This window comes from Salinibacterium sp. SWN167, from assembly GCF_015864665.1.
Lineage (GTDB): Bacteria > Actinomycetota > Actinomycetes > Actinomycetales > Microbacteriaceae > Rhodoglobus.
In genome coordinates, this window is record NZ_JADYWU010000002.1 from 284,492 (window position 1) to 342,162 (window position 57,671).

49 protein-coding genes and 1 pseudogene (2 of these 50 running past the window's edge) are annotated in these 57,671 nt (G+C 60.5%); 32 read left to right on the forward strand and 18 right to left on the reverse strand.

Going from position 1 to position 57,671, the window contains the following annotated elements:
- Positions 1-301 carry the 5' portion of a nucleoside hydrolase gene (locus tag I6E60_RS11280; RefSeq protein ID WP_197125895.1) on the reverse strand. It extends 647 nt beyond the left edge of the window, so the window shows 301 of its 948 coding nt (coding positions 1-301); its start codon is at positions 299-301; the stop codon falls past the left edge of the window.
- A gap of 48 nt (positions 302-349) precedes the next feature.
- On the opposite strand from I6E60_RS11280, the gene I6E60_RS11285 reads away from it, so the two are divergent.
- From I6E60_RS11285 to I6E60_RS11305, 5 genes are read left to right on the forward strand one after another with little or no spacing between them, the layout of a single operon-like run.
- Positions 350-1,528, forward strand: coding sequence for an adenosylhomocysteinase (locus tag I6E60_RS11285; RefSeq protein ID WP_197125894.1), 1,179 nt, complete (start codon positions 350-352; stop codon positions 1,526-1,528).
- The gene (locus I6E60_RS11290) at positions 1,528-2,211 is read left to right on the forward strand and encodes an IclR family transcriptional regulator (RefSeq protein ID WP_197125893.1); all 684 of its coding nucleotides are present in this window, start codon (positions 1,528-1,530) and stop codon (positions 2,209-2,211) included. Before I6E60_RS11285 ends, I6E60_RS11290 begins: the two co-directional genes overlap by 1 nt.
- A 57-nt stretch (positions 2,212-2,268) precedes the next feature.
- Positions 2,269-3,390, forward strand: coding sequence for an adenosine deaminase (locus tag I6E60_RS11295; protein ID WP_197180405.1), 1,122 nt, complete (start codon positions 2,269-2,271; stop codon positions 3,388-3,390).
- 2 nt (positions 3,391-3,392) lie between these two features.
- Positions 3,393-3,842 (forward strand): PTS sugar transporter subunit IIA, encoded by a 450-nt coding sequence (locus tag I6E60_RS11300; protein ID WP_197180407.1) that lies wholly within the window; start codon positions 3,393-3,395, stop codon positions 3,840-3,842.
- Positions 3,839-4,111 (forward strand): PTS sugar transporter subunit IIB, encoded by a 273-nt coding sequence (locus I6E60_RS11305; protein ID WP_197107762.1) that lies wholly within the window; start codon positions 3,839-3,841, stop codon positions 4,109-4,111. Before I6E60_RS11300 ends, I6E60_RS11305 begins: the two co-directional genes overlap by 4 nt.
- Before the next feature lie 61 nt (positions 4,112-4,172).
- Here the strand turns inward: I6E60_RS11305 and I6E60_RS11310 are convergent, their stop codons facing one another.
- Positions 4,173-5,840, reverse strand: coding sequence for a phospho-sugar mutase (locus I6E60_RS11310; protein ID WP_197180409.1), 1,668 nt, complete (start codon positions 5,838-5,840; stop codon positions 4,173-4,175).
- Positions 5,837-6,673 (reverse strand): purine-nucleoside phosphorylase, encoded by an 837-nt coding sequence (locus tag I6E60_RS11315; RefSeq protein ID WP_197125887.1) that lies wholly within the window; start codon positions 6,671-6,673, stop codon positions 5,837-5,839. Before I6E60_RS11315 ends, I6E60_RS11310 begins: the two co-directional genes overlap by 4 nt.
- Before the next feature lie 164 nt (positions 6,674-6,837).
- Here I6E60_RS11315 and I6E60_RS11320 point away from each other — a divergent pair, with 164 nt between their 5' ends.
- Both I6E60_RS11320 and I6E60_RS11325 read left to right on the forward strand, forming a co-directional pair.
- Complete coding sequence (locus I6E60_RS11320) at positions 6,838-8,277, forward strand: NAD(P)H-quinone dehydrogenase (RefSeq protein WP_197180411.1); 1,440 nt, start codon at positions 6,838-6,840, stop codon at positions 8,275-8,277.
- 255 nt (positions 8,278-8,532) lie between these two features.
- Positions 8,533-9,783 carry an MFS transporter gene (locus I6E60_RS11325; RefSeq protein WP_197125883.1) on the forward strand — a complete coding sequence of 417 codons (1,251 nt, stop codon included), beginning with the start codon at positions 8,533-8,535 and terminating at the stop codon, positions 9,781-9,783.
- 60 nt (positions 9,784-9,843) lie between these two features.
- On the opposite strand, the gene I6E60_RS11330 is transcribed toward I6E60_RS11325, so the two are convergent.
- The 4 genes and pseudogenes from I6E60_RS11330 to I6E60_RS14730 form a co-directional block, all read right to left on the reverse strand.
- Complete coding sequence (locus I6E60_RS11330) at positions 9,844-10,491, reverse strand: GntR family transcriptional regulator (RefSeq protein WP_197125812.1); 648 nt, start codon at positions 10,489-10,491, stop codon at positions 9,844-9,846.
- A 136-nt stretch (positions 10,492-10,627) separates the two neighbouring features.
- Positions 10,628-11,785, reverse strand: a complete 1,158-nt coding sequence (locus I6E60_RS11335) for a thiolase domain-containing protein (RefSeq protein WP_197125811.1) — start codon at positions 11,783-11,785, stop codon at positions 10,628-10,630.
- On the reverse strand, positions 11,782-12,036 hold the full coding sequence (locus I6E60_RS14670; RefSeq protein ID WP_307784303.1) for an OB-fold domain-containing protein: 255 nt from the start codon (positions 12,034-12,036) through the stop codon (positions 11,782-11,784). The genes I6E60_RS11335 and I6E60_RS14670 overlap by 4 nt, the downstream gene beginning before the upstream one ends.
- A gap of 15 nt (positions 12,037-12,051) precedes the next feature.
- Positions 12,052-12,198, reverse strand: a pseudogene (locus tag I6E60_RS14730) (zinc ribbon domain-containing protein); the annotation flags it as partial.
- Positions 12,199-12,548: 350 nt separating this feature from the next.
- Between I6E60_RS14730 and I6E60_RS11345 the strand changes: the two are divergent.
- The 10 genes from I6E60_RS11345 to I6E60_RS11390 all read left to right on the forward strand — a co-directional run bounded on the left by I6E60_RS11345 (position 12,549) and on the right by I6E60_RS11390 (position 24,224).
- The gene (locus I6E60_RS11345) at positions 12,549-13,466 is read left to right on the forward strand and encodes an SDR family NAD(P)-dependent oxidoreductase (RefSeq protein WP_197125872.1); all 918 of its coding nucleotides are present in this window, start codon (positions 12,549-12,551) and stop codon (positions 13,464-13,466) included.
- Between the two features lie 37 nt (positions 13,467-13,503).
- Positions 13,504-14,778 (forward strand): cytochrome P450, encoded by a 1,275-nt coding sequence (locus I6E60_RS11350; RefSeq protein WP_197125798.1) that lies wholly within the window; start codon positions 13,504-13,506, stop codon positions 14,776-14,778.
- A 2-nt stretch (positions 14,779-14,780) separates the two neighbouring features.
- Positions 14,781-15,005 (forward strand): ferredoxin, encoded by a 225-nt coding sequence (locus I6E60_RS11355; protein ID WP_197125797.1) that lies wholly within the window; start codon positions 14,781-14,783, stop codon positions 15,003-15,005.
- A 2-nt stretch (positions 15,006-15,007) separates the two neighbouring features.
- A complete protein-coding gene (locus tag I6E60_RS11360) occupies positions 15,008-16,243 on the forward strand; it encodes an NAD(P)/FAD-dependent oxidoreductase (RefSeq protein ID WP_197125796.1) in 1,236 nt (411 codons plus the stop codon).
- Positions 16,244-16,289: 46 nt separating this feature from the next.
- Entirely contained in the window at positions 16,290-17,381 is a 1,092-nt protein-coding gene (locus I6E60_RS11365; protein ID WP_197125795.1) for an NAD(P)-dependent alcohol dehydrogenase, read from the forward strand.
- Positions 17,382-17,400: 19 nt separating this feature from the next.
- Positions 17,401-18,840 (forward strand): aldehyde dehydrogenase family protein, encoded by a 1,440-nt coding sequence (locus I6E60_RS11370; protein WP_231601516.1) that lies wholly within the window; start codon positions 17,401-17,403, stop codon positions 18,838-18,840.
- Between the two features lie 109 nt (positions 18,841-18,949).
- Positions 18,950-20,308, forward strand: coding sequence for an MFS transporter (locus I6E60_RS11375; RefSeq protein WP_197125869.1), 1,359 nt, complete (start codon positions 18,950-18,952; stop codon positions 20,306-20,308).
- Positions 20,309-20,385: 77 nt separating this feature from the next.
- Positions 20,386-20,850, forward strand: a complete 465-nt coding sequence (locus tag I6E60_RS11380) for an HtaA domain-containing protein (RefSeq protein WP_197125792.1) — start codon at positions 20,386-20,388, stop codon at positions 20,848-20,850.
- A gap of 186 nt (positions 20,851-21,036) precedes the next feature.
- On the forward strand, positions 21,037-21,876 hold the full coding sequence (locus I6E60_RS14675) for a MaoC family dehydratase (RefSeq protein ID WP_197125867.1): 840 nt from the start codon (positions 21,037-21,039) through the stop codon (positions 21,874-21,876).
- Complete coding sequence (locus I6E60_RS11390; RefSeq protein WP_197180413.1) at positions 21,873-24,224, forward strand: CoA transferase; 2,352 nt, start codon at positions 21,873-21,875, stop codon at positions 24,222-24,224. Before I6E60_RS14675 ends, I6E60_RS11390 begins: the two co-directional genes overlap by 4 nt.
- 65 nt (positions 24,225-24,289) lie before the next feature.
- On the opposite strand, the gene I6E60_RS11395 is transcribed toward I6E60_RS11390, so the two are convergent.
- On the reverse strand, positions 24,290-25,135 hold the full coding sequence (locus I6E60_RS11395) for an aldo/keto reductase (RefSeq protein WP_197125786.1): 846 nt from the start codon (positions 25,133-25,135) through the stop codon (positions 24,290-24,292).
- A 110-nt stretch (positions 25,136-25,245) separates the two neighbouring features.
- On the opposite strand from I6E60_RS11395, the gene I6E60_RS11400 reads away from it, so the two are divergent.
- Together I6E60_RS11400 and I6E60_RS11405 are read left to right on the forward strand one after the other, a co-directional pair.
- Entirely contained in the window at positions 25,246-26,025 is a 780-nt protein-coding gene (locus I6E60_RS11400; RefSeq protein WP_197180415.1) for an enoyl-CoA hydratase/isomerase family protein, read from the forward strand.
- A gap of 211 nt (positions 26,026-26,236) precedes the next feature.
- Positions 26,237-27,664 carry an aldehyde dehydrogenase family protein gene (locus I6E60_RS11405; protein WP_197125863.1) on the forward strand — a complete coding sequence of 476 codons (1,428 nt, stop codon included), beginning with the start codon at positions 26,237-26,239 and terminating at the stop codon, positions 27,662-27,664.
- 113 nt (positions 27,665-27,777) lie between these two features.
- Here I6E60_RS11405 and I6E60_RS11410 read toward each other — a convergent pair whose 3' ends face one another.
- Positions 27,778-28,809, reverse strand: a complete 1,032-nt coding sequence (locus tag I6E60_RS11410) for a sugar-binding transcriptional regulator (RefSeq protein WP_197125782.1) — start codon at positions 28,807-28,809, stop codon at positions 27,778-27,780.
- A gap of 149 nt (positions 28,810-28,958) precedes the next feature.
- On the opposite strand from I6E60_RS11410, the gene I6E60_RS11415 reads away from it, so the two are divergent.
- The 3 genes from I6E60_RS11415 to I6E60_RS11425 all read left to right on the forward strand — a co-directional run bounded on the left by I6E60_RS11415 (position 28,959) and on the right by I6E60_RS11425 (position 34,258).
- Positions 28,959-30,734 (forward strand): glycerol-3-phosphate dehydrogenase/oxidase, encoded by a 1,776-nt coding sequence (locus tag I6E60_RS11415; protein ID WP_197180417.1) that lies wholly within the window; start codon positions 28,959-28,961, stop codon positions 30,732-30,734.
- Positions 30,735-30,803: 69 nt separating this feature from the next.
- Positions 30,804-32,321, forward strand: a complete 1,518-nt coding sequence (gene glpK / locus I6E60_RS11420) for a glycerol kinase GlpK (RefSeq protein WP_197125780.1) — start codon at positions 30,804-30,806, stop codon at positions 32,319-32,321.
- A gap of 86 nt (positions 32,322-32,407) precedes the next feature.
- The gene (locus tag I6E60_RS11425) at positions 32,408-34,258 is read left to right on the forward strand and encodes a S9 family peptidase (protein ID WP_197180419.1); all 1,851 of its coding nucleotides are present in this window, start codon (positions 32,408-32,410) and stop codon (positions 34,256-34,258) included.
- A gap of 166 nt (positions 34,259-34,424) precedes the next feature.
- Here the strand turns inward: I6E60_RS11425 and I6E60_RS11430 are convergent, their stop codons facing one another.
- The 4 genes from I6E60_RS11430 to I6E60_RS11445 form a co-directional block, all read right to left on the reverse strand.
- Positions 34,425-36,740: a glycoside hydrolase family 3 N-terminal domain-containing protein gene (locus I6E60_RS11430; RefSeq protein WP_197180422.1), complete on the reverse strand. Its 2,316-nt coding sequence runs from the start codon at positions 36,738-36,740 to the stop codon at positions 34,425-34,427.
- Between the two features lie 49 nt (positions 36,741-36,789).
- Positions 36,790-37,671: a carbohydrate ABC transporter permease gene (locus I6E60_RS11435; RefSeq protein ID WP_197125776.1), complete on the reverse strand. Its 882-nt coding sequence runs from the start codon at positions 37,669-37,671 to the stop codon at positions 36,790-36,792.
- 10 nt (positions 37,672-37,681) lie between these two features.
- Entirely contained in the window at positions 37,682-38,671 is a 990-nt protein-coding gene (locus I6E60_RS11440) for a carbohydrate ABC transporter permease (RefSeq protein ID WP_197125853.1), read from the reverse strand.
- 64 nt (positions 38,672-38,735) lie between these two features.
- Complete coding sequence (locus I6E60_RS11445; protein ID WP_197180424.1) at positions 38,736-40,004, reverse strand: ABC transporter substrate-binding protein; 1,269 nt, start codon at positions 40,002-40,004, stop codon at positions 38,736-38,738.
- Between the two features lie 217 nt (positions 40,005-40,221).
- Between I6E60_RS11445 and I6E60_RS11450 the strand changes: the two genes are divergently transcribed.
- Together I6E60_RS11450 and I6E60_RS11455 are read left to right on the forward strand one after the other, a co-directional pair.
- Positions 40,222-41,223 carry a LacI family DNA-binding transcriptional regulator gene (locus tag I6E60_RS11450; protein WP_197180426.1) on the forward strand — a complete coding sequence of 334 codons (1,002 nt, stop codon included), beginning with the start codon at positions 40,222-40,224 and terminating at the stop codon, positions 41,221-41,223.
- Between the two features lie 132 nt (positions 41,224-41,355).
- Entirely contained in the window at positions 41,356-42,396 is a 1,041-nt protein-coding gene (locus I6E60_RS11455; RefSeq protein ID WP_197125849.1) for an LLM class flavin-dependent oxidoreductase, read from the forward strand.
- Here the strand turns inward: I6E60_RS11455 and I6E60_RS11460 are convergent.
- On the reverse strand, positions 42,393-43,349 hold the full coding sequence (locus tag I6E60_RS11460) for a DUF4349 domain-containing protein (protein WP_231601517.1): 957 nt from the start codon (positions 43,347-43,349) through the stop codon (positions 42,393-42,395). The two genes, I6E60_RS11455 and I6E60_RS11460, sit on opposite strands and share 4 nt — an antisense overlap.
- Before the next feature lie 111 nt (positions 43,350-43,460).
- On the opposite strand from I6E60_RS11460, the gene I6E60_RS11465 reads away from it, so the two are divergent.
- Positions 43,461-44,282, forward strand: coding sequence for an alpha/beta fold hydrolase (locus tag I6E60_RS11465; RefSeq protein ID WP_197125848.1), 822 nt, complete (start codon positions 43,461-43,463; stop codon positions 44,280-44,282).
- Positions 44,283-44,385: 103 nt separating this feature from the next.
- Here I6E60_RS11465 and I6E60_RS11470 read toward each other — a convergent pair whose 3' ends face one another.
- On the reverse strand, positions 44,386-45,831 hold the full coding sequence (locus tag I6E60_RS11470; protein WP_231601518.1) for an APC family permease: 1,446 nt from the start codon (positions 45,829-45,831) through the stop codon (positions 44,386-44,388).
- A 40-nt stretch (positions 45,832-45,871) separates the two neighbouring features.
- The gene (locus I6E60_RS11475) at positions 45,872-46,972 is read right to left on the reverse strand and encodes an alcohol dehydrogenase catalytic domain-containing protein (protein ID WP_197125847.1); all 1,101 of its coding nucleotides are present in this window, start codon (positions 46,970-46,972) and stop codon (positions 45,872-45,874) included.
- A 115-nt stretch (positions 46,973-47,087) separates the two neighbouring features.
- Between I6E60_RS11475 and I6E60_RS11480 the strand changes: the two genes are divergently transcribed.
- Positions 47,088-48,554 (forward strand): CdaR family transcriptional regulator, encoded by a 1,467-nt coding sequence (locus I6E60_RS11480; protein ID WP_197180428.1) that lies wholly within the window; start codon positions 47,088-47,090, stop codon positions 48,552-48,554.
- Between the two features lie 48 nt (positions 48,555-48,602).
- A complete protein-coding gene (locus I6E60_RS11485) occupies positions 48,603-49,850 on the forward strand; it encodes an FAD-dependent oxidoreductase (RefSeq protein WP_197180430.1) in 1,248 nt (415 codons plus the stop codon).
- Between the two features lie 67 nt (positions 49,851-49,917).
- On the opposite strand, the gene I6E60_RS11490 is transcribed toward I6E60_RS11485, so the two are convergent.
- Positions 49,918-50,625, reverse strand: coding sequence for a M50 family metallopeptidase (locus tag I6E60_RS11490; protein ID WP_197180432.1), 708 nt, complete (start codon positions 50,623-50,625; stop codon positions 49,918-49,920).
- Between the two features lie 154 nt (positions 50,626-50,779).
- Here I6E60_RS11490 and I6E60_RS11495 point away from each other — a divergent pair, with 154 nt between their 5' ends.
- The 3 genes from I6E60_RS11495 to I6E60_RS11505 are packed head-to-tail and all read left to right on the forward strand — an operon-like array spanning position 50,780 to position 53,217.
- Entirely contained in the window at positions 50,780-51,427 is a 648-nt protein-coding gene (locus I6E60_RS11495) for a DUF4956 domain-containing protein (RefSeq protein ID WP_197180434.1), read from the forward strand.
- On the forward strand, positions 51,424-52,200 hold the full coding sequence (locus I6E60_RS11500; RefSeq protein ID WP_197180436.1) for a VTC domain-containing protein: 777 nt from the start codon (positions 51,424-51,426) through the stop codon (positions 52,198-52,200). The genes I6E60_RS11495 and I6E60_RS11500 overlap by 4 nt, the downstream gene beginning before the upstream one ends.
- A gap of 18 nt (positions 52,201-52,218) precedes the next feature.
- Positions 52,219-53,217 (forward strand): aldo/keto reductase, encoded by a 999-nt coding sequence (locus tag I6E60_RS11505; protein WP_197180438.1) that lies wholly within the window; start codon positions 52,219-52,221, stop codon positions 53,215-53,217.
- Positions 53,218-53,334: 117 nt separating this feature from the next.
- On the opposite strand, the gene I6E60_RS11510 is transcribed toward I6E60_RS11505, so the two are convergent.
- Positions 53,335-54,543, reverse strand: coding sequence for an MFS transporter (locus I6E60_RS11510; RefSeq protein WP_197125837.1), 1,209 nt, complete (start codon positions 54,541-54,543; stop codon positions 53,335-53,337).
- A gap of 248 nt (positions 54,544-54,791) precedes the next feature.
- Here I6E60_RS11510 and I6E60_RS11515 point away from each other — a divergent pair, with 248 nt between their 5' ends.
- Both I6E60_RS11515 and I6E60_RS11520 read left to right on the forward strand, forming a co-directional pair.
- A complete protein-coding gene (locus I6E60_RS11515; protein ID WP_197180440.1) occupies positions 54,792-57,230 on the forward strand; it encodes a ribonucleoside-diphosphate reductase subunit alpha in 2,439 nt (812 codons plus the stop codon).
- A gap of 184 nt (positions 57,231-57,414) precedes the next feature.
- Positions 57,415-57,671, forward strand: the beginning of a protein-coding gene (locus tag I6E60_RS11520) for a ribonucleotide-diphosphate reductase subunit beta (RefSeq protein ID WP_197107705.1). It continues 742 nt past the right edge of the window; 257 of the gene's 999 nt are visible here — the first part of the coding sequence; its start codon is at positions 57,415-57,417; its stop codon lies off the right edge, out of view.

Consider the following 57,671-nt stretch of genomic DNA (forward strand, 5'->3'; position numbering starts at 1 on the left):
CGTCCAACTCAATAAGGGGTTCGGGGAGCACGGGGCCGTCGAGACCGGATTCGCCGTGAATGGATTCGGCTACTTCGACTTCGCGCACAAGCGGGCGGTGGGCTCCGCGAGCGAAGGGCACATCGGTGATGCCGGCGACGCGGGCAACGGCTAGAGCGTTGCGAGTGACTTTCTCAATGGTCTGATTGCCCATCACAGTCGTGACTCCGAGGAGTTCGATGTGGGGGCTACCGTGAGCGAGCAGGATCGCAATCGCGTCGTCGTGCCCGGGATCGCAGTCGAGGATAATTTTTTCAGCCATAGCGAAAAGCATATATGAAAACCCCATTCATATATGTAGAGTGAAGATATGACAAATGATCTTATTGCGGGTGCGACCGCCCGGTTGCTCTGGGTGAGATCTCGCATGCCGTTGCTCGCCGAAGTGCGAGAGCGATTCGAGCAGACGAAACCCTTCGCTGGGCACCGCATCGGCATGGCGATGCACCTCGAGCCGAAGACCGCAGTGTTGCTTGAAACCCTGAAGGCCGGGGGAGCGGAGATCGTAGCGACCGGCAATCTCGGGTCGACGCAGGATGATGTTGTTGCCTATTTGCGCTCGCAGGGAATGACGATTTTTGGTGCCCGAGATGACTCTGAGTGCGAATACGAGGCGCATATCCGGAACGTGGTGGAGTCGAAACCAGACATCATCCTCGACAACGGCGCGGGCCTGGTTGCTCGTCTCGTTGAGCTCGGGGACACCGAGCGCATCGTCGGCGGTACCGAAGAAACCACCTCAGGAAGTTACCGGCTACGCGAGGAGCTCGCTCGGCACATCCGTTTTCCCATCATCGTTATCGACGACAACCCACTGACTGTGATCAACGAAAACAAGCATGCGGCAGGACAGTCAGTTGTTGAGAGCTTTATGCGTGTCACGAACGTCATGGTCTCTGGGCGCCGCTTCGTGGTGGTCGGCTACGGCTGGTGTGGTCGCGGCGTGGCGCATTATCTTCGTGCTCTGGGTGGCAAAGTCGCTGTCGTAGAGGTCGATGAGATCAAGGCCCTTGAGGCAGCACTCGATGGCTATCGAGTGGCAAATGTGTTCGACCTCGCCGGTTGGGGCGAGGTCTTCATCACGGCAACCGGCCATCCGCAGGTTCTCGCTACCGACTTCTTCGAGGTTGTCGCAGACGGAGCGATGCTCGTGAACTGCGGTCACTTCGACTGGGAAATCGACGTTCTGGCTCTGCGTGATGTGGCGACGAGTACGACAGTGATCGACGGTGCAATCGAGCGAGTTGACCTCCCGGGAAACCGCCACATCACCTTGCTCGCGGACGGCCGCATGATCAATCTCGCGGGGCGCGAGGCTCGGGGCAACTCGATCGAATCGATGGATCTCGGGTTTCTGCTTCAAGCGCTTTCCCTCGAACGCATCGCGACAGCGGCTGGCACGCTCGAACCGGGTGCTCAGCCTGTCCCCGACAGCATCAACCGTGAAGCGGCGCGTCGGATGCTCGCCACGATGAAAGCGGACCGCTAATGGCGACCGCCCCCGAGTACACCGCGCCAGCCCTCGACAAGGGGCTCGACATTCTCGAACTGCTCGCAGCGACCTCTGGCGCCCTCAGCCAGTCGGAGATCGCAGAAGCAACCGGGCGCAGCATCGGTCAGATCTTCCGGGTGCTGTCGACGCTCGAACGGCGCGGCTACGTGTTCCGCGACAAGCAATCGGGGCTCTACACGCTGGCTATGAAGCTGTTTGAGCTCGCGCACCGGCATCCGCCACTTCGGGGATTGGTCAGCGTGGCGCAACCCATCATGCAGGTTCTCGCGGAGCAGGTGCGGCAATCGTGCAACCTCGCCGTGCTCGATGGCAGTGAAGTGCGTGTCGTCGCCCAGGTGGAGTCTCCCGCCGACTTCGGTTTTCGAGTGCGCGTCGGGGCAACATTCGATTTGACGACGACGGCGACAGGTTCGGTGCTTTCGGCAACATCACCATTGACGGCTGACACGGTCGTGCGCGCCGATACCTTGCACCCCGGAATCACCGATGTAGTGGCGCCGATTCTCGGGGCGAGTGGCGCGGTGGTGGCCGCGCTGACGGTGCCATACGTGGCACCAACGTTCAGCGAAGTGGATGTGGACCGTGTTCAAGAATTAGCCTCCGCCGCCGCAAAAGAAATTGCGATTCTGCTCAGCGGGGAAGCTTTCACCGGATCGTAACGCCGTTCAGCGGAGGCACAGCGCGCTTTCAGCGTGATCCACGGTAGATTTAGAGGCATGAACGCCGCTGTTGAAAACTTTTTGATGCCCGGAGGTGGCGCGAGCATTACTGCGCTTCCCAAGGTTTCCCTCCACGATCACCTCGATGGAGGGTTGCGGCCTCAGACCATCGTTGAACTTGCCGACGAGGTCGGCTATGCGCTCCCCGAGAATGACTCGGAGGCGCTGAAATCGTGGTTTGCGACTCAGGCCGATTCTGGCTCGCTCGTGAACTACCTCGCGACTTTCGACGCCACCATCGCCGTCATGCAGACCACCGAGGGTCTCCAGCGGGTCGCACGGGAATTCGTCGAAGACCTCGCTGACGATGGCGTCATCTATGGCGAGATCCGTTGGGCACCCGAACAGCACCTGCAGAAGGGACTCGACCTCGATCAGGCCGTTGCTGCAGTGCAAGAGGGTCTCGAGCAGGGTGTGGATTCGGTGCGCTCGAGCGGCCGCAGCCTCCGCGTTGGTCAGTTGCTCACGGCTATGCGCCAGACCGATCGTGGCACTGACATTGCCGAATTGGCCATCCGTCACCGCGATCGTGGCGTCATCGGCTTCGACATCGCAGGCCCAGAAGCCGGCTTCCCGCCGAGCCGGATGCGCGGAGCTTTCGATCTGCTCGCGCACAATTACATTCCCGCCACTGTTCACGCGGGGGAGGCGGATGGCCTCGACAGCATCCGTAGCGCACTCTTCGACGGGCGCGCCCTGCGTCTCGGTCACGGTGTTCGCCTGGCTGAAGACATCACGATCGCCAACGAAGACGACGAGAACACTTACGTGACGCTGGGTGATTTGGCGCAGTGGGTAAAGGATCGTGAGATTGCGCTCGAACTGAGCCCGTCATCCAATCTTCAGACCGGTGCCATCGAGCAGTGGGGCGACGAAATCATCGACCACCCCTTCGACTTGCTCTACCAGCTCGGATTCCGCGTGACGGTCAACACCGATAACCGCCTCATGAGCGCCACGACCCTCAGTCGCGAACTCTCGTTGCTCACCGAAGCGTTCGGGTACGACCTCACGGACCTCGAGGTCTTCCAACTCAATGCTGCTGCCGCAGCGTTCCTGCCCCTTGAAGAACGCGAAGAGCTTTCCGAGGCCATCAGCGTCGGTTTTGAAAGAGCGTAGTTATGTCCCTTCCTCCGCTGCCCGAATCAGCGATAGAAATTGATGCCTTCGCGGCTGACTGGCGTGCCGCCGTGCGGTTGTCAGGTGAAGCCCTTGTGCGTTCCGGCGCGGCCAAGTCGGGTTATGCCGACGAGATGATCCGCATGATCGAGGATCACGGTCCCTACGTGGTGATCGCGCCCGGTCTTGCTTTGGCTCATGCACGCCCCGGTCCGCAAGTGATCGCTAACGGACTCTCAGTTGTCACGCTCAAAGAACCTGTGCGGTTCGGTCACGCCCACAACGATCCGGTTCGGGTGGTGCTTGGCCTCGCTATTTCTGAGGCAGGCGCACACTTGGCAGCGGTCGCGGCTGTCGCTAACATCTTCAATGACTCCTCGGCGATAAACGAGCTGGCGGCCGCAACGAGCCCCGCCGAGGTGCAACGCATCATGGGAGTGAATCCGTCGTGAAAATCGTGACCATCTGTGGTGCGGGAATCGGCAGTTCCGGTGTGCTCAAGGTCAACGCAGAACGAGCGTTGCGCGCGCTTGATCTCGAAGCCACAGTCGTTGCCGCTGAAGTGAGCACCGTTCGCACGGTTGCCGCGGATGCTCAGATTATTCTCACGACGCAAGAGTTCGTTGAGGCGATCGGCAAGACGAACGCCGATGTCATCGTGATTGTGAACCTCTTTGACACATCGGAGCTTGCCCAAAAACTAGAGGACGCCCTCGGCTGAGCCGAGGACGCCCTCTTCACGTTTCTCTGCGCACTGCTGTTCGGCAGTAGCGCCAGCGGTATTAGCTGAGAATCTCGCGCATGCCCGCTTCAAGCTGGCTCGCGACCGCTTCGGCCGCAGCCTGACGCTCAGCGCCTTCGCCTGACGTGCTCGAGGCATCCACATAGAACTTGAGTTTGGGCTCTGTGCCACTGGGGCGCACGATGACGCGTGCTCCGCCCTCGAATTGCAGGCGAATGATGTTGCTGGGCGCGAAGCCGTCAACACCGTTTTCAAAGTCATCGAAGGATGCCACAGCGAGACCACCGACGGTGGCGGGAGCGTTCGCACGCAAGCGCGTCATCGTCTCACCAATCTCTGAAATCTTGGTGAAGCGCAGCGAGACCTGGCGGGAGGCAAACGCACCGAAGCGGGCCGCAAACTCGTCGAGACGATCGAGCACTGTCTTGCCTTCGGCCTTGAGCTCGGCGGCCATCGAGAGGAAGTCGACCGACGCTGAAATACCGTCTTTGTCGCGCACCTTGTCGGGATCAACGAGGTAACCAAGGGCCTCTTCATAACCGAACACGAGGCCGTCGATGCGGGAGATCCATTTGAAGCCCGTGAGGGTGTCGGCGTAGTCCAGGTTGTAACCCGCGGCGATTGTACGCAGCGCTGGAGACGAGACGATGGATGCCGCGAGAACACCAGTGCCGTTGGCGCGTTCTGCCGCGCGCCAGCCCAGCAAAATTCCCACTTCGTTTCCGCTCAGCCGACGCCATTCGCCGTCGCGACCGGGCACAGCCACGGCGAGGCGGTCGGCGTCGGGATCGTGGGCAATGGCGAGGTCGGCGCTGACTTCGCGTGCTTTCGCGAAGCTGAGATCCATGGCGCCCGGCTCTTCGGGATTGGGGAAGGCGACGGTGGGGAACGCGGCGTCAGGGTGCGCTTGTTCTTCGACAAGTGCGGGGGCGGCGAATCCGGCCTTCTCATACACGGCCTTGCTGGTTTCCCAACCCACACCGTGCATGGCGGTATAGGTGTAGACGACGTCCTTGACGGGGCCGGCGAGGGCTGCCGTGCGGGCAATGTATTCGTCAACAACACCCTCGTCAGTGGTGACGAAATCGGTGGAGCGTGGCAGCTCGGCAATCGAGCCCTTGGCGACGATCGCAATGGCGTGTGCAATGTCGGCGTCGGCGGGCGGCACGATCTGTGAGCCGTGGTTGTCGCCGCCGAGGTACACCTTGTAGCCGTTGTCGTTGGCCGGGTTGTGGCTGGCCGTAACCATGACGCCAGCACTCACGTTGAGATGGCGCACCGCGAAGGCGAGCACGGGCGTGGGCAGCAGTCGGGGCAACAGGATGGCGCGCACACCGGCCCCGGCCATGATGGTTGCGGTGTCGCGAGCAAAAACTTCAGAATTGATGCGACCGTCGTAGCCGATCACGATGCTCGGGCTGAGCTCATGGGTGAGCAAATAGGCGGCAAGTCCCGCGGCCGCCTGAGTGACCAACACCCGGTTCATGCGGTTCGGGCCGGCACCGAGCTCGCCGCGCAACCCTGCCGTGCCAAACGCGAGCCGCGAATCGAAGCGGTCATGAAGGCCAGCGATGGCGGCCTCGTCGCCCTGGGCGGCATCCGTAATCAGAGCCTCGAGCTCGGTGTGGGTGACGGCGTCGGGGTCTTGCTCGAGCCACGCGTTCGCGGCGGCGATGAGGTCGGCGGTGCTGAGAATTTCGGTGCTCATAGTGCGGTCACAATCTGGGCGAGAAGACTGCTGATCTGTACTTCAGCATCCTTGCCCGCCTGAATCACTTCTTCGTGGCTGAGGGGAGTGGACTGGATGCCAGCAGCAAGGTTGGTGATGAGGGACATTCCCAAGATTTCCATGCCTGCCTGGCGCGCGGCAATCGCTTCGAGCGCCGTGGACATTCCCACGATGTCACCGCCGATTGTTTTAGCCATCTGCACTTCGGCCGGGGTCTCGTAGTGCGGGCCGCGGAACTGGGTGTACACACCCTCGTCGAGGCTCGGATCGATCGACTTGGCGATCTCGCGTAGGCGCTTGCTGTAGAGGTCGGTGAGGTCGATGAACGTCGCACCTTCGAGGGGCGAGTCTGCCGTGAGGTTGAGGTGATCACTGATCAGCACGGGGGTTCCGGGCTTCCACGTCTCTTTGATGCCGCCGGCACCGTTCGTGAGGATCATGGTCGTCGCGCCGGTGGCGGCAGCGGTGCGTACCGAGTGAACAACGCGGCGAACGCCGTGGTTTTCGTAGTAGTGCGTGCGAGCGCCAATGACGAGGGCGCGCTTGCCGCTCGGCAACAGGATTGAACGCAGGGTTCCGACGTGGCCTTCGAGGGCCGGCTTCGAGAAACCGGGGATGTCCGAGGCCGGAATCGTGGCGGTGGTTTCACCAATCAGGTCGGCAGCTTTGCCCCACCCGCTTCCGAGCGTGAGGGCAATGTCGTGCTTCTCGACGCCGGTCGCGGCTGCGATTGCTGCAGCGGCGTCTTTCGCGACCGCGAACGGGTCTGCGGTGGGGTCGTCGAGGGGGTTTGTGGTGGGCGACTGTGACATGGCATCCACTCTAAACGGTGGTGACTGCGACTCACCGGTGCATTCAGCGCGAATGTGAGCACGCCGGCGCGCACGACGCGGGTGATTCGGCCTGAGCAGCGCGCTAACGCACACGTGTGAGTGTGTGGTTTGTCGCTGAGGCAGAACCGCGAGAGAATTGCTGCATGGCCTATGAGTTCGAGCGCACCCAACGAATTGCAGTACTCGGCGGTGGCCCCGGTGGCTACGAAGCAGCCTTGGCGGGCGCGCAACTCGGCGCGGAGGTGACCCTCGTTGAACGCGAAGGTGTTGGCGGCTCTGCTGTGCTCACCGATGTGGTGCCGTCGAAGACGCTCATCGCTACTGCTGAAGCAACCAACGCGATTCGGGATGCCGCAGAGCTGGGCGTGCAGTTCTACTCGCGCTCCGATTCCGGTCGTGCCGTTCGCCCTGAAATCACCGTCAACCTTGCCGCCGTCAACGCGCGCCTCATGCGCCTCGCCCAGCAGCAGTCAGACGACATGAAGTCGCAGCTCATCAAGGCTGGCGTGCGCATCATCCACGGTGAAGGCCGTCTCGATGGCCCGCAGCGTCTGGTCGTCTCGACCGGCAAGGGCAAAGCCGGAACCGACTTCGATGAAGTGGATGCCGACACCGTCATAGTCTCGGTCGGCGCCCGCCCGCGCGTGCTCGACTCCGCACTGCCTGATGGCAAGCGCATCCTCACGTGGACGCAGCTCTACACGCTCACCGAAACCCCCGAACACCTCATCGTGGTCGGTTCCGGTGTAACCGGTGCCGAATTCGCGTCGGCGTACACGGCGCTCGGCGCCAAAGTCACCCTGATTTCTTCGCGCGACCGCGTGCTGCCCGGTGAAGACGAAGATGCCGCCCGCGTGATTGAAGACGTGTTCAAGCGCAACGGTATGACCGTGCTCTCCAAGTCGCGGGCCGAATCCGTCACCACCACCAAGAATGGCGTGATTGCTACGCTCAGCGACGGACGAACGGTTGAAGGCAGCCACTGCCTCATGGCCGTGGGTTCGCTGCCGAATACCGAAGGTCTCGGACTCGAAGAGGCTGGCGTGCAACTGACCGAGTCTGGTCACATCCGGGTCAACCGTGTTGCCCGCACCTCAATGCCGTCGATCTACGCGGCCGGTGACTGTTCAGACTTCTTCCCGCTCGCCTCGGTTGCTTCTATGCAGGGCCGCACCGCCGTATTCCACGCGATGGGCGACGGCGTGACGCCGATTGAACTGCGCAACGTGGCATCCAACATCTTCACTCAGCCTGAAATCGCCACGGTTGGCTGGTCGCAAAAGCAGATCGAAGACGGGCTCGTTCAGGGCACGATCTACAAGTTGCCGCTGGCATCGAACCCGCGCGCCAAGATGATGGGCATCAAGGACGGCTTCGTGAAGCTCTTTGCTCGCACCGGTTCTGGCACGGTGATTGGTGGAGTCATCGTTGCCCCCAACGCCTCCGAGCTGATCATCTCGATCGCGCTCGCGGTAGAGCACCGCCTTACCGTCGACCAAATGGCTCGCGCGTTCTCTGTTTACCCGTCACTGACGGGAAGCATCACGGATGCCGCCCGCGCCATGCACGTCGTCGCCGAGTAGCCTGCCGGAGCTTTTTCCGCACGGTTCCGCGATTGACGCCAGCTCGATTCTCTGATGTCGCAATTTTCGCACTCCCACATACGCGTGTGGGTGGCCTCCTGCGGCGACCGCATCTTGGTCCAATTCACGCCAAATCGGTTTGTTGTATACCTAAACCACCAAACCATGTTCTACTGGAGGTGACATCGCGCGATTTCCCCTAAATTGTATGCAGGGAAATGGACGCGGTGAAGAATTCGACAGAAGAGAGAACGAATGGTTAGGGCGCGGCTTCCCAAAGAAGTGTGGATCGTATCCCTGATAGGGTTCATCGTCACGCTGGGGTTCGGAGTCATCGGGCCGTCGCTCCCGGCGCTCGGCCGCGAGTTCAATGCTGGCACCACTCTTATGAGCCTGGCCATTAGCGGTTTCGCTGCCGCCCGTCTCATCACGAACTTGGCGTTCGCCAAATACCTCGACCGGCTTCGACTCCGAACGGTTCTGTGGGTCGGCCTTTTGGTCCAATCGGTGTGCAGCATTATCGCGGGCTTGTCTCCTGATTATCTCGGCTTTATCACGTTCAGAACCATCAGCGGTGTCGGTAGCGCGGCGTTCACAATCGCATCCTCGGCGCTGCTGCTCGTGCTGGCTCCCGTCGCCGTGAGAGGCCGGGCCATGAGCGTCTTCGCCAGTTCAACGGCGTTGGGGACAGTGGCAGGCCCAGCCCTTGGCGGCCTGCTTGCCATTTTCGATCCGCGGTTGCCTCTTCTCGGCTATGGCGGTGCGCTGGCCCTAGCATCCGCGGTCACTGTGGTTTTGCTCCGCTCTGCACGTGATGTAAAAGCGGTCCCCGCCGAGGTCGCTCCCGAAGGGGGAGTAATCGGTGGTCGTAGAGCTGCTTTTGCCGCGATCTTTTCCGATCGGCTCTTCGTCGCCGCTGTTGCATGTCAGGTTCTAGTGGGGTGGGTTTTCTATGGAATGCGCACTACCACTCTGCCGCTCAACCTCTCCAGCATCGGGTACTCGGTAGGCGTCATTGGACTGTTGCTCTCGATTTCTGCAGTTCTGCAGATCGTCGGGTCATCCACTGGTGGTACCATCTCCGACCGAATCGGGCGCATTAAACCCCTCGTCGTCGGACTCGGTCTCGCTTTCTTAGCAGCCGTCGGCTTGAATTTTTCGGAGTACTTCACTATTGCGGTCATCACGTTCATGACTTTGGGACTTGCGGGTGGCCTCATCGCGACAGCCGCTATCTCTCTTTTGGGCGATTCCAAGGTCGGCCGTTCTGGATTTGGTCTCGCGGCGTACTGGGTTGGAAGCGACCTTGCCGGAATCCTTGGGCCGCTCGTTAGCGGCTTGCTCGCTGAGAGCTTGGGCTTCGGGGCCGCCTATGTAGTCGCTGCAATGCTCGTGGTGACGACGTTGATATTCGTGCTCCGGGCGGGTCGATCTTTGGGCCCTACCTTCCCTGGCGCAAACCAAACCGGGCCGACCGCTCCGTACAACCGGCCGGAACTGGGTTAGAGCAGCACGCAGCTTCGTCGCCGATAAGCGGAGCCTGTGTGTAGTGCGCGGCGCTGGGGCCTAGTCGTCAGTCAGCGGAAGCGTTGACAATACGTTGGCAAGACTATTGTGGAGATGTACAGCCGTAGCGTGCACCGCGAGAGCTTCGTTTTGCTCGAGGATCGCTTCGACGATGAGGAGGTGCTCCTCGGTAGCGCGTTGAAGTCGACCGGGAACGGAATGAGCATTGCGTCGGACTCGAGCGAGGTGGCCCCGCAGAGTGGTCTGAGCATTCCGCAGGTAAATGCTATCCGCGGCCTGATCGATGGCGAGATCCAGTGCGTCAGCAAGAAAATAAGGACGTGGCTGATCGAGACCTTCTGGTTCGGTCTCACTTGGTCCGGCAAGGAAGTCTGCTCGCAACTTTTCGAAAACGATTGGATCTCGTTTGCGTGCCGCCAGCCTGGCAGATTGTGCCTCGAGCGCTTCGCGTAGTTCGAAGAGCTCGATGACGTTGGCGCGCGAGAGGCTTGACACGGCCGCGGTTCTTCCATTGACGGTGTCAACTAGCCCCTCTGCCGTAAGGCGAGAAAGAGCCTCACGAACCGGAGTCCGTGAGACGCCGATGCGTGCGGCGGTTTCCACTTCACCGAGAGGCGTGCCGGGCTGCAGCCGCCATTGAATGATGTCATCCCGCAGTCGACGATAGGCAGTTTCACTAGCACGCATAGGAGTTATACTAGCGCTCGGTTTCCCCCGAGCACTCTTTTTGCTTGTGCGTGGAGGCAAGCGAGGTTGCTCGCCGTTTTTTCCCGATTCCGGAGTTTCGCGCTTTTCTCGCTTTAGCGAAGGCATCGCGAGCGCGCTAGTTCTCTTTGTTGCTGAGCACCAGGCTGCCAGCGGCGCCGAACATCATCCCCACTCCCTGAACGAAACTGATCTCGACATCAGGAACTTGCGCAGCGGCTTCGCCGCGAAGCTGGCGTACGGCCTCTTGGATGGCGAACATGCCGTATTTGCCGGTGTGAGTGTAAGAGAGACCACCGCCATTGGTATTCATGGGTAACGAACCACCGGCACGCGTGTGACCTTCGCGAATAAACGCGCCAGACTCTCCGCGGCCCACGAAACCTGTGTCTTCGAGCATGTAAAGAGGAAGGTGCGCGAAAGCGTCGTAGAACATCGCGTGATCGACGTCGGCGCGTTCGATGCCTGCTGTCCGAAATGCTTCATCGCTTGATCGGCGGAACGCGCCGAAGCTGTCGAGATCATCCATCTGCGAGATGATGGCGCTTTCTGACGACTCTCCAGACCCGAGCAGATAAATCGCCCGGTTAGCGGAAGGAAGGTCTTTGGCCCGTTCCGCGCTCATCATGACGAGCGCGCCGCCGCCATCCGTTACAACGCAGCACATATCGCGCGTAAAGGGGTACGCGACGGGGGGTGCGTCGAGCACCTCGTCAACGGTGATGGGAGTCTGGCGAAGCGCTCGAGGGTTGCGCTCCGCCCACGAGCGCTGTGCTGAAGCAACTTCAGCGAGATCTCGCCTGGACATTCCTCGAGACTCAAGGAAGCCCATGACGGGAAGGGTGAAGCTCGAGTACGGGGCGAGGGCGCCATAGGGGTGTTCGAACTGTCCGGCCAAGGAAGACGGGTCGCCTACGTAGGGCTTAGTGCCGACACGGGATCGTCCTGATTCACCGTGCGTAATGAGCACGACGTTGGCTGCGCCAGAAGCAATGGCGGAAGCGGCGTGGCGGACGTGCAGCATAAAACTGCACCCTCCGACCGAAGTGCCGTCGAGCCACCGCGGACGAATTCCGAGCATGTCGGCAACTTCATACGCCGGCATTACATCGTTAGCGATGCCATCAACATCCGCCGGGGTTAGGCCGGCGTCAGCGAGCGCGTTAAGGGCGGACTCTACGTGCAGCTCAAGAACAGACATATCCGGGATGGTCCCGAGACGGGTGGATTCTGAAGCGCCAACGATTGCTACATCGCCACCGTGCATCGAGGTCATTTGTTTCTCACTTCTACTGGGCCAAACACCGGCAGCATCTGGTCGCCTCGCTCTTCGAAGCTCACATATAGAGCCATCCCAATAGAGATGGCTTCGGGGCGCGGTTCCACGCCGATGAGGGTGCAGACCATTCGCGGCCCCTCTTCCAGATCAACGAGTGCGATGACTTGGGGTTCCTTCGTCTCGAAGAACGGCAACGGGCGGTAGTTGATGATGTAGGACGCGAGCGTTGCTCGTCCAGAAGTCGTCACCCACTCCAAGTCTGACGACTGGCAGTACCGACAAATCGGTCTGGGATAGAAAAAGTGGCGGCTGCATGCGCGGCAGCGTTGCACCCGCAATTCACTGTTTCGCGTTCCGTCCCAGAACGGAGCTGTCTGGGGAGTGGGTAGGGGTACCGGCCCGGCTGTCATGGTTGCCCTTCGACGACGATGTCGGCGCGTGATCCGCGCTGCTGACGCCCACTGTATACGAATTTCACGTTCTGTACACAAAAAGCCCAAAAGGGGCGCACGAGTGAGGATTATCCGACCCCTCTCGCGTTGCGACTATTGGGTTAAGAAACTCCAATTCAGGCCGAAAAATCAAGAAAATTGTTCAGTTTCACGATGGCACGATGGTCAGTCCTAATGTCTGCGCGCGTGGGAAGATAAATTCGACAACCTGATAATTGTCGCCAATTTGCAACAGTTGTATACAAGTTGCCGAATGACGGCTATTGTTCTGCTAAGTCAAAGATAAAACAGAACACAAAGGAGTGATTGTGGGAATTCTCGAAGGTAAAGTAGCCATCATTACGGGCGGCGGACGGGGCATCGGCGCTTCCATTACCCGCGCCTTCGTCAAAGAAGGCGCATCGGTCGTAGTGAATGACCTCGGTTCCACCGCAGATGGCACCGGGCTTGACGCTGGGCCTGCAACAGACATCGCCGCTGAACTCAACGTAAATGGGCTCCGCGTTGTCGCCGATGGCGGAGATATCGCTGATGTCGCGACCGGCGAGCGCCTGGTCGCCGCAGCTATTGAGAACTTTGGAAAGCTCGACATCGTGGTCAACGTCGCCGGCATTCTTCGCGACCGTATGATTTTCAACCTCGAAGAAAAAGACTGGGACGCGGTCATCCGTGTACACATGAAAGGCGTGTACAGCACCGTGCGCCCTGCATCCGCCTACTGGCGTGAGCAGCGCAACCCCGAGGGAAACTACCGAATCATCAACTTCACCTCGGTATCGGGCCTTCACGGTTCGCCGGGACAGCCCAACTACGCTGCAGCGAAGATGGGCGTCGTCGGACTTACTCAGTCGCTCGCGCAGGGATTGGCTCGCTACGGCGTAACGGCCAACGCAATCGCACCAGGCGCCGCGACTCGTCTCGTCGCTACGATCCCGGATGGGAAAAAGATGGGTGAGGCGCCGGCTGACGAGAGGGTTATGTCGCCGGACAACATTGCACCTGTTGCCGTGTATCTCGCTTCGGATCGCTCAGATTGGATGAGCGGCCGAGTTGTCGCTGCCGCCGGCTACAAGGTCGGACTGTACAACGTGCCCGAGCAGATTGCGGAAATCTCAGGCGACGAGCCGTGGGCAGTTCAGGATCTTGCCACCGAGATCGAGAGCACGTTCCGCCCCCTCGCTGAGGGCCTCGCTCCGAGCCCGTTCTCGTCCCAGACAAAGAAGTAGCTCGTTCAACGAGCACAAAGAAATAGGAGCAAAGTCAATGACGACAGTTTATTCCACAGAGCACGAGTTGACGACCGACGAAGACATCTCCAGCGAAGATTTCTGGAGAAAGAGTTTTGAACAGCGAGACGAAACATTCGCGCGACTTCGCAAGGATAATCCCGTCAGCTGGCACCGATCGCTTGAGGTTCCGACAATGCCTCAGGAGGTGCATGGGGAAGCTGGGTTCTGGGCTGTAACTCTGGCCGAAGACATCCGCTTCGTTAGCGAGAACAACGAGATCTTTAGCTCCGCTGAGCCAGGACACATCAGTTTGGCGCCTCGTTATCCTGGGCTTCTGATTCCGCCGACATTCCTCAGCATGGACCCTCCATTTCATACCCGATACCGCCAGATCATGAGCCGGGCCTTCACTCCCAAGGCAGTCGGTGTGTTGAGCGTCAAGATTAAAGAACGAGCCGCACAGATTGTCGACCGGGTCGTCGGCGCTGGTGAATTCGACTTCGTACACGAAGTGTCGGCAAAGCTGCCGATGCTGACTGTTGCGGACATGGTGGGTGTTCCAGAAGACCTCGTAGGGGCCTTCGCGCAAGCCGGCGACAATCAGGTTGGTGCGAGCGACCCTGACATTCTTCCGGCCGGAGTGAATCCGTTAGATTTCGTGCTGCAGCAAATCGCAATTCTGCAGGAGATTGGCGTCGACATTGTCAATCACCGCCGCAAGTACCCTGCTGCAGACATTGCGACGGCACTGGCAAATGCCGATTTCGACGGCAAACCGTTGAGCGATGACGACATCGGCGCAATGATGCTGTTGTTGAGCGTCGCCGGCAACGATACGACGAAGCAGACGACGTCACGGACTGTTGTGTCACTTGACCGTAACCCGGACCAGCGCGACTGGCTCATGGAAGACTACGAAGGCCGTATTGCTGGGTCGATCGAAGAGTTCGTTCGCCATGCATCGCCCGTCATTGAGTTCGCGCGCACCGCACGCGAAGACATCGAGCTGCGTGGACAGAAGATTCTCAAGGGCGACAAGGTCGTCATCTTCTACGGATCGGGAAACCGTGACGAACGCGAATTCGAGGATCCTCACAAGTTCGACCTCACCCGTGGACGCAGCCCACACGTTGGTTTCGGTGGCGGTGGAGTGCACTTCTGTCTCGGCAATGGTGTCGCGAAGGCTCAACTGAACGCGCTCTTCAGTGAGATTACGACCAAGCTGCCGAACATGGAGGTTGGTGAGCCAGTGAACCTGTACAGCAATTTCATTAATGGCGTCAAGAACCTTCCAGTGAAGGTGAGCTGATCATGAGTGACGTTCACACCGAAGCGGCACGCATGAGGATCGTTGTTGACCGCGGCCGCTGCACTGGCATTGGCATCTGTGAATCCTTGGCACCCGAGCACTTTGAAGTCAGTGACGATGGGTCACTGCTGCTGCTCAGCGAAACAGTCACGGATGCTGATCTAGAAGACGTAGAAACGGCCGTGCGCTCGTGCCCAGCAAAAGCGCTCAAGCTAGAGGTAATCTGAAAATGACTAATGAAGCAGGAGCCGGGCTCGTTGTAGTTGGAGCGAGCCTGGCCGGCCTTCGCGCGGTTGAATCCGCGCGACGTGGTGGGTATACCGATTCCATTACACTCATCGGGGCCGAGATCTATCTCCCGTACGACCGCCCTCCGCTGTCAAAAGGATTCCTCGCTGAGGGAGCGTCTCCCGACTACTTCCTCACAGAAGAGGAACTTCGCACTGAGCTCAACGTAGATCTTCGGTTGGGTACTTTCGTCGACGGCGTTGACACGGAACGAAAGGTGGTCACGGTTGGCGATCAAGAGATTCCCTATGAACGCCTCATCATTGCAACGGGCGCAGAGCCACGGGTACTTGCGCACCTTCCCGCGATTGACGGCATTCTGACGCTACGTACCCTCGAGGATGCGCGTCAGATCCGCGATGCAATCGGCGAAGGTAGCAACCTTGTTGTCATCGGTGCAGGCTTCATCGGTTCAGAGATCGCGTCCTCGGCGCAGGCCAGAGGTGCGACGGTCACGGTGATCGAAGCCGCACCTGTTCCGCTAGTGCGTGCGGTCGGCGAAGTTGTGGGAAAGGCAATCTCTGCGCTCCACGGGAGAAACGGAACTCGCCTGCTCACCAGCGTACAAATCGATGAGGTAATCGGAACGGATCATGTCGAGGCGGTGCGCCTCAACAACGGCGAGATCATTCCTGCCGATCTCATTATCGTGGGAGTAGGAGCCGCACCAGCAACCAGCTGGCTTGCCGACTCGGGCCTCGAAATGAGCCCTATTGACGGTGGCATCGTCTGCGACGCCTTCATGCAGACATCTGCTGAGGGTGTGTACGCGGCAGGAGATGTCGCTCACTGGCCGAATGGGCTCATGGATTCTACGATGCGCCTCGAGAATTGGACGAATGCCGCAGACCAAGGCACGCAGGCCGCGACTAACGCGCTCTTCTCTGAAAAGGCAAAGAAGTACGAAACTGTGCCTTACTTCTGGAGCGATTGGTATGGCAATCGGATCCAGTTCGTAGGAACGGCAATTGCCGACAGCGTGAGTTTTGTCTCCGGTGGTCCCGACGAAGACAAGTTCGTCGCGCTCTACCGTGCAGGAGACCGCCTCGTCGGGGTAGCGACGCTGAACGAGCCACGACGAATCATGAAATACCGTCGTTTCATCGCTGAGCGCGGCGACTTCGATCGTGCAGGCGACATTCTTCAGCCCGCCACAGCGGCATCCTCCAGCCGCTGACCCCACCCCCATTTCAACAGTATTCAACAAGGAAGTTGTCAAAGAAATGAAAGCAGCAGTACTCAAAGGCCACGACCAGCCGTTCGTAGTGGAAGAGGTCACTCTAGGCGAACTCGCTCAGAACGAGGTGCTTGTTCGCGTGGTCGGAGCAGGCATGTGTCACACAGACATGTTGCCTCGGATCCCCGAATTCGGTGCCATGGTCGCGCCGGTAGTCCTCGGACATGAAGGGTCAGGTGTGGTCGAAAAGATCGGTTCGGCCGTAACCCGCACCGCCGTTGGCGATCACGTACTTATGAGCTTTGACTCCTGTGGCTGGTGCGAATCGTGCCTTCGCGGAGCGCCGGCGTATTGCGTTGAATTCGAGCTGCGGAACGTGACAGGTCGTCGTGCTGACGGCTCCGTCAGCGCGACGACCGAGTCTGGGGATCCAGTCGCCAACCGTTGGTTCGGCCAATCCTCTTTCGCCGAATACTCGATTGCGACAGAGCGCAACATTGTTGTAGTCGACAAGGAAGTGCCGCTTGATCTTCTCGGGCCGCTTGGCTGCGGCATCCAGACCGGTGCTGGCTCAGTGCTCAACGAGATGAAGCTTGCCGCAGGCCAGAGCATTGCAATCTTTGGAGCGGGTGCTGTTGGTCTCTCCGCAGTGATGGCCGCCAAAATTGCGGGCGCCAGTGAGATCGTCGTGATCGATCTCAATGAGAGCCGATTGGAGATGGCGCTTGAGCTCGGAGCGACCCGCGTCGTGCGGGGCGACGACCCTGACGTTCAGGCGGCAGTGGTGGCAGGCAGCAGTGGGGTTGACTTCACGTTCGAGACGACCGCGGTCAGCTCAGTGATCCAAACCTCCATCACCGTGCTCGCTCGTCCGGGCAAAGCTGTTCTTGTCGGCGCTGGTGGTGGAGACCTAGTTGTCGCCCCCAATCTCCTCGCGGGACGCACCGTGACGTATGCCCTAGAAGGTAGCTCAATACCTCAAATTTTCATTCCGCAGTTGCTCGAATTTTGGAAAAAGGGGCTGTTTCCCTTTGAGAAGCTCATTCGAACCTACCCGCTCGCGGACATCAACCAGGCGGAAGCCGACTCATTGTCGGGCGTGACGATCAAGCCTGTACTCGTTGTCAGCGAAGCCTGATCGAGGGGGGGAAACAATCATGAGAAGTGCAGACCTATTCTCGATGCCAGCTCTGGCGACAGTGAACGGCGCAGATTTTGCGACCGAAACAACCTTTGGCGTTATTAACCCGTCGACAGGCGCCGTCTTTGCCCAAGCACCCGCGGTGACTCCGCTGCAGCTAGATCTCGTTTTTGCTGCAGCGGATCGAGCCTTCCAGATGTGGAAGCGGGACGACGAGTTCCGTCGTGCCGGCCTGCTGGCCGCAGCAGCCGCGATTGAGGCTGCCGTCGAGGAACTGGCGCCTATCCTCACCGCTGAACAGGGGAAACCGCTCGCTGACTCACGGATGGAATTTCTCGGCGCTGCCATGTGGCTGCGTTACTTCGCGGAGCTCGAGGTGCCGAGGGAAGTAATCCGAGACGACGCCGAAGGGTACGAAGAGGTTTTGCGCCGCCCGATGGGCGTCGTGAGCGCCATAACGCCGTGGAATTTTCCCATCACGCTCGCTATGTGGAAGATCGCACCAGCATTGCGCGCTGGAAACACAATTGTGGTGAAGCCTTCTCCCTATACGCCTCTAGCTACACTCGCCCTCGCGAAGGTTTTGCGCGGGGTGTTGCCGGATGGCGTGCTCAACGTTGTTACGGGGCCGGATCCGCTTGGTGCCGCAATGGTTTCGCATCCAGTTCCGCGTAAGGTCAGCTTCACCGGATCGACCGCAGTGGGCAAGCGCGTTGCTGTTGCAGCCGCAGAAGATCTCAAACGAGTCACTCTTGAGTTGGGCGGCAACGACCCCGCCATTATTCTCCGGGACGTCAATGTCCAGGAGGTCGCAGACAGCCTCTTCTGGAGCGCGTTCGCCAATAACGGCCAGATTTGCCTAGCCGTCAAACGTGTATATGCGCACAAAGATGTCAAGCAGGAACTGGTAGAAGCACTCGGCGAGATCGCGCGTAAGGCCCGCATCGATGACGGTATGACTGACGGGGTGCAGCTCGGTCCGATCAATAACAAGCCACAGTTCGAGCGAGTGAAAGACCTTGTGCGCGACGCTGTGGGGCGGGGAGCTCGGGTGGTTGCCGGTGGTGAAGCGCTTGACCGGGACGGCTACTTCTACAAGCCAACCATTCTCGACGGTGTCGAGGATGATTTCAGAGTTGTTGACGAAGAACAGTTTGGACCTGTTCTGCCGATTCTCGAGTTCACCGATGAATCCGATGCAATCGACCGGGCGAACAACAGCGAGTACGGGCTCACCGCATCAGTGTGGTCAGCCGATACCGAGCACGCGCTTGCGGTCGCGTCACACATCGACAGTGGGCAGGTTTCGATCAACGCCCATGGGCGAGGAGTGTTGCCACACCTTCCATTCGGTGGCCACAAATGGAGCGGCGTTGGAGTTGAGAACGGCCCGTGGGGGCTGCACAGCTTCACCGAGCTCCAGGTCGTCGCGGGCCCACCGCGAAAGAAGAACTAAAGGACTAGAACACCATTTTCCGGGGTGGCGTGCAGGCGTCACCTCGGTCTATCAAGGCCAACTGGTCGGGCGACCGTAGCCGCTACATGAAACTCAATGAGGAGAAATAATGAGCATGACTACCGCTGTTCGAAAAAGACGGAGCCCGTGGTGGGTGGTATTTGGCGGGGGTGTCGCTGGCGCGTTCGGTCCCGGTCCGGTCGTTCTCAGCACCCTCGGTATCTTTGTTATCCCGATCACTGATGAGACGGGGTGGGGGAGGACTGTCGTTACTGGCGCCTATTCTGTGGCGGCTATCGGCATGGCCATCGGACTTCCCATCGTCGGCCGTATGGTTGACAAGTATGCGTTGCGCCCGGTCCTTGTGATTTGCTGGACCGGCTTCACAGCCTTCACCGCGGTCATCGCGCTTACGCCGGCTGATAACGTCGTACTTTTCTTGGTACCTTTCTTCCTGCTTGGCTTCTTCGGAGCAGGAACATCGCTCACCTTCACCAAGGCGTTAATGAGTTGGTTCGACAACAAGCGGGCACTCGCCGTCGGTGTCATGGCAGCGATTACTGGGCTCGGTACTTCGTTCGTGCCCATCATCGCGGGTGTATTTATTGGCAACTACGGTTGGCGTACCGCCTACCCGCTGATGGCTCTCATCGCCTTGGTTGTCGCGCTCACCATGACCTTTGCGTTTGTCCGCGTGCGTGCCGAGCGCAGTGTTAAGGGGCGACTAGTTACCGAGTCCGTCGAAGATGGCGAGGTTGTCAGCCTTGAATTGCCAGGGCTCACCTTGGGAGAGGCGCTGCGAGGGCGCCACTTCTGGATGCTCGCGCTCGCACTTGGTTTTGTCGGTGTCACAATCGTTGGCTTGCAAGTTCACTTGGTGCCCATGATGTCGGACCGCGGGCTTGGTGTGCCGCAAGCGGTATTGCTGGTGACGATATTCGGGCTCGCATCGCTCGTTGGGCGACTTGTTGGGGGCGTGCTCATCGACAGGATTGATGGGCGCATTATTGGCCCGATCGTGATTATCGCTCCGGCCATCGGCATTTTCTTCCTTCACACCCCCTTCTTGAGCGCGGCGATCGCGGTCGGTCTCATCGGGCTTGCGTACGGAATTGAAGCGGACTTGATCGCTTTCTTTGTCAGCCGTTACCTCGGCATGAAGCACTTCGGACGTATCCTCGGCGTCGTGCTTTCTGCCTTCCTGCTGGGAACCGCGTTCGGCCCGCTCTTGCTCGGTCTTGCCTACGACACATTCGGGTCGTACGAGCCGGTGATTCCGGTACTCGCAGGTGTACTCGTGGTTTCTGCGATCACGATTGCGTTTCTCGGTAAGTACCCCTACCCCGCTATCGAAGGCTTCGATAAGGTCGCGGCGACAGATGAAATGGCCGCTGCTGAAGCGCTGAGCAAACTTGCTCGGCAGGAGGACTCGCAGGCAGAGGCAAGTGAGACTGTGCTGACCAAGTAGTACCCGTTTGTTTGAGTGCGCCGCGCAGGAATCAGTTTTTTGCGCGGCGCACATCAATACCACTGAGGAGTAACCATATGTCAGGACCGGTCAGCCCTTATTTGGCATGGAATGTAAAAACGGCATTCCGCTCTTACGTTGAAGACGTTGGTGGAACTATCGAGGTGACTGATGGTGCGGCAAAGCAGCAGCAAGCTTTTTTGTTCCCGTTTGTTGCGGAGGGCGACGGGGTTCTGAAATTCGGTGGAGCGGTTCGGTTTAGTGCCCACGCTGGAGCCATGAACTTGTTGATCTCGGACCCCTGGGTCCACGTGGATAATGACGGCAGTCGGCTCAGCGTTGCTGGCACAGAGGCCACCCGCACTGCCGGGCTCCGCTTGTTCCTTGCGCAGTTGAGCACTCCGGCTCACGGCGCCGAGGGGGCCGATGTTTCTTCAGTTCTTCTCGAAGCAGCGTTGCTTTCAGAGGGCGCTGTAGCGTTCGATTTCCGCTACGCGGCCGGCACGCAGCTCGACCCCGTTCGCCATTCTGTTTCTACGTGAGCGTCAGAGCAGTTCATTCCTAAATCGAGTTCACCTCTCCCTGTAGCGGCGTCGCGAGTTCCGGCGATGCATACATTTCTCACGATTCAGGCGGTTTGAGCCTCAATTTCTGAATTGAATGCGCTGAATGTATACAAAAAGTCTAAATCCGGCTAATCTGGATCCATCAAACAAAGGAGTTCGATCGTGGCCATCGATACGTCATACGTAGGTAAAACTGGCGCCCCGCTGCGGCGCACGTGGGAATCAAAAGATGCATTGCTCTATGCGGTCGCTGTGGGCGCGGGTCAGGGCGATGCGTCAGCCGAGCTGGAGTTCACTACAGAGAATTCTGCTGTTCAACAGCGCGTGCTGCCATCATTCATTTGTGTCGCGGCTGGCGGACCACTGCCCGACGGCTTCAGCATCGATATGACCAAGATGCTGCACGCGGACATGGGGTTCGAGTTGTTCGGCGACTTGGATGCCAGCGGAGACGTCACATCCACCGCTTCGATCACTGGAATTTTTGACAAGGGTTCAGGCGCCCTAGTATCAACCGCTACCGACGTGGTCGACACGGCTAGTGGAGAGCTCGTTGCGCGTCTACAGTCGGGAATGTTCGTGCGCGGTGAAGGCGGATTCGGAGGCGAGCGTGGACCCGGCGATGGTTGGGAGCAGCCCGATCGAGAACCCGACGTCATCATCACCTACGAGACTCGCCCAGAACAAGCACTGCTCTACCGTTTGACTGGCGACCGCAACCCGTTGCACAGCGACCCAACATTTGCCGCACGTGCAGGATTTCCGGCGCCGATTTTGCACGGCATGTGCACCTATGGCTTCACCGCCCGAGCACTCCTGCACGGCATCGCGGGTTCCGATCCGTCGCGATTCGGCAGTATGCACGCACGATTCACAAAGGTCGTTTCCCTCGGGGAGACGCTCACTGTGCGGATGTGGTCGGAGGATTCGGGCGCCCGATTCCAGACGCTCAATAGTGCGGGCGAAGTTGTGCTCGACCGCGGATCGATGACGCTACGATGAGCGTCCGTAAACAGGCCGGGGGCGACGATACGAGCGCACTGGCAGACATCCGAGTACTCGATCTCAGCACCGGAATCGCGGCGCCCGTCGCGAGTATGTTCCTTGGTGACTTCGGCGCAGACGTGATCAAAGTCGCCTCGCCTGAACCAGACGTCTACGATTCGCTGCCCGGTGCCGCTGTATGGAATCGTAACAAGCGCTCCGTCGTCATTGATTCGACGGTGGAAGCGGACCGAGACTGGTTAGTGGCTGCCATCGGCAACGCGGATGTGTGCATTCTGGGCGCCGCAGACAGCCTAGCGGCCTGGGGCCCGGAGGTTGAGTCTGCGGCTGCGGCAAACATCAGACTCATCGAGCTTCGAATGCCGCCCTACCTTGACGGTTACGCACCGTGGGAGGGTGAGTCAAATGGTCTCTTGGCAGCATATGGCGGACAAGCGATGCGGCAGTCGTCAGTCGCGGGCGGTCCGATCGAGACCATGTCGCCGTATCTCCTCTATATCCATGGCGTGTGGGCAGCGGCATGTTTAGTTGCTGCGTTGGTCGAACGCACGGTTTCCGGGCTCGGGCAAGTGGTGACGGTCACTGGTGTTCAAGGATTGATCGAGGCAACAGTCACTGCGATGAGCGTCGATCCCACCCTGCCTGACCCCTCGATGAAAGTTGGTCCAGCGGGGCGTCATCCTACCTACCGTCAGTTCCGCTGTTCCGACGGTACCTGGATTTCCTGTGGTGCTCTCGGCCCGAAGTTTGAAACGGGTCTGCTGAAAGCCCTCGGCCTCGACGACATTCTCGCTGACCCAAGAATCGACGGGGTATCAGCTCGAATGGCGCTCACGGAGAATTTCGAATGGTGTTTGCCAAAACTCGTCGACGCTTTCGCTTCGCGCACGCGGGAGGAATCGCTCGCGCTGCTTTCCAGCATTGGCATTCCTTGCGGCCCCGCGATGAGCAGGGAAGAATGGCTCGATCACCCACAGATTCGCGGAATCGGTATGCGGGTGGAGATCGACGATCCGGCCCGTGGTCGTGTCGTAATGCCTGGCTCAGCGATTAATCTCACACGCACACCAGCACGATTCGACCGCCATGCTCCCTCGCATGGCGAACACAACGGCGCCACGCCTTGGAGCGCTCGTCCCGTTTCTGAGGAGCCGGCGCCCCGTTTCGTTGAGGGCCCGCTCGCGGGATTCCGAGTACTCAATATGGGAACCTTTGTGGCCTCGCCCTACGCAGGATTCCTCTTGAAGGAACTGGGGGCTGATGTGATCAAGGTTGAGCCACTCACAGGCGACCCATTCCGCGGTTCGGGTTACGCCTACAACAGAGGGATGCGCAGTCTTGCGATTGATCTGAAATCTGAGGCAGGGCAGGGCGCGTTCCATCGGCTCGTCAAGGTCAGTGATGTCGTGATCGACGGCATGCGCCCTGGGGTGATGTCCAGTCTTAATATCGACTACGAGAAACTCGCCGAAATCAACCAAAATATCGTCACGATGTCGCTCTCTGCCTATGGTGAAGGTGGGCCGCTCTCGCAGGCTCCGGGGGTCGACATGGTCGTTCAGGCGATGAGCGGAATGATGACATCGTGGGGCGGGGAGGATGACCCTGTTGCAAATACGATCGCTATCAACGACGTGACTGCAGCCGCGCTCTCTGCGCTCACGTGCGTTCTAGCGCTCTACGACAGGCAGCAAACCGGTCGGGGGCAGCGCACCTGGGACTCGCTGGCGGCGGTTTCGGTCTTCCTGCAGATGGGAGACATGGTCAAGTACGATGGCCGTCCGGAGCTGGCCGTTGGGCGCAGCGACCTTCGAGGCCTCTCACCAGTGCAGTCATACTATGAGACTTCGGATGGGTGGATCTACGTTGATTCCACGCTCGTCAAGGGAGGGCCGGCAGCAGCAACCTCGATGCTGGTGTTCGCGGAACTCATAAACTCAGACACTTCTTCCGGTGACATGGACGCTGTTCGTGAGTCGCTGGCAAAGTCGTTGCGCGAGTTGACGAGCGAGGAGGCGGTGGCTGCTGTTTCGGCGGCAGGGCTTCGTGCAGTGCAAGCGCGGCCGCTGAGTTCAGTGCTCCGTGATCCACGTTTGCTTGACGCAGAGGCAGTGCATGTGCGCACAGCCGACGATAAGAGCAGCTTCATGATGACAGCGCGTTATGCCGGATTCAGTCGGACTCAGCGTCGCGGGCCTTTGAGCCCGGATGGGGTCGGGCAAAGCACGGTAGCCGTGCTCACAGAAGCCGGGTTCGACGACGACGAGATCACTGCGTTGCTTGAGGTTGGCGCTGTGCGGACGGGCGGCCCTGTGCAGCACGTCTTGCCGATCGCGTACCGCTAGGGGACCAAGCCAGAGTGACTCTCTTCCGGCCCAGTACCGCTATGCGGCTGGGCCGGAAGCCGAGTTTAACCGTGGAGTGAAGCGAATTGCTCGTCAGTCAGAGTGATTTCTTCCGCTCCGAGATTTTCGCGAAGATGCTGTTGAGACGATGTACCTGGAATTGGCAGCATGACGTCTGAGCGCTTGAGCAGCCAAGCGATGGCGACCTGCGCGGGAGTGCTTCCCGTCTCCGATGCAACGCGAACCACGGCGTCTGCCGTCGTGAGGTTGCCGGTATCGAGCGGAAACCACGGGATGAAACCAATCCCATTGGCTGCGGCGTAATCAAGTACATTCTCGAAGTCGCGGAATCCAAGGTTGTAGCGATTCTGGACGGTGACGATCTCGGCGACAGCGCGAGCTTGCTCGATTTGCTCGACGGTTACCTCGGAGAGTCCAATGTGACGAATCTTGCCTTCTTGCTGCAGCGCCTTCAGCTCACCGACTTGATCCTCGAGTGGAACCGTCGGGTCAACCCGATGCAACTGTAATAGGTCGATGCGTTCGAGGCCGAGGTTGCGCAGGCTTAACTCAGTCTGCTGACGAAGGTACTCGGGGCGACCAAGGGGGATCCACTGGTTGGGGCCCTGTCGGGTGAATCCAACTTTGGTGGCGATTACGACATCGTTGCGGTAGGGGTGAAGTGCCTCTCGGATAAGGGCATCGGTGACGTACGGGCCGTAGACGTCTGCGGTGTCGATCAGCGTGACGCCGAGTTCCACAGCGAGTCTGATCACCGCGACGGCGTCGTCGCGGTTGGTTGGCCAATCCCAAACGCCGGGCCCAGTGAGTTGCATGGTTCCGTAGCCGATTCGACGCACGGGGAGGTCGCCGCCGATTGCTAGTTGCTGGTTGATCGCTTCGGTGCTCATCGTGTTCCTTTCGATCTGCGTATTGTATACTTTTGCGCCCAGAACGCTAGACTGTTAGGCGTGAATCGCTTAGAAATTGTTTCATTGGTATACAACATCGGTCTCGCGTGATGACGGACGGAAACCTCGCCGTGACGCAGGACTGTGCCGTCGCGACCATCACAATTTCCAACCCGCCCCGACGAAACGCGATGACGCTATCGATGTGGCAGTCGTTCGAGCCGACTCTGGCGAGGCTAGCGGATGACTCAACCGTCACCGTCGTGGTGATTCGCGGTGCGGAGGGGCACTTCTCGGCGGGCGCAGATATTGGCTCGCTCGATTCCATCCTTGATCCAAGCGTGGGGTTAGGAGGGTGGGTTTCTCGTGCAGAGGAGGCGATCGCTGCCTTCCCCAAGCCGACAGTGGCCGCGATCGAGGGGATTTGTTTTGGCGGTGGTTGGGAAGTTGCGGCGGCCTGTGACCTACGTGTGGCGGCCACGAGTTCAAGTTTGGCCATAACGCCGGCAAAAATTGGCATCATCTACCCGTTGTCGGGCATCACGAGGCTAGTGAATATCGTCGGCCCGGCCCGGGCCAAGTACTTGCTCTTTACTGGCAATAGCGTCTCGGCTACCGAGGCTTACGAAATGGGATTGATCACTTCGGTCGTCGCGGATGAACATTTCCCATCGAGCCTTGAGTCGCTCTGTGCCGATCTGGTGGCTAGATCTCAGCTCTCGATTCATTCTACTAAGCAGCTCATCGGCGCTCTCGTGTCAGGCGATGGCGATGTCGAGCAGCTCTACGCGCGCTGGTGGGAAGAGCTGAAGGTGAGCGAGGACCCCTCGATCGGGGCCGCAGCTTTCGCCGCACGGGAGAAACCTAGGTTCGTGTGGGGGCGCGACTAGCTGTCACGCCCTGTGTCGCAAGAATGCATGATGTATACAATCTTGCGTTTTAGGATCCCTGTGAGGATGAATACCCCACATTTTCAGATTAAAAAGTATACAAACAACGCACGTCGGACTATTCTGGCGAGTACGCTTTCAACGGCGTCAAAGGGTTTAGCAACACCAGGTCGTCGGAGTCGATGACCTCGGTTACGAGAGGAAGATTTCAATGACGATTTCCGACACGCAGATGCTGAAAATTGCGGCCACCAGTGGCGGAAAGGACCTTAACGCGTCCAGTTCCTTCTCTGTCATTAACCCAGCGACGGGTCGCTTTTTTGCGGAGGCACCCTCGATCACCGCAGAGCAGCTCCACGGTGTCTTCGAAGTGGCTCAGTCTGCTTTTGCTACGTGGAAGAGGGACGACAACTACCGCCGCGAAGTGCTCAGAGAGATGGCGAACGCGGTTCGGAACGGAGTCAGTTCGATTGCGCCCATTCTCACTGCCGAGCAGGGGAAGCCATTGGATGTGGCGGCGAGCGAACTGATGGCCGCGGCTGCATGGTTCGATTACTACGCAGAGTTAGAGATTCCGCGCGAGGTGATCCGCGATGATGCAGCCGGTTACGAAGAAATCTTCCGGCGCCCGCTCGGAGTCGTCAGCGCGATCACTCCCTGGAATTTCCCTATCGCACTCGCCGTCTGGAAGATCGCCCCGGCGCTTCGTGCGGGCAACACCGTGGTGGTCAAGCCATCGCAATTCACCCCTATGTCAACTCTTGCGCTGGGGCAGCTTTTCCGCGGGATCGTTCCGGACGGCGTGCTCAACGTGGTCTCGGGAACCCTGGGGTCGGCTATGGTCTCGGATCCAATTCCGCGCAAGGTGAGTTTCACGGGCTCCACTGAGATTGGCAAGATCGTCGCCCTTAACGCAGCGGATGACCTCAAGCGCGTCACTCTGGAACTGGGCGGCAACGACCCGGCGATCATCCTTCCGGACGTAAACGTCTCCGAGGTAGCCGAGACTTTGTTCTGGAATGCCTTTTACAACAACGGTCAACTCTGCTATGCCGTCAAGAGGGTTTACGCGCACGAGAGCATTCGCGCTGAGCTCACCGAAGCACTGGGTGAGATTGCTCGCTCCGTGAAGGTCGATGACGGCACTGTGGCCGGAGCACAGCTCGGCCCGATCAACAACGAACCCCAGTTGAGCCGCGTGGCGGAGCTGGTCGAGGATGCGACAAGCAACGGCGCACGCACCGTTGCTGGGGGCTCACGAATCGACAGGGACGGATACTTCTTCCAACCTACGATTCTCGACAATGTTTCTGACAGCACACGGGTCGTTGCTGAAGAGCAGTTCGGGCCTGTGTTGCCCGTTTTGTCATACACCGATATCGATGACGCAATCAAGCGTGCAAACAAGAGTGAGTACGGATTGACGGCATCCGTTTGGTCGGGTGATCCGGAGCGTGCCTATAGCATCGCCGGCGAGCTCGATGCCGGTCAGGTTTCGATCAACGAGCACGGGCGTGGTGTGCGGCCGCACCTCCCGTTCGGCGGGCATAAGTGGAGCGGTGTCGGCGTTGAGAATGGTCCCTGGGGGCTTCACGGTTTCACCGAACTTCAAGTCGTCGCAGGGCCTCCGCGCGTATGACCGTTCGATAGCGCCACGCTACGAAGCGCGGTAAAGCCTCAAGACGATCATTTTCTTCCAACCACACTAGCGAGCGCACTTCGAACTGAAAACTGAGGCGGATACCACGAGCCCTAGCTCGGGGTACCCGCCTCATCGTTGCGCTGCTCGCCTTGGAAGGCGATTTCGCCGTCGGATGCCGCGCCATCCTTGAGCTCGAGAACGTGTTCGACGAGTCTCGTCGCGGTCTGTTCATCGATTACGAGGTCAGTAATAACGCCTGCCCGCAGAGCTGCGAGTAGCGGAATGACCTTGTTGTCGCCGGCGACGCCGCAGATGCGGCGGGGGATTGACCGCAGTTCGGCGGGGGTCGGTCCGGTTGCACGTGCGTTCATCGAGAGGTCTTCGTAGGTGCCATCTTCACGCAAGAAAATGGTGCACACGTCGCCCACAATCCCTTCGCTGTCGAGGGTGGCGATGTCTCCGGCTTCGAGGTAGCCGGCGGAGTAGACGTGGCTGGGCACCTCTCCCGCAATCGCACCGATCGAGAACAGCGCAATATCGGCTCGGCGCTGATATTCGAGCACGCGCACAATTGACCGCTCTGACCACATCGCGTTGCGGGTTTCCGCGTAATCGAAGAACGCGGGCACTGGGAAAAGGTGCACCTGGGCATCGAAGGCGTCACCGAAGTTGGCGATCAGATTACCCGCGTATTCGACTCCCGAGGTGCGCACGTTCGCCGCACCATTGAGCTGAACAACGGCGCTTCCCCGGGTGGGTTTTTTGCCTAAATACTTGGAGATCGCGGCCAAAGTGGTACCCCAAGCAACCCCCATAATCATGTCGGAGTCGAACCAGCTGGTCACCATTCTGGCGGTGGCACGGGCCACTTGATCGAGCCGTTCTGCCTCATCCGCCAGGTCAGCAACCGGGACAACGTGGGTCTCGACGCCGAAGCAACCCTCGATCTTTTTCGCGAGACCGGGACCGCGCGTGGGGGTGGGGCGCAGAGTGATCTCAACGAGCCCACTTTCGCGAGCATCTCGAAGCAGCCGAGACACGCTCGAGCGCGACATATGTAGGTGGTTGGCGATGGTGTCCATCTTGATGTCTTGCAAGTAATACATCGATGATGCCGACAGCATTGCCTCTTCGCGTTCCATGCCTTCCATCCTTGCACGTTCGTGCAGATGTGCTGCTCAGTTTGTCATTGGGTATAGCTACCGTAATACGCTGCTCAACGTGACTCATCTCAGAGGATTCACAGCCGCCCTCGGCGGTACCACCACCACACGTTAGAAGAGCATTGTTCATGGCTGATCAGTCCCTCACTCGAGAAACCCGCGACAGCGCTATCCAGCGCCTCGTTGATAGTGCACAGCCGGGTCGTGAGCTTGACGTGCTCGTTATTGGTGGAGGAATCACCGGTGCGGGAATCGCACTGGATGCCGCAACTCGGGGTCTCGACACCGTCGTTGTCGAAGCCCAAGACTGGGCCGCGGGTTCCTCCAGCCGCGCCAGCAAGCTCATCCACGGTGGACTGCGCTACCTGCAGATGCTCGACTTCAAGCTCGTGCACGAAGCACTCACCGAGCGCGATCTGCTGCTGAACAATGTGGCACCGCACCTCGTGCGTCCGCTGCCCTTCCTTTACCCGCTGCGCCACCACGTGTGGGAGCGCGCTTTCGTCGGTGCCGGTATCGCCCTCTACGACTTCCTCGCGTCCGTCACGGTCAAGAACTCTCGCGGCAAGCGCAGCGTGCCGTGGCACCGCCACCTGTCGCGCAAGCAACTCGCGGCTCGATTCCCCGGCCTCGCTCACGACGCTGCCGTTGGCGCGATCGAATACTGGGATGCCAACGTCGATGATGCTCGCTATGTCGTGAGCGTCATCCGCACCGCTTCCGCCCACGGCGCGGCAGCAGCCAGCCGCACCCAGGTCATTGAAATCACTCACAACGAGGATGGCGCCGTCAACGGTGCCGTCATGGTCGACCTCGAAACCGGAAAGACCTTCCCCGTTCGCGCCAAGGCCGTCATTAACTCCACCGGCGTCTGGACGGGCGAGACTCAAGAGCTTGCCCACGAAAGCGGCGGACTCAAGGTCCTGGCCTCCAAGGGCATCCACATTGTTGTTCCGCGCGAGCGTATCAAGGGTGAAGCCGGCCTGATCTTGCAGACGTCCAAGAGCGTGCTCTTCGTTATCCCGTGGTCGCGCTACTGGGTCATCGGCACCACTGATACCCCGTGGAAAGAGAACCTGCTCAACCCCGCGGCTACCGCCGACGACATCGACTACGTCATTGCCGAAGCGAACGCCGTTCTCGCCCACCCCATCGACCGCACCGACGTGATCGGCACTTGGGCGGGTCTTCGCCCCCTGCTGCAGCCCGGCACGATGGAAGGCACCAACTCGGCCAAGGTGTCGCGCGAGCACACCGTGGCATCGCCCATCCCCGGCCTCACCGTGATTGCCGGTGGAAAGTTCACCACCTACCGCGTCATGGCCAAGGATGCCGTCGACTTTGCCATCGGCAAAGAGGCTGCCAAAGCTAATCCGTCGACCACCGCCCGCGTTGCGCTTCTCGGTGCTGACGGTCTCGCGGAGGCCCGCGCTAGTGCCGCCGAGCTCAGCACCAAGTACGGCTGGAGCGATCAGATGATCGATCACCTGCTGCACCGCTATGGCGCAAACATTAGCGAAATCGCTGCGATGGCGGATGCCGACCCGACGATGGGCAAGCCGCTCACGCACGCGTCCGCGTACCTGCGTGCCGAGATTGCCTACGCCATCACGCACGAAGGCGCCCTGCACCTCGAAGACCTCATGACGCGACGCACTCGGATGAACTACGAGTACCTCAACGAGGGAATGGCCGCCGTTCCTGAGGTCGCCGAAATCGCAGCGAGCTTGCTCGGTTGGGACGAGCAGACCACCGCTCACGAAGTTGCCGTTTACCACCAGATGGCGGATGCCGTGGCTGCTGCCGCGCTCACCCGCGATGACGAAGCCGCATCCACCGTGCGCGAAGCAGCACCGCAGATCGTGCCGCTCGTTACCCCGCCCGCAGCACTCGAATCGAAGTAACCGAACTACTGAAACCGGGCACGAAACTGCCCTACAGAAGTACAGACGATCAATGGAGATACGCCAAAAATGACACAGTACATTTTGTCAATTGACCAAGGGACGACGAGCTCTCGCTCGATCATCTTTGATCATGACGCGCGTATCGTCTCGAACGGGCAGCTCGAACACGAACAGATTTTTCCGCGCGCCGGCTGGGTCGAACATGACCCGATGGAAATCTGGGACAACGTTCGAGAGACAGTAGGCCTTTCGCTGTCGCGTGCGAACCTCACGTACCAGGACATCGCCGCCGTCGGCATTACCAACCAGCGTGAAACCACGGTGGTGTGGAACAAGCTCACGGGCAAGCCGGTCACGAACGCAATCGTCTGGCAAGACACTCGCACTCAGCACATCGTGAACGAGCTCGCGGGCGCCGAGGGACTCGAAAAGTACAAAGCCATCACTGGCCTTCCGCTCGCACCGTACTTCGCCGGACCCAAGGTCACCTGGATTCTCCGCTACATCGACGGTGCTCAAGAAGCGGCCGACCGCGGTGAACTGCTCTTCGGAACCATTGACACGTGGCTGCTCTGGAACCTCACCGGCGGTATCGACGGGGGAGTGCACGCGACCGACGTGACCAACGCATCCCGCACCATGCTGATGGACCTTGACACCCTGCAGTGGCGTGAAGATATCGCCGCCGATATGGGTATCCCGATGTCGATGCTGCCCGAGATTCGTTCATCGAGCGAGATCTTTGGCCATTGCCGCGACCACGGTTCGCTGCCGGGAGTGCCGATTGCGGGCATCCTCGGAGACCAGCAGGCTGCCACCTTCGGTCAGGCGTGCTTCAGCGAGGGCATGGCCAAGAACACCTACGGCACCGGCAACTTCTTGCTGCTCAACACCGGCAACAAGCGCGTGCACAGCAATAACGGCCTCATCACTACGGTTTGCTACAAGATCGGTGACGCCGCTCCCGTCTACGCCCTCGAAGGGTCGATCGCTGTCACCGGATCGCTCGTACAGTGGCTGCGCGACAACCTAGGGATGTTCGCCGACGCCCCTGATATCGAACGCCTCGCTCTCGAAGTCGAAGACAACGGTGGCGCCTACTTCGTGCCGGCCTTCTCCGGCCTCTTCGCCCCCTACTGGCGACCGGATGCTCGGGGAGCCCTTCTCGGACTCACCCGTTACGTCACCAAGAACCACATCGCTCGTGCAGCGCTCGAAGCCACCGCGTACCAAACGCGCGAGGTCATGGACGCCATGAATGCGGATGCCGGAGTCGACCTCGCGGAGCTCCGCGTCGACGGCGGCATGGTGGCCAACGAACTTCTCATGCAGTTTCAGGCTGACCAGCTGGGCGTGGATGTCATCCGCCCCCGCATCACCGAAACCACCGCCCTCGGCGCCGCCTTTGCAGCCGGGATCGCGATCGGTTTCTGGGAGAGCGAGCACGATGTGCTGTCGACCTGGAACGAAGACAAGAGGTGGAAGCCGCAAATGGCGCGCCTCGAGAGAGATCAGCTTTACCGCAACTGGAAAAAAGCGGTAACCAAGACCATGGGCTGGGTTGATGAGGACGTGGAGACCTAATCTGCCTGATTTACCCATGACGGACGTGCTGTCAGTCACGTTCATAATCACACAGCAATCGATACCCACGAAGGGGTAGGGAATCAATGAAAACCTCGTTAGTAAAGAGGAACAGCTTCTGGCTCGTTCTCTCGCTAGTCATGATGGTGGTCACCTCCATTGGTGCGTCCATCGTTCAAACCGGTGCAGGCTCCATCAGCGTGAAGGACATGAACTGGGAGACCTCGTCGGGTCAGACGATGAGCGCACTGCTCTTCAAGCCCGACTCGGCAACCGTCGACAACAAGGCTCCGGTCATCGTGGTGAGCCACGGTTGGTGGAACAACCGCGAAATGCAAGACGCTAACTACGTTGAGCTTGCCCGTCGCGGTTACGTTGTCGTGTCGATCGACATGTACGGCCACGGCAACTCTTCGCCGCTGACCACGGACGTCACGCTCGGCGGAACCGGTATGTACGACGCTGTGAAGCTCGTCGCCGACTTCCCCTACGTTGACACCGACAAGATTGGTGTGAGCGGTCACTCGAACGGTGCGCGCGCAGCAAACTTCTCGACCGTGCTCGACAACGCCGCTGACGAACAGCTCATCTCGGCCATCCTGCTCGTCGACAACGACGCTGTCTACACGGATGCCGAAGCTGATAACGCGTACTTCAACCTCTACGGTGCCCGCGATGTCGGAATCGTTGCTGACCAGTACGACGAGTTCTTCTTCCGCAGCTACAGCCCCGAGGGCGAAGTTCTCACGCCGCCGCGCGAGTACATCGGAACCCCGAACGCTCAGTCGTTCCTCCACTTCGGTGCAAACCCGGAAGAGGTTTCCTCTGACGTTCGCGAAGCGAGCGAGTTCTACACCGACTCCGTCGATGGCACGGATGCTCTCCGTATTGTCTACACGCCAGCACAAAACCACCCGTGGGGAACCATCTCCCAGACAACGGTTGCTAGCCAGATCGAGTTCTTCCAAGAAGCATTCGGTGCTCCCAACGAGATCGCCTCGGGCTCACAGGTGTGGCAGGTCAAGGAGACCTTCACGCTCTTCGGTCTGATCGGCTTCGGAATCTTCCTGCTCGCGTTCACGCGTGCCATGCTCTCGACCCGCGCCTTCGCTGGGCTCCGTACCCCTGCAGCAGCAGTGGTGCCCGCTACCCGCAAGGGACTCGCGTGGTTCTGGGGCGGACTGGTTGTTTCGGCAATCATCTCCGGTTGGAGCTGGTTGATCCTCGCTAACACCCCGTGGGTGGGCGCGATTGCGTTCAACGCTGTTCAGTTCTTCATGCCTCAGGGCGCTGTGTTCTTCGTCGCCTTCTGGGCTGCGGTCAACGCCATTGCCGCGATCATCATCATGACGATCTCGTACCTGGTCTTCGGGCGCAAGAACGGTCTCGACCTTCGTGCCTCTGGAGTGCTGCCTGGCTGGAAGAAGTTCTTCCACGGACTCGGTCTGTCGTTTGTCGTCGTTGTTTCGGCGTACGCGATCGTCTTCGTGCTTGACTACTTCCTCAAGACGGACTTCCGCTGGTGGGTTGTCGCTGTCAAGGCCTTCACGCCTGACAAGGTCGGCATTGCACTCATGTACCTGCCGCTCTTCGCGATCTACTTCGTGGCGAACTCGGTGGCGGTCAACGCCTTCAACCGCTTCTCCATCCGCGGCAAGGAGTGGATCAACACGGCACTGCTCGCGTTCTTCAACGCTCTGGCACCCATCGTTCTCGTCGTTGCTCAGTACACCAACTTCTTCACCACGGGGTACACGATCGACGGCTTCGGCGGAATCTTCAGCATCTGGCTCTACCCGGTCATCCTCATCCTGGCCGTAACCGCAGTCATCTCGCGCAAGATCTACCGTGAGACGAACAACCCGTACATCGCCGGCTTCATCAACGCGGCAATCGTTACCCTCATCTCGGTATCGAACACGCTCACCGCAGCGTAAGTACGCCCTCTCCGATCATCTGATCGGCTCCAGCAGCGCCCCGGTCACCATCTTGACCGGGGCGCTGTTGTGCGCGGAGCCCGCGCGCCCACGGGACAAGTGCGGGCGGTGCGGCATCCGCTATTTCGGCGGGGGATGCTCAGTCGCCCGCCGAAAGCCAGACGGCTTAGGTGACGACAGTGATATCCACGCTTCGGCTGTCGTTCGTCGTCACGGAGTGAACGGGCCCGGTGATCGTGACCGTTCCGAGCGGTGCCGCTTCGGTCTCGCAGTCACTGCCGAGCCACAGCCGCACGTCGCCGGGCTCGACGATGCGCGTCAGGCTGCGATCGCTGAACGCGATGCGCGTGGTCGGGATGCTCATCGCGAGAGTGCGCGATTCGCCCGGCTGCAGCGTCACTCGCGTGAACGCGACCAGCTGACGCGTGGGTCGGGTAACAGAACCCACGACATCATTCGCGTACACCTGAACGACTTCATCTCCTTCGCGAGTGCCCGTGTTCGTCACCGTGAAGTGGATGTCGAACCTGCCGTCGGCAGCAATTGTGTCGGAGGCGACGCCCGCATCCGAATAGCCGAAGCTCGTGTAGCTGAGCCCGAAGCCGAAAGGGAAGGCGGGAGCCGTCGTGAGGTTCGATACTTCGCTCGGTTCCCCGAGACGCGGGTGAAGGTACGAGTACGGTTGCGACCCCGCTGAGCGCGGTACTGAAACGGCCAGCCGGCCTGAGGGATTGATGCGACCGGCGATCGCACCGCTCATTGCCGCAGCCCCCTCTTCGCCGGGGAAGAATGCTTGAACGATGGCGGCGCCACGAGCAGCAGCCCAATCGATGGCATAGGGGCGTCCGGAAATGACCACGAGTACCACCGGGGTTCCGGTGTCGAGCACCGCTTCGACGAGCTGGCGCTGCACGCCGGGAAGCTCGAGTGAGTCGCGATCGCAGCCTTCCCCCGAGGTGCCGCGCCCAAAGAGCCCGGCGTGGTCGCCGACGGCGATGACGGCAACCTCGGCAGCGGTGGCGAGCTCAACAGCCTCGGCGATGTTCGAGGTGTCGTCGTCATCCACGGCACATCCCTGCGCGTAGCCAAGCACCCCACCGAAGTCGTGCTGAAGGCTCTCGAACAGCGTCTCGACTTCAATGCCCATGGCGACATCCGGATGCTGCCCAAGCACGTGATTGGTAAAGGAGTAGCAGCCGAAGAGGGCAGCGGTGCGGTGCGCGTTGGGGCCCACAACGGCGATGCGAGCATCCGGAGCCAACGGCAGAATACCGCCGTCGCTCAGCAGCGTGATCGACTTCTCGGCGATGGCCGCGGCGATCGCGCGGTGGTGCGGGGGATCGAGATCGATCTCCTCGTCAGTCGCGTCCACTGAGAAAGCGGCGGACTCGGGGTCGAGCAAGCCGAGCTGCTGCTTCTGCGCGAGCACCCGGCGCAGTGCCCGATCGACGAGCGCAATGTCGACGTCGCCGCTGCGCACCTTGTCTGCGAGCGGTGCCAAGTAGGCCTTGCCGGTGGGTAACTCGATATCCACGCCGGCGGTCAACGCTTGAGCGGCCGCGTCGCCGAGGTCACTCGCGACCTGATGCAGCGATTCGAGAAACGCGACGCCAAAGTAGTCTGCGACGACGGTTCCGTCAAAGCCCCAGCGATCGCGCAAGAGGTCGGTCAACAGAGTGGGGTCGGATGCGACGGGCACTCCGTCAATTTCGGCGTACGAGTGCATGACCGAGCCCACGCCCGCATCCAACACCGCCATCTCGAAGGGAACAAGCAGCACGTCGGCCACTTCGCGCGGGCCGGCATGGACGGGAGCCAGGTTGCGCCCCGCTCGCGAGTTCGAGTACCCGACGAAGTGCTTAAGGGTGGCGATGACGCCCGTGGATTGCAGTCCACGAACGTAGGCAGAACCGAGTTCCCCCACGACGAAAGGGTCTTCGGCAATGCACTCTTCGACCCGGCCCCAGCGCACGTCGCGGATAACATCGAGCACGGGAGCGAGGCCCTGGTGAACCCCGAGCTTCGCCATACTCTCGCCGATCGCGTGCCCCATCTCTTCGATGAGGGCCGGATCAAACGTTGCGCCCCACGCCAAGGGAGTGGGGAACGTGGTCGCTTGCCACGCCGCCAAACCGGTCAGGCACTCTTCGTGGGCGATCGCCGGGATACCCAACCGAGTGTTGTCGCGCAACCACCGTTGGGTACGGCCCAAGGCGGAGCGACCGGCGGCAGGGCTGACCGGAACCGTACCGAACACGCGAGTGAGGTGGCCGAGGCCGTTCTTCGAGAATTCGTTGAAGTCGTCGGCCCCGTCGTCTTGCGCACTCTGCATGGGGGCAACACTTTGGCCATCGACGCCAGCGCCTACCCAGATGCCGACGAGTTGGGCGAGTTTTTCTTCGAGAGTCATCTGTGCAATGAGGTGCTCGACCTGATCGTTGGTTTCGCTGGCGCCAGCGGGCGTGGTGATAAAGAGAGTCATGGTTTCTTTCTGGGGTGGAAGCGGAGCGGACGCTGGGGCAGGTCAGGGCTTAGCCCTTGAACGCGCCATCCATGACGCCGGCAACCATCTTGCGGCCGACGAAGATGAAGAGAATCAGCAGCGGAATTGTCGCGAGGAATGACCCGGACATCGCGAGGCCGTAGTCGACGAAGTACTGCCGCTGCAGAGCCTTGATGGCCAATTGCACCGTGTAGTTTTCGGGCGACTGGATGACGATCAGGGGCCAGAGGAAGTCGTTCCACGCCGTGACGAACGCGAGCAGTCCGAGCACGAATCCAGCGGAGCGCACGAGCGGGAAGGCGATGCGCCAATAGATCTGCCAGGTGCTGCAGCCGTCGATTCTTGCCGCCTGCATGAGCTCGTTGTTGAGAACGGTCGAGAGGTGCTGGCGCATCCAGAAAATGCCGAAGGCGCTTGCCATGCCGGGCACGATCAGCGCCTGAAGGGTATCGATCCACTCGAGGTTCGACATGATCATGTACAGGGGGATCACCGCGAGCTGGGTGGGAACCATCATCGTGATGAGCACAATGATGAAGAGCGGATCGCGCCCCCGGAACTCCAGCTTCGCGAAAGCGAAGCCGGCGAGAGTGCACAAGATCATCTGAGAAATCGCGATGCTTCCCGCCACGACGAATGAGTTCGCCAGGCTCTGCACAAACGGCACAGTCGTAAAGACCTGCTCCGCGAGAACAAAGAAGTTACCGCCCGGCACCACAGTCGGGGGAGTTTGGGAAACCGCTGCGGAGTCATTCGTCGAGACGACGAACATCCAATACAACGGAAACGCACTCACGGCGACCGAGGCGAAGAGGAACGCGTAGGTCCACCAGCGCACGCGACCGGCGAAAGCACGTTTGCGGAGGCGAGGAGCAGTGGTGACGACAGCGTCAGGGGTGGAAGTAGTCATGATGGCGTCCTTAGTCGTCTGAGGTGATGCGACGAGAGAGCAGATAGTTGATGACAGAGAACACGACGATCAGGGCGAACAGGGTCACGCCGATGGCGGAGCCGTAGCCGAACTGGAAGTTGCCGAACCCTTGCTCGTACATAAACAGGCTGAGGGTCTGGAACTGGCGACCGGAACCGCCCGTGAGGCCAGGGGCGGAGAGTAGTAGAGGCTCCGTAAAGACCTGAAGGCCACCAATGGTGGAAACGATAATCGTGAAAATGATGACGGGACGAAGCGAGGGAATCGTCACATAGAAGAACTGTTTGAAACCTCCCGCACCATCGATGGCGGCAGCTTCATAGATGTCCTTGGGGATCGCTTGGAGCGCCGCCAGATAGATCAGAGTGTTGTACCCGAACCAGCGCCACAGCACCATGGTCGAAACCATGATGTGACTGGCGAACGTGTTGGCCGCGAAGTCAATCGACTCGACTCCGAAGAAGTTGAGGAAGCTATTGATGAGGCCGTAGTCGCGACCAAAGAGCGAGGCAAAGACGATCGTTGTCGCCACCACCGAGGTGATGTAAGGAACGAGCATCGTCATGCGGAAAAGGTTCGCGAACTTCAATCGAGCGTTGTTGAGTAGCTGAGCAAGGAAGAGGGCGAGCAGCAGCTGCGGAACAGTCGAGAGAATCCAGATGCTGAAGGTGTTGCGCATCGCGTTCCAGAAACGCTCGTCGCCGTAGAGGGTGACGAAGTTGTCCAGACCGATGAAGGTCTGGCCGCCGATCGGATTCCAGTCGAAGAGAGCGACATAGAACGTGAAGACGGTGGGGAACAGGCCGAACACGGCGAAGAGCGCGAAGAACGGCGCAATGTACATGTAGGGGGCAAAAGCATCCACTCGCGACGCCGACTTGATGCGACGGCGAGGCTTGAGGCCGGTGCTCTTGGCGCTCTTGGTGCTCTGGGGGCGCTGAGGCGCGGGGGTGGAACGGGGAGGGGCAGACAGAACCATGGCGAACTCCTTGACAGGGGATGGGAAGGGGCGGACCCACGCGAGTGAGCCCGCCCCGGGAGCACTAGCCGCCTAGGGCAGTCTTGACGTTCTTAAGTGCAGTGGACCAGGCATCAGCCGCAGGTTCTTCACCGTTCTCGACTTGCGAGAGCGAGTTTAAGATTGCGGTGTCGATGATGCGCTGCTGCGGACCTTCGAAGATCGGCTCGATGGACGCCACGCTGTTGGCGTAGATCGGTCCGACAGGGGCATCGTTGAAGAACTCACTGGTGAAGTTCTGGATGTCTTCCGTTTCGTAGAGTTCCGGGGTCGACGGGAAGTTGCCGTGGGCCTGGAAAATCTCGAGCTGACGCTCCGGCGACATGAGCCACTCGATAAAGGCGAATGCCTCTTCGGGGTGGTCTGACTTAGCGGGGATAGCGAGCTGGCTGCCGCCCCAGTTGCCGGCGTTCTCGGGAACCGCTGCGATATCCCACTTTCCTGAGGTGTCTGGCGCCTGCTGGGAGATGTAGGTCATCATCCACGCTGGGGCGGCGAGCACGGCGAAGTCACCGTTGTTCATTCCGGCGTTCCACGCTTCACTCCACGACGGAGTGCGTGAGCTGATGCCCGCATCGATGGCGTCGAGAGCGTAGCCAAACGCCTCCTGCACGTCGGGGTTGCTGTCGTAGATGAGGTCGTCGTCGCCGTCGCCGTAGTACATTTCGCTGCCCTGGCGTACCGCAGGGTTGAAGATCGCGCTGTTAACGTTGTCGATCATTCCCTTGCCGGTAGCTGCGCGGTACTCTGCGCCGACCTCGATGAAGTCGTCCCACGTCGGCCAGAGGGCGCTTACCTCGTCGCGGTCGCTGGGGAGTCCGGCGGCTTCGAAGAGATCGGTGCGGTAGGCCATTGCCAGCCCGCCCACGTCGGTGGGGATGCCGACTACCGAGCCGTCAGCGGCGACGCCTTGAGACCAGCGCCAGTCGAGAAAGCTGCTTTCAATGTCGTCTGAACCGAGAGTGCGCAGATCAACGAAGTTTTGCGGTTGAGCCTTGAACTGCGACATGTAGCCGACTTCGATTGCCGCTACGTCGGGCCCCTTGCCGCCAGCGAGGGCGGTGGTCAGTGCCTGAGCTTGTTCATCGGATCCGCCGGCGTTGGTGACCTTGAGGATGATGTTGGGGTTTTCTTCTTGGTACGTTGCAAATGCTTCGTCGAGGCCCATGCCACCGAAGGTCCAGACGTCGAGAGTGATCTTTCCGTCGGTGTCACCTCCGCCCGAGCATCCGGCAAGAAGCGCAAGAGCTGCGCCTCCCGCGATCACTGTTCTGGCGATTCTTTTCGCTGACATTACGTCCTCCACGTTGAGGTGTGATTGGGGATTTGAGGGGGCATCCATTGGGGAAGTGCGTTCGAGGACTGTCCGAGGAAGCGCTTCCTTGATGAAGTAATGCCACCGTATAGGCTTATGTCGGGAAAGACAACAAAAAGATTGCGCTTCCCTAAAATTCGCAACGACGAGCGGTGCGCGTTCCACGAATTACGACGAGGCAGGGGATGATGTGCAGATGGTTACCCTCGACGACGTCGCGCGTGAGGCCGGCGTATCGCGCACAACGGCTTCTCGCGCAATCAACGGCAAGCTCACGGTTCACCCCGAGCGCAGTGCAGCGGTGCAGCGTGCAGCTGAAAAGCTAGGCTTTCGCCCCAACCCTGCCGCACGCTCGTTAGCCCGTGGTCGCCACGATTCGGTCGCGCTCATCGTCTCGGAAACGAACATCGAAGGCATGACCAACTCGTTCTTCGCGATGGCGCTCCACGGAGCCATTCGGGAGATCGCCAAAACGGACCAACAACTCGTGATGCTGCTGCGTGCCAACGATGAGAGCGACGAGAAGTTTCTGCGCTTTCTCGAAGCCAGTCACGTTGACGGTGCGATGGTGATTCTCGAATCTCACAACACGGAACTGCCGGGTCTGCTCGAAAAAACTGATCTCCCCGTTGTGTTCTTGGGTCGTCCGATTGAGTCGGTGGACTCCGCGCTGTCGTATATCGACTCCGACAACGTCGGGGGAGGCCGGCTCGCTGCCGAGACTCTCATTGCCGCGGGCCGCCATCGCATCGGCATCATTACCGGTCCGATTGGCATGGGGGTGTCTCAAGACCGCCTTCGAGGTTTTCAAATGGCGCTCGACGCTCACGGTCTCGATAGCACCCTCGTCGCGGAGTCAGACTTCCTTACAGCCGGCGGCGCAGAAGCGATGGGGCGACTACTCGACCTGTATCCCGATCTCGATGGCGTATTCGTCATGTCTGACCTCATGGCGGCGGGCGCCGTGGGAACGCTCAAAGCGCGGGGTCGTCGAGTGCCCGAAGACATTTCGCTCGTTTCGTTCGACGACACTGTCATCGCGACAACTCTCGAACCCCGGCTGACGACCGTGCGGCAGCCGCTCGAAGAGCTCGGTGCGCGAATGGTTACGGCGCTCGCCGAACTGATTGCGGCTCCAGGGGAGGCGCCGATTCGTGACACTCTGCCGACGTCTCTTGTACGGCGCGACTCCGTCTAATTCACCACGGCAGCGCGCCCGACATCCGTCGACCGCCAAGTGGCGGGTGCCTGCATCACAATCGTGGAATAGCGGATGCCCGGCTACGGTTTTGCTTACAGACGCGATCGGCGTCTCAGCGAAAGGGAGCTCGTGAATCAGCAGGTTCAGTTTGGACTCGGCACATTTGGCGACGTCACGGTAGATGAGAATGGTGCGCCGCTCAGTCAGGCGCAGGTCATCCGCAACGTCGTAGCCGAGGGAGTGCTGGCCGACAAGCTCGGCGTTGACTACTTCGGCGTGGGCGAGCACCACCGCGATGACTTCGCGATTACTGCTCCCGAGACTGTCTTGGGCGCGCTCGCTGCTGCGACCACGAACATCCAACTGGGCTCGGCCGTCACGGTCTTGAGCTCGGATGACCCCGTGCGCGTCTACGAACGCTTTGCCACCGTGGATGCTCTGTCGAACGGCCGCGCGGAGATCATTCTCGGTCGCGGCTCCTTCACCGAGTCGTTCCCGCTCTTCGGCTACAACCTCGCCGACTACGAAACGCTCTTCTCCGAGAAGCTCGACCTCTTCTCCGAGCTCATCAAGGAAGAGCCCGTCACTTGGTCGGGCACGCTGCGCGCCGGCCTGAAGAACCAAGAGGTCTTCCCACGCACCGAATCCGGCTCTCTCAAGACCTGGATTGGCGTCGGTGGAAGCCCCGAGTCTGTCGTGCGCGCGGCCCGCTACGGGATGCCGCTCGTGCTGGCGATCATCGGCGGCCAGCCCGAACGGTTCGCGCCCTACGCGCAGCTCTTTCACAACGCGCTCGCCGAGTTGGGGCAACCCGACCTGCCGATCGCCGTTCACTCGCCCGGTTACATCACCGACTCCGACGACAAGGTCGTCGAGGAGATGTGGCCGCATTACAAGACGATGCGTGACCGTATCGGTCGCGACCGCGGCTGGCCCGAGTCGAGCGTTGACGAATTTATCGGCGAAGTGAAGCACGGCTCTATGTACGCCGGATCGCCGGAGACCGTGGCACAGAAGATCGCGAACACGATCTCTGCCCTCGGCATCCAGCGATTCGACATGAAGTACAGCGCCGGAACCCTGCCTCACGAACGCATGATGCGCAGTATCGAGTTGTACGCCACCGAGGTCATTCCTCGGGTGCGGGAACTGCTCGCCGAGAAGGCTTAGTCGGCCGTCGATTCCTCGGGGGTCGTGGTCGTGGCTGCGCCGGTCTCGGCCGGAGGGGCCGCGGGGGCTGCTGAGGTGACACGGCGTGAGCGAAGAGCGAAGCGGATGATCATCACGATGATCGCGGCGACGATCGCGAGGAAGACGATCCACGGGAGAAGAACGCCGACGAGCACGAGCAGTCCGGAGAAGAAGGCAACGAGGGCTGCCCAGCCTGCACCGAGCCCATCAAAGAAGTTGCTGGGCTCGACGCTGGGAGCCTCGGCTTCGGAGACCAAACTGAGCGTGAGAGTGGACATCGCGACCTGGTCGTCGAAGTAGCGTTTTTGGGACTTCAAACTCTCAAGTTCGCCCTGGCGGCTGGAGATTGCGGTCTCCAACTGGATGAGCGTGTCGGTGTCTTCGGCGGTGGTGAGCAGTGCCAGCAGTCGGTCGACTGATGCTTCGAGCGCGGCGATCCGTGCCTCAAGATCGCGCGATTGCATCGTGACATCGACCGCGTTGAGAGACACCTCCTGCGCTTCGCCGAGATCCTTGAACTTGTCGAGCGTGGCGGTGAGCTCTGAGGCCGGGATGCGAAGCGTCAGGGTGGAACTGCCGCCGCTTCCTTCGGACGCCGCGTATTCGTTGCGGCCATCGACGCGCCCGCCGACCGACTCGGTGATGCGGATAGCCTCCGCGGTGGCGTCTTCGGGAGTCTCCACGATGACCGACATGTAGCCCGTCGTGATGACTTCGCGGCTGATGTCCGACTCGTTCACGAGGGCACCATCCGTGGCCGGGGCGCTCTGCGCTTGCGCATCGTCGCTGGTGGCTGCCCGCGAGTCCTCGAAGTCGCCCTCAAGATACTCGATGGATTCGTTCGTGGAACTTTCGCCCATCCCGGCTGAGCACCCGGCGAGTGCGAGAGCGGAGAGAGCTAGTGCTGTGGTGATCGTTAGTGTGCGCCTCATAGTTTCAATGTAGGTCCGCGCGACTCGAAAAAACTACCCAACGTTTGTCACGATTCGCGCGTCACGCCTCGATCGTTACCGTCCGCAGCCTAGGGCTGGGATACTAGGGCCATGACCTTCTGGGGAGCACTCCGACGCAGACTACTGCCTTCGAAGGCACCTCTCTTGAATATCGCCGCCGATGAGGGCGATGGCCCCGTGATCATCTTTCTTCACGGAATCGCTTCATCAGCCGTGACGTTCGCCCACGTCATCCCGCAGCTGTCAGACCACTATCGCTGCATCTCGTTTGATCTTTTGGGGTTCGGAGAATCACCAAGTCCGGCAGACTCAAACTTCACCATCGAAGATCACGTTGACTCGATCCGCGCCACGATCCATTCCCTCAAGCTGGATGCCCCCTTCATCCTGGTGGGGCATTCTCTCGGCAGTCTTCTGGCAGCCCGCTATACCGCAGCCCACCCGAGCAAGGTGAGCAGGCTCGTGCTGGTGAGTCCGCCAATTTATGTTTCGCCCAATCAAATTGGCGACCCTCTCGTGCGGGCGAGGGTAGGAGCCTACATGCGGGCTTACGAGTTCTTGCGCACGAACAAAGAGTTCACGATCGCCTCGGTGGATACGGTGCGCCGTCTCTTCCGCACGGAAGACACTCTTGATATCTCGGAACGCAACTGGCGAGCCTTCGTGCTGAGCCTCAAGAACTGTATTGAGACGCAAACCACCGTGAGCGATATCGCCGCAGTGCGGGTGCCGATCGACATTGTGTACGGCACTCTCGACCAATTCATTGCTCCCGGAACTCTGGGCATAGTCGAACAAATGAGGCACGTCACAATGCACCGGGTAGAGGCCAACGACCACATGGTGCGTAAACGTCTTGCGAAACGGCTCGTCGAGGTCATCGATGCGGGCCATCAGATTGCCGAGAAATAGCAGCAAGCGTTCCCAGTTCCGGTTGTGAGGGTTAACGTAAGCAGGCGGCCCCGCTCGAAGTCTCGAACGGGGCCGCCTGCTGTGGTGGTCGAACTAGTGGAAGCTAGCCGACCCCGTTCATCTGATCCGTTTCAGTCCTGCCGATTGCAGCGATCACTTCTGGGCGCTTCTTGGCAAGGTTGAGGTACCACCCGACAGCCACGACCATGGCCGCAAGGAAGATGTAAGTGATGAGGTTGAGCGGGTACGGCGGTACGGGGTAGACGTTCGCGATGAACACCCAAATCATGCTCGCGACGGCGACGGTAGCGGCGATCCAAACGAGCACGTTGGGGATCTTCTCGCGCTGCGTGTAGATGACACAGGCGATAGCGACGAGGGAGTACGCGACCATGTAGCCGTAGGTGCCGAACGTGTCGACCCAGACCACGATATCCATGGCGTGAACGCCGAAGGCGAGCATGACAACGTCGAGAGCGATCGCGAGCGGACCCGCGACCAAGAGCACGCGGTGCGGCGTCATGTGACGCTCGTGGGTGCGGCCGAAGCGCTCAGGAACAACGCCTTCCTTGCCCATGACGTACAGGATGCGGCCCACGACGTTCAGCGGAGCAACGACAACAGCGAAGAATGAGGCGCCGACGCCGAGTGTCAGAACCGGACCGAACCAGGCTGGCATGCCGATGGTCGTCGAGATTTCTTCGAGTGGGTTGGCGCTCGCGCCGAGACCATCGCCCAAGATGACAACCTGCGTGTAGGCCGCAAAAACGTAAAGGATGCCGACCGTGACCGCACTCCACATGATGGCGCGGGGGATGGCGGTGTACGGGTTGCGAGCTTCACGGCCCAGAGCGTCAGCCGACGAGAAGCCGACGAAGCCGAGAATACCGAGCACCATTCCGGTGGCAACGCCCGAGATGGGAACACCGGTGAGCGAGAACTGCGAGGGATCCCACGCGTTTGCTCCAGCCCAGACGAGAGCCATCACGAGCAGGATCAGAATGATCGCTACCGAGACGAGCTCCAGCACGAGCGAGATGCGAGCCGAGAGGCGGATGCCACGAATCGTGAAGAGCGTCGCGAGTCCACCGAGCAAAATGGCGAGACCGATCTGCGCGAGAACACCGCCAGCGGGAACCCCGATCGCGACGAGGAACTGACTCATGTACGAGACGGAACCTCCCAATGATCCGGCGGCGATTCCCCAGCATCCGATCAGCAGGGTGACGCCGGCCACGTAGGCTCCGAATGGGCCGAGACCCTTGGAAACATAGGTGTAGAGCGAGCCGGCCGAGGCGTGACGCTTCGCGAAGACGGCTACGCAGTAACCAACGCTCAGAATAACGACCGTGGCCAGGATGAAGGAATAAACAGTGCTGTTGCCGGCGCCCAAGAAGATGGCGGCGGCGGTGAACGCGATGACCGCGCTCGGGGCGATGTTGGCAATGGCTTGAGCGGCGAGTTCTGGGCCGCTCATTACTCCGCGGCGCAATCCCACATCGGTGGGGGTCGCGCTCGCGGTTGGTGGCGTGCTGGTTGGTGCTGACATGAACAAACTCTCCTCAGAGTGGGCGTAGTGACGCGAAGTGTCAGGGAATGAGCAGGGTGCGAAGGGCACCGCGGAATTCGAGATCATCGAACGCTTCCGCTGCCTCTGCGAGGGGACGTCGCCCAGATACGAGCGGGTCGAGTTTGAGCTGGCCGTCCATGTAGCGGTCGACGAGCGCAGGGATATCGATAGAAGGGCGAACGCTGCCGTAGTTCGAGCCGATGATGCGCTGGTCGGCTTCGGCAAGAACAAGAGGCTCGAAGGATGCACGAGCACCCGTCGGGGGGAGGCCAACGATGACCGCGGCTCCGCCCAGGCCCAGCATCGTGATGGCCTGTTCCGTGGTGGAAGTGCGGCCGATGGCGTCGAAGGCGTAGTCGACGCCATCGGGAATCAGCTCGAAGAGGGCGGCCACAGCATCCACTTGAGAGGCATCGATGGCGTCGGTCGCGCCGAACTGAGTGGCGAGGGCGGTTTTCTCGGCGCGTACGTCGATCGCAATGATGCGTTCGGCTCCGGCGAGCTTTGCGCCCTGAACGACGTTGAGGCCAACGCCTCCGCAACCGATAACGACCACGGTCGAACCGGGCTCTACTGCGGCGGTGTTGAGCACGGCCCCCACGCCCGTGGCGACGGCGCAGCCGACGAGCGCAACGACATCGAGCGGGGCATCGTCACGAATTTTGACGGCTCCGGATGCTGGAACTACAACTTCTTCAGCAAATGACGAGACACCCAAGTAGTGGTGCATGTTCTCGTCCCCTTCGCGGCTCAAGCGCGAGGTTCCGTCGAAGAGCACTCCCTTGGGGGCAACGACCGTGGCAACCTTCTGGCAGCGAGCTTCGTGGCCCGAGCGGCAGTAGCGGCACTCGCCGCACGGCGGAACCCACGAGAGCACAACATGGTCCCCAACGGAGAGCGAGGTAACGCCTTCGCCGAGTTCAACAACAACACCAGAGCCCTCGTGGCCCATGACGAGCGGTGCGGGAGCATCCCATTCGCCACGCTTGATGTGGAGGTCGGAGTGACAGACCCCGGCGGCGGCAATCTTGACGCGTACTTCGCCGGCCTTGGGGGCAGCGAGTTCGACGTCAGTGTATTCGAGCGGCTGGTCGGGGGAGCGGAAGACGATGGCCTTCATGGGTGCCTCCTGAGTGCGTGGATGATTACGCCGATGCTAGGGCCGCAAAAATCTCACGGCACTATGAAATAGTGTGAAATCTTGCTGGGATTCCATCACTATGTACACTCAAGCAATGGCTTTCGACGTACGTACCCTGGCTAGATTGCTCGGTGGCGCGCTCAAAAATGCTGATCAACGAGCGAATGCGCCCATCGATTCGGTGATCATGGCTGATGACCTCACGGTTCATGCTCATCCGCAATTTGTTACCGCGATTGTGGTGAGCGCTGACGAGATCGAATCATTACTCGCGCCAGACAGTCCTCGTGCAGAGGCCGTTCGTGCCGGCGTTCTGATCGTTGAAACCGTTGCATTGGTGGCTGGACACGGTGAATCGGGGGCCGATCTAGAAGGCCTGATCGACGTCAGCGGCGTGATGGCCATCCTGTGCCCGCCACGAGCTAAGAGCGCCGTGCTGAGTGAGATCGCGGCGGCGCTCGCTGTAGATCAAGCGGCCGAAGATCGACTCGTCACAAGCGGAACCAAAGTGCTCACCCAGATCGCCCGCCGCGGCGGGGTGAAGGCAGTGATGGCAGAACTGGCTCATCGAATCGACGGGTGGGGTGTGCTGCTCGACAGCCAAGGGCACGCCATCGCCAGTTCGGGAGCGGGAGCGCTGCACGTGCGGGATGCCGCAGCAGTGGCGCTTAACCAACCCGTGCGAGTTCGGCATCCGGGGCTTCAACTGCACTCGGTGGGGTCGAGCGAAGATCTCACGGCGTACCTCGTAGTCGCCTCGCGCGCCGGGGCCATGAGTCGCATTCGCGATCTTTCGTCGCACGGCGCTGCGCTGCTCGACCTGCTCTTGCGCAGCCACGACAACACCACGACTGACCGCCTCGGACGCGAAGTGATGATTACGAGCCTGCTGACAGGGCAATCGGCGGATGCTCGCACCCTGCTTCGCCGCTGGGGAGTGCACGAAGACCGGCTGACGGCCTTCGTGCTCAGCTCGCGTTCGAAAGCCGTTGACCTTGAGCGCCTCGTCACTCGTTGGTTCGACGAGCTCGGCTGGGTTCACGTGATGACTCTCGACAACGGAGCCGTGCTCGGCTTCATCCGTGATGACCGAGTGGATGCCCTGGCCACGCGGGTCGAGGATTACGCGCGGGAGGTAAACGTTCCCCTGCGCTGCGGCATCGGTACGAGCGCTCCGATCGAGCACCTCGAACAGAGCGCCTCCGAGGCGCGGCAAGCCCACGAGGTTGCCGTCGCCGACGCTCAAGTTCGCGTTCGCTACGAGGCGTTGCCGACAGTGCGCTTCGTGCTCGATCAGCTCGACAGTGACGCGCAGTCCAGTCTTGCGGGAACACTCAACGGGCTGCGTGAGCGCGATGGTCAGCACGGCGAGCTCACCCGCACTCTTCGTGTATACCTCGCAGAGAATGGATCGCTCGGAGTCACTGCCACGCAGCTTGAGATCCACCGCCAGACTCTCAGTTCGCGCCTCCACCAGATAGAAGAACGCACGGGGCTGTCCATGGACAACCCGGATGATCGCACTGCTGCCTGGCTCGCGTTGCGGGCACTCGAGCGGTAGCGTTCGCGGGCGGCAGGAGTAGCGTGGGGTCAACGGAGGGAACTTCTTATGGCCCAGGAACTCGACACCACCGTCTGCATCGCTGGGGGTGGCCCGGCCGGAATCGTGGCCGGCCTCATTCTGGCCCGCGCCGGCATCGATGTCGTCGTACTCGAGAAGCATGCTGACTTCTTGCGCGATTTTCGGGGCGACACCGTTCATCCGTCCACGTTGAATCTGCTTGACCAGTTAGGGCTGAGCGAGACTGCAGCGGCGATCGTGCACAGCGAGCTTTCCGTCCTTGATGCGGTGATTGACGGCATCCGACTGCATGCCGTGGATTTCACGACGCTGCCAGGGCCGCACCGCTATGTGACGTTGATGCCGCAGTGGGATCTGCTGACCATGCTGGTGGAAGAGGCTCAGCGCCAACCGTCGTTCCGGCTGGTGCTGGAGGCAACGGCCCATTCGGAAATTCAGGAAAACGGGCGCGTTGTCGGAATCGAGGCGTCGACGCCGGATGGCCCGCTGCGCGTGAACGCCGTGCTCTCGGTGGCCGCCGATGGGCGTGCTTCGGCAGTGCGTGATGCCCTCGGCTTAGTGCCGGCTGACTACGGCGTTCCCATCGATGTGCTGTGGTTTCGGGTGCCGCGCCCCACGAAACCGATGCGCGATACCCTCGCGAACATCCGGGGCGGTTCAGCTCTCGTCACCATCCCGCGCCCCGGCTACTTTCAGTGCGGGCTCCTGATTCGCAAAGGCAGTTTTCCTGAGTTTCAGAGTGCCGGTATTGAGGCGTTCCGCGACACAATCGCGAGAACGGCGCCGCGCCTGAGCGAAGTGACCCGCGAGATCGCGAGCTTCGACGATGTGAAGCTGCTGTCGGTGCAGATCAATCGCCTGCATGACTGGTCGGTGCCGGGAGCGATCTGCATCGGTGATGCCGCCCACGCGATGTCGCCCGCGTTCGGCGTGGGCATCAACTACGCCATTCAAGACGCCGTAGCCCTTGCGAACACGCTCGTTCCGGTGTTGCGAAAGCGCGGGACGGATGCCGCAGCGATCGATGCGGCATGTGCTGCGGTGCAGCGTCGCCGCACCCTGCCGACGGCACTCATGCAGCGCATGCAACGAGTGGCGCACCGGCTCATCAATCGCGCCACGAGTGGAATCGTTCTACACAACCCACCGCGCCCGCGGGAGCGCTTCGTAATCGCGGTCGTGTTGCCGCGCGTGCGCCCGATTCTGGCGCGGATTGTCGGCTACGGGTTCCGGCCGGAACGTATCGCGGCCGGCATCCTGAAACCGCGCGCGTAGGGCGAGCGCAGCACACCCCAGTGGGCAGTGGGGGTAGCGCGGCTGCCGCGAAACGCGGACCGCGCGTTTAGTACGTTTCGAGCACCATCGTGACGGCCCAGACCACGCTGGCGCCGATGAGGGCGGCGAAGACGAGCAGCCAGAACACCGAGGGAACTCCGGTGCGTTTGAAGAGCAAGTACGCGTCTGAGGTGCTCAGTTGATCGCGGCGACGGGTGTGTACACCGATCACGGTGGCGAGGCCGCGCACGCTACCCACGAGCAGGGCGATCGCGATGACGAGAAGCACGTAGCTCTGCTGTTCGGGCGTTGCCCATACCCAGAGAGCGGCGCTCGCGGCGGCAGAGACGGCCACGACAAGGAAGCCGAAGAGGTTGCGGATAACCAGTAGGGTGAGCACCAGAATGATGCCGCCAACGAATAGGGCCATCGCGGTGTAGCCCTGGGTGACGCACCAGAGTTGCACGGCGCCGACGATTGCGGGAGCCGGATAACCAAGCGATCCGCTGATCACGGAGCCGAGTGTGCCGCGACCACTGCTGACGGCTTCGCCCGAATGGTTCATGCGAATCTTCATGCCGTGAACGAAGCGGCCGGTCAGGATCGCGCCGACGGCGTGCCCGAGTTCGTGAACAAGTGTCGTAAAGAGTCCGAACCATTTCCAGATGGGCTGCGGGATGCTCAGCACGGCTGCGGCGGCCACGATCACAATCAGCAGGGTCGGCGAAATGTCGACCGGCGTTGTGCGGGCGAGAGAGTCGAGGAGGGCATCCATTGTCGAATTCTCTCACCTGCACTGGGCATTGCGAGCCATCTTCAGACTCCCACGCCGCGCGAAGTCTGTTCATAGAAACCCCATAGGGTTCTCGGGCTCAATGGGTACCAGCGTGAAAGCGCGACTATATCTCGCACCAACCTGGAGTCCCACAATGAGCCAACTCACCATGATCGCCCTCGACCTAGTCGCTATCGGCCTTCTCACCTTTGCTCTGTACTTCCCGCGTCACCGCCGCCGCGACTTGCTCGTGGCCTACCTCATCGTGAACGTTGGCGTTATGGCAGTCACGGTCATGCTTGCCGATAGCGCCGTCGGTGTTGGCCTTGGGCTCGGTCTCTTTGGAGTGCTCTCCATCATCCGCCTCCGCTCCTCGGAGATCGCGCAGCACGAAGTTGCTTACTACTTCGCGGCCCTCGCTCTCGGCCTGATCGCAGGGCTGGGCGCCGCCGATCTCTCGGCCGACACGGCCTCTGCAACAACGCTCGCGAGTTTCGTCGCACCCGCACTCATGGCCATGCTTCTGCTGGTTATGACCTTCGGTGATCACCCAGGACTCTTCCGTGCGTACCGCCAGCAGACGGTGACATTGGATTCCGCAATTGCCGACGAGTCCACCCTGCGACTCCGTCTCGAGAACCTCCTCGGTGCTCGAGTGCACTCGGTCACGATCAACAAGCTTGACCTTGTCAACGACACCACTGTGGTGGATGTTCGCTACCGGATCACCGGCGACGCTCACGTCACCGGCAGCACCACACCCGCCACCGCGTCAGAACTTCTGGAAGGAGCGAACCGATGACTACCCCCGACACCGAGCGCTTCGCCACGATCTCGCTCGACGAGCTGGCGGAACGAGCCTCTCTTCTAACGCGTGTTGACCGCAAGTATCTGGTTCCGGCATCCGATCTGGCCGCCCTGCTCGCCGAGCTTGAGGACCAGGCTCGCGTGCTGGAGATCGACGGTCATCAGCACTTCGACTACGAATCCGTGTACTTTGACACTCCGGATGCTGCCAGCTACCTGCTGGCAGCCCACCCGCGTCGTCGCCGCTTCAAGGCCCGCACTCGCAGCTACATGGACACCGGCGACTGCTACCTCGAGGTCAAGACCAAGGGTTCGCGCGGAACCACCGCGAAGCAGCGACTGCCGTACAGCTTCGACGAGCGCGACCGACTTACGGCAGAAGGGCGCGAGTACATCGACGAACTGCTGCACGATGCCTCGGTGGTCGGTATCGACGCCGACAGCATGGAACCCGTGCTTACGACTCGCTACACACGCACGACGCTGTTCTTGCCGGGAAGTGGCAGTCGTTGCACGATCGACAGCGCTCTCGCGTGGGAGTGTGACGACGATGCGCTTTGCTTCGCCGACACCGTCATTGTCGAGACCAAGTCGTCGGGCCAGGCCAGCGAGGTCGACCGTCTTCTCTGGACGATGGGGCACCGCCCAGATCGCATCTCCAAATTTGCAACCGGTCTCGCCGCCCTTCGGCCGGAGCTGCCGCACAATCGGTGGTCACGGGTGCTTCGTGAGCACTTCACCCCGGCGCTGCGCACCGTCGCGGCGTAACAGGCGTAGCCTTAAGGGATGGACATTCGCACTCTGGGCCGCACCGGCCGCTCTGTTTCCGCAATCGGTCTTGGCACGTGGCAGTTGGGTGCCGACTGGGGTGACGTGAGTGAGGCGGATGCCCGCAGCGTGCTCGATACCGCGGTAGACGGCGGAGTCACCTTCTTCGACACCGCCGACGTCTACGGCGACGGTCGCAGCGAAAAGTTCATCGGTAGCTACCTCGCCGATCGCCCCGAGCTCGACATCACGGTCGCGACCAAGATGGGGCGCCGCGAAGCGCAAGACCCCAGCAACTTCACCCTCGCGAAGTTCCGCGAATGGACGGATCGTTCACGTCAGAATCTTGGCGTAGACACTCTCGAACTCGTGCAGTTGCACTGCCCACCCACCGCTGTCTTCGGTATGGACGTCGTCTTCGATGACCTTGACGTGCTCGTCGCTGACGGCGCCATCGCCGCCTACGGAGTGAGCGTCGAGACCGCGGAGGAGGCGCTCACCGCAATCGCGCGGCCGAACGTCGCCAGCGTGCAAATCATCCTCAACGCCTTCCGCCTCAAGCCGCTGGATGCCGTGCTTCCCGCCGCCATCGACGCCGGTGTCGGAATCATCGCCCGCGTTCCGCTGGCCTCCGGTCTGCTCACGGGCAAGTACCGCGTCGACACCACCTTCGCGGAGAACGACCACCGAACCTACAACCGCAACGGCGAAGCCTTCGACGTGGGAGAGACCTTCTCGGGCGTCGACTTTGAGACCGGCGTTGCCGCGGCCCAGGAGTTCGCGGCTTTGCTTGCTGGCGAACCCGCCGTCGCTGATTTCTCGACGCCGCAGGTCGCGCTCGCGTGGGTTGCACAGCAGCCCGGTGTCAGCTCGGTGATTCCGGGAGCACGCAACGTCGCTCAGGCTCAGTCCAACGCCGGTGCTGGCGAAGTACCTGCGCTGAGCGAAGGTTTCCTGGCCGGAGTGCGCGACATTTACGACCGCCACTTCCGCGCTGCCGTGCATCCGCGCTGGTAAGCGAATGCGGTGAGAGCGGCCGCGTCACATCGGTAACAGTGTGGCGTAGTGGCCGCTGATAGCCGCGCCTTTGGGCGGGCGTAAGTTTTGCTGGCGCAGGTTTTGCTGGCGCAGGTTTTACTGGCGCAGGGTGCTGATCGGCTCAGTGTCGGGGATGGGGCTCGCGTCTTTGCCGCGCAGGTCGGGGTGCCAGCCGCGCAAAACGGTGGGAACGAGCACTCCGAGAGCGGCAATGACGGTGGCAGCCCAGAATCCACCGATGGGGCCATAGGCGTCGATGAGGAAGCCGGCGACGGCGGAACCGAGGGCTGCCCCGATCAATTGGCCGGTGCCGACCCAGCCGTACGCTTCAGCGGTATCGCTGAATTTCACGCTGGCAGACACGATCGCAAAGATGACGGCGAAGGCGGGGGCGATGCCGATGCCCGCGATGAGCAGGGTGATGGAGAGCCACCAGAAGTTGAGGCTGAACATGGCAAGCGCCATGCCGACGAACACAATGAACATGCGGCGGGCGAGCGCCCACGGGCCGATCGGCAAGTGCCCGAGGAAGAGCCCGCCGAAGAGTGAGCCGATTGCCCAGATGCCCAGCACGAAACCTGCTTGCGGCCCGTCGTGGCCAAACACCGAGACGACGGATGCCTCGACTGCTGCTGCGGCTCCGACGAGCAGGAAGCCGGTGATGGTCGCCAACATCACGGGGGGACGACGCAGCACGGTTCCGAAGGAGCGCTTGCTGCGCGGGATGCGCACCTGGCCGACTTCGGGGCTTGCGATGAACCAGGCGCCTCCGCCGAGCAGGAACGCGCCAGCGACAACGATCGCTGTGGTCGTCGAAATCTGAATAGCGAGGAAGGTTGCCACTACCGGCCCGGCAACCCAAATGATCTCTTGCGCCGAGGCGTCAAGCGAGAAGAGGGGAGTGAGCTGCTTGGAGTTCACCATTTTGGGGTAGATCGTGCGCACGGCGGGTTGCACTGGCGGGTTGCTGAGGCCGGCAATGAGCCCCACGACCATGAACATGCCGACGCTGAGAGGAACCAGCGCGATGGTAAAGATGGCGGCGGCCGAGACAATGAGGGTGAGGATGAGCACTTTGCGCATTCCCCAAATGCCCATCCAGCGGCTCGTGAGCGGGCCGGCAATACCCTGCCCGATACTCGTTGCGGCAAGCACGAGGCCAGCAGCGCCGTAGGAATTGTGGATCTGTTCGACGTGAAGAAGGATCGCCAACGAGAGCATTCCGCCAGGCAGTCGCGCGGTGAGCTGCGCTGCGATGATTCTGGCGATGCCCGGAGTTTTCAACAGGTCGATGTATGCGTTCACAAGAACTCCAGCTTAGCCGTCGAATTGGGCCTCATCCGAGCCGCCGATTGCTGGTTTTATAAGGAATTTTGTGGTGTCAGTGGTTATCCCTAGGCTGTGGAAAACCCCGCGAAGTTATCCACACCTGTGGAGGACACGCCCACTACATCTAGGGTTGGCGAGAGGTGGCACCCACGATATATAGTGGTGAGACCGCTTGGCCGGGGGTCGCGGTTTTCGAGGTTTTATGGGGATTTTAGGGAGTTTTTGTGGCAATCACAGTCGTCAAGCGCAACGGTACGCGAGAGCCGTATGACGCCAACAAGATCAACCTCGCAATCGAAGATGCCGCCACTGGCCTCGACGACAACATCACGTGGGTCACTCAGATCGCGTCCGAGCTTGAGTTGACGCTGTTTGACGGCATCACAACGCAGCAGCTCGACGAAGCGGTCATTCAGGTCGCTCTCCAAAACGTAAAAGACGACCCGGCCTTCGACACTGTCGCCGCCCGTCTTCTTCTCAAGACCATCTACAAGCGCGTTCTCGGTGACTACTCCGACGCTGCTGACCTCAAGCGCCTGCACAAAGAGCACTTCGGCCCCAACGTCATCCGTGGCGTAGAAGAAGGCCTGCTCGACCCGCGCCTCACGAGCATGTTCGACTTGGATGCTCTCGCCGAGCACCTTGAGCCCGCTCACGATGAGCTGCTCAAGTACATCGGTGTTGTTACGCTCAACAACCGTTACGGCATCAAGGGTCGCAACGGCGACGCCCTCGAGGTGCCGCAGTACTTCTGGATGCGCATCGCGATGGGCCTCTCGCTCAACGAAGCGAACCCCAACGAGGCTGCCCTCAAGTTCTACGAAAAAATGTCCAGCCTCGAGTACTTGGCTGCTGGCTCCACTCTCGTGAACGCGGGAACGATCTACCCGCAGCTCGCCAACTGTTTCGTCATGGAAATGCAAGACGACATGGAGCACATCGCCAAAACGACGCGCGATGTCATGTGGCTCACCAAGGGCACCGGCGGAATTGGCCTCTCGGTCACCAAGCTTCGCGCCCAGGGCTCGCCCATCCGCTCGAACAACACGACCTCTACCGGTCCTATCCCGTTCATGCACACGATCGACTCGATCTTGCGTGCGGTCAGCCGCGGTGGCAAGAAGTTCGGCGCCCTCTGCTTCTACATGGAGAACTGGCACATGGACTTCCCGGAGTTCCTCGAACTCCGCAGCAACTCCGGTGACCCCTACCGCCGCACCCGCACCGCCAACACGGCCGTCTGGATTAGCGACGAGTTTATGAAGCGCGTTCAAAACGACGACTCGTGGTACCTCTTCGACCCGCTCGAAGTTGCGGACCTCAACGAGCTCTACGGCAAAGCATTCTCCGAGCGCTACAACGAATATGTTGCGATGGCTGAGGCCGGCGAAATGCACATGTTTAAGAAGATCGGTGCTCGTGAGCAGTTCAAGTCGATCCTCATCTCCTTGCAGACCTCCAGCCACCCGTGGCTGACCTGGAAAGACACGATCAACAACCGTGCGCTCAACAACAACACGGGCACGATCCACCTCTCCAACCTGTGCACCGAAATCACCCTCCCGCAGGATGAAGACAACGTCTCCGTCTGCAACCTTGCGTCGATCAACCTGTCGCGTCACCTTCTCCCCGAAGGCGGAGTCGACTTTGTGAAGATCGCTGAGAGCGCCCGACTGGCCGTACGCCAGCTCGACAACCTCATCGACATCACACGCTCCAGCGTGAAAGAAGCAGACTTCTCCAACGAGCAGAACCGCGCAGTCGGTCTCGGCGTAATGGGCTTCACCGACATCATCGAGAAGCTCGGCTACAGCTACGAGAGCGAAGAGGCCTACGACCTCATCGATGAAATCATGGAGCACGTCTCGTACGCTGCGATCGATGCCAGCACCGAGCTCGCGAAAGAGCGCGGCGCGTACACGAACTTCGAAGGCAGCGGATGGTCGAAGGGCCTCGTGCCACTCGACTCCATCGCGCTCACCGAGGAAGACCGTGGCATCGAGATCAAGGTCAACCGCAAGACTCGCCTCGACTGGGATGCCATGCGCGAGAAGGTCAAGGGCGGAATGCGTAACGCAACGCTCATGGCGATCGCCCCCACCGCATCCATTGGTCTCGTTGCGGGCACCACGCCCGGCCTCGACCCGCAGTTCTCGCAAATCTTCAGCCGCTCGACCTCGAACGGCAAGTTCCTCGAAGTGAACCGCAACCTCGTTGCGACTCTTCAAGAGCACGGACTGTGGGAAAAGAACCGCGAAGCCATCCTTCGTAGCCAGGGCGACATCCAGAACGTTGCCGGCATCCCCGACGACATCAAGGCTGTTTTCAAGACGAGCTTCCAGCTCTCGCCGTATGCCTTCCTTGAGGTTGCCGCTCGTGCCCAGAAGTGGATCGACCAGTCCATCAGCCGCAACATGTATCTCGAGACGCGTGACCTCGGCGACATGATGGACATCTACTTTGACGCGTGGTCGCGCGGCGTCAAGACCACCTACTACCTGCACATGAAGCCCCGCCACCAGGCAGAACAGTCCACGGTGAAGGTCAACAAGTCAGAAGAAATTTCGTCGAGCAAGGCTGCAACAGCCACGGCATCCACATCAACCGCGGGCGCAGCTCCCGCACGCCGAGGTTTCGGCGGATTCGCAAAGAAGGCAGAGTAATTATGAACCGCGAAAACACCGTTGAGGACTACTTCGTACCGGTCGACCCCATGGACGACCTCCAGTGCGACAGCTGCCAGTAAGCGCAGCTACTCACTAACCTCCCCCGGGGAACACGACACCACACCGTCGTGTTCCCCACCACACACATCGAGTACCAATCGAGAAAGAAGAAGTCACCGGAATGGGAATTCTAGGAACGGGCCTCCAAGACGGCCTCCTGCTGAAGCCGATCAAGTACCAGTGGGCAATGGACCTGTACGACCAGGCCGTCGCCAACACGTGGTTCCCTAACGAGATCCAGCTGGGCGAAGACATCGCCGACTTCAAGAAGATGACTGATGAAGAGCGTCACGCAGTGACGTTCCTCATGAGCTACTTCAACCCGAATGAGCTGCTCGTCAATAAGGCACTCGCTTTCGGCGTGTACCCCTACGTTTC

What these genes read in the sequence shown, in the direction of transcription:
- I6E60_RS11285 (WP_197125894.1), top strand. Translation starts at nt 350, where the DNA reads ATGACAAATGATCTTATTGCGGGTGCGACCGCCCGGTTGCTCTGGGTG.
- I6E60_RS11290 (WP_197125893.1), top strand. Translation starts at nt 1,528, where the DNA reads ATGGCGACCGCCCCCGAGTACACCGCGCCAGCCCTCGACAAGGGGCTC.
- I6E60_RS11295 (WP_197180405.1), top strand. Translation starts at nt 2,269, where the DNA reads ATGAACGCCGCTGTTGAAAACTTTTTGATGCCCGGAGGTGGCGCGAGC.
- I6E60_RS11300 (WP_197180407.1), top strand. Translation starts at nt 3,393, where the DNA reads ATGTCCCTTCCTCCGCTGCCCGAATCAGCGATAGAAATTGATGCCTTC.
- I6E60_RS11310 (WP_197180409.1), bottom strand. Translation starts at nt 5,840, where the DNA reads ATGAGCACCGAAATTCTCAGCACCGCCGACCTCATCGCCGCCGCGAAC.
- I6E60_RS11315 (WP_197125887.1), bottom strand. Translation starts at nt 6,673, where the DNA reads ATGTCACAGTCGCCCACCACAAACCCCCTCGACGACCCCACCGCAGAC.
- I6E60_RS11320 (WP_197180411.1), top strand. Translation starts at nt 6,838, where the DNA reads ATGGCCTATGAGTTCGAGCGCACCCAACGAATTGCAGTACTCGGCGGT.
- I6E60_RS11325 (WP_197125883.1), top strand. Translation starts at nt 8,533, where the DNA reads ATGGTTAGGGCGCGGCTTCCCAAAGAAGTGTGGATCGTATCCCTGATA.
- I6E60_RS11330 (WP_197125812.1), bottom strand. Translation starts at nt 10,491, where the DNA reads ATGCGTGCTAGTGAAACTGCCTATCGTCGACTGCGGGATGACATCATT.
- I6E60_RS11335 (WP_197125811.1), bottom strand. Translation starts at nt 11,785, where the DNA reads ATGACCTCGATGCACGGTGGCGATGTAGCAATCGTTGGCGCTTCAGAA.
- I6E60_RS11350 (WP_197125798.1), top strand. Translation starts at nt 13,504, where the DNA reads ATGACGACAGTTTATTCCACAGAGCACGAGTTGACGACCGACGAAGAC.
- I6E60_RS11355 (WP_197125797.1), top strand. Translation starts at nt 14,781, where the DNA reads ATGAGTGACGTTCACACCGAAGCGGCACGCATGAGGATCGTTGTTGAC.
- I6E60_RS11360 (WP_197125796.1), top strand. Translation starts at nt 15,008, where the DNA reads ATGACTAATGAAGCAGGAGCCGGGCTCGTTGTAGTTGGAGCGAGCCTG.
- I6E60_RS11365 (WP_197125795.1), top strand. Translation starts at nt 16,290, where the DNA reads ATGAAAGCAGCAGTACTCAAAGGCCACGACCAGCCGTTCGTAGTGGAA.
- I6E60_RS11370 (WP_231601516.1), top strand. Translation starts at nt 17,401, where the DNA reads ATGAGAAGTGCAGACCTATTCTCGATGCCAGCTCTGGCGACAGTGAAC.
- I6E60_RS11375 (WP_197125869.1), top strand. Translation starts at nt 18,950, where the DNA reads ATGAGCATGACTACCGCTGTTCGAAAAAGACGGAGCCCGTGGTGGGTG.
- I6E60_RS11380 (WP_197125792.1), top strand. Translation starts at nt 20,386, where the DNA reads ATGTCAGGACCGGTCAGCCCTTATTTGGCATGGAATGTAAAAACGGCA.
- I6E60_RS11390 (WP_197180413.1), top strand. Translation starts at nt 21,873, where the DNA reads ATGAGCGTCCGTAAACAGGCCGGGGGCGACGATACGAGCGCACTGGCA.
- I6E60_RS11395 (WP_197125786.1), bottom strand. Translation starts at nt 25,135, where the DNA reads ATGAGCACCGAAGCGATCAACCAGCAACTAGCAATCGGCGGCGACCTC.
- I6E60_RS11400 (WP_197180415.1), top strand. Translation starts at nt 25,246, where the DNA reads ATGACGGACGGAAACCTCGCCGTGACGCAGGACTGTGCCGTCGCGACC.
- I6E60_RS11405 (WP_197125863.1), top strand. Translation starts at nt 26,237, where the DNA reads ATGACGATTTCCGACACGCAGATGCTGAAAATTGCGGCCACCAGTGGC.
- I6E60_RS11410 (WP_197125782.1), bottom strand. Translation starts at nt 28,809, where the DNA reads ATGGAACGCGAAGAGGCAATGCTGTCGGCATCATCGATGTATTACTTG.
- I6E60_RS11415 (WP_197180417.1), top strand. Translation starts at nt 28,959, where the DNA reads ATGGCTGATCAGTCCCTCACTCGAGAAACCCGCGACAGCGCTATCCAG.
- glpK (WP_197125780.1), top strand. Translation starts at nt 30,804, where the DNA reads ATGACACAGTACATTTTGTCAATTGACCAAGGGACGACGAGCTCTCGC.
- I6E60_RS11425 (WP_197180419.1), top strand. Translation starts at nt 32,408, where the DNA reads ATGAAAACCTCGTTAGTAAAGAGGAACAGCTTCTGGCTCGTTCTCTCG.
- I6E60_RS11430 (WP_197180422.1), bottom strand. Translation starts at nt 36,740, where the DNA reads ATGACTCTCTTTATCACCACGCCCGCTGGCGCCAGCGAAACCAACGAT.
- I6E60_RS11435 (WP_197125776.1), bottom strand. Translation starts at nt 37,671, where the DNA reads ATGACTACTTCCACCCCTGACGCTGTCGTCACCACTGCTCCTCGCCTC.
- I6E60_RS11440 (WP_197125853.1), bottom strand. Translation starts at nt 38,671, where the DNA reads ATGGTTCTGTCTGCCCCTCCCCGTTCCACCCCCGCGCCTCAGCGCCCC.
- I6E60_RS11445 (WP_197180424.1), bottom strand. Translation starts at nt 40,004, where the DNA reads ATGTCAGCGAAAAGAATCGCCAGAACAGTGATCGCGGGAGGCGCAGCT.
- I6E60_RS11450 (WP_197180426.1), top strand. Translation starts at nt 40,222, where the DNA reads ATGGTTACCCTCGACGACGTCGCGCGTGAGGCCGGCGTATCGCGCACA.
- I6E60_RS11460 (WP_231601517.1), bottom strand. Translation starts at nt 43,349, where the DNA reads ATGAGGCGCACACTAACGATCACCACAGCACTAGCTCTCTCCGCTCTC.
- I6E60_RS11465 (WP_197125848.1), top strand. Translation starts at nt 43,461, where the DNA reads ATGACCTTCTGGGGAGCACTCCGACGCAGACTACTGCCTTCGAAGGCA.
- I6E60_RS11470 (WP_231601518.1), bottom strand. Translation starts at nt 45,831, where the DNA reads ATGTCAGCACCAACCAGCACGCCACCAACCGCGAGCGCGACCCCCACC.
- I6E60_RS11475 (WP_197125847.1), bottom strand. Translation starts at nt 46,972, where the DNA reads ATGAAGGCCATCGTCTTCCGCTCCCCCGACCAGCCGCTCGAATACACT.
- I6E60_RS11480 (WP_197180428.1), top strand. Translation starts at nt 47,088, where the DNA reads ATGGCTTTCGACGTACGTACCCTGGCTAGATTGCTCGGTGGCGCGCTC.
- I6E60_RS11485 (WP_197180430.1), top strand. Translation starts at nt 48,603, where the DNA reads ATGGCCCAGGAACTCGACACCACCGTCTGCATCGCTGGGGGTGGCCCG.
- I6E60_RS11490 (WP_197180432.1), bottom strand. Translation starts at nt 50,625, where the DNA reads ATGGATGCCCTCCTCGACTCTCTCGCCCGCACAACGCCGGTCGACATT.
- I6E60_RS11495 (WP_197180434.1), top strand. Translation starts at nt 50,780, where the DNA reads ATGAGCCAACTCACCATGATCGCCCTCGACCTAGTCGCTATCGGCCTT.
- I6E60_RS11500 (WP_197180436.1), top strand. Translation starts at nt 51,424, where the DNA reads ATGACTACCCCCGACACCGAGCGCTTCGCCACGATCTCGCTCGACGAG.
- I6E60_RS11505 (WP_197180438.1), top strand. Translation starts at nt 52,219, where the DNA reads ATGGACATTCGCACTCTGGGCCGCACCGGCCGCTCTGTTTCCGCAATC.